Raw genomic sequence first — 54,363 nt, forward strand, 5'->3', positions numbered from 1 at the left:
GTACTGCAGGGGGGACCCTGTGGGAGAGTAGGACGCCGCCGAACAATTATTGGGAAAACCCCCGCACCTCACGGTGCGGGGGTTTTCTGCGTTTAGGCTCTGGATATGCGCTACGACTTGGTGATCTTCGACAATGACGGTGTCCTCGTGGACAGCGAGCCGATCTCCAACCGGCTGCTGGCCGCCTATCTGACGGAGCTCGGGCACCCGACCTCGTACGAGGACTCCATCCGTGACTACATGGGCTCCGCGATGCATCGGATCCACGACCTGGTCCTGGAGCGTACGGGGGAGCGGCTGCCGGTGGAGTTCGACGACGTCTTCCACAGACGGGTGTTCGAGGCGTTCGAGCGGGAACTGCGGCCCGTGGCCGGCGCCGTGGACGTACTGGAGAAGCTGGCCGCGGACGAGGTGCCGTACTGCGTGGCGTCTTCGGGAAGTCATGAGCGGATTCGGGTGGGGCATCGGACGACCGGACTGGACCGGTGGTTCGAGGAGTCGCGGATCTTCAGTTCGCAGGACGTCGGGAAGGGGAAGCCGGCTCCCGACCTGTTCCTGCACGCGGCCGAGCGGATGGGGGTCGTGCCGGGCCGCTGTGTCGTCGTGGAGGACTCCCCGCTGGGCGTGCAGGCGGCCGTTGCGGCCGGGATGGACGTGTACGGGTTCACCAGGATGACGCCTGCCGCCAAGCTGGCGGGAGCCACCCAACTCTTCTCCGACATGGGGGAGTTGCCGGCTCTGCTCAGCTGACATTTGTCATGCGGAGCACCGGACGATCGTTTCTACTGCCCGACCCCCGCCGGGGGCGAAGCTAAGGGCATGACGACGAACTCGGTTTCCCAGGGGCAGGACATGAAGAAGAACTTCGCGCCGCTGATCGTGGACGTGGCGGTGCCGCTCGGTTCGTACTACCTGTTCAAGGACGGCTTCGGGATGAGCACCTTCGCGGCGCTCGCCTGGAGCAGCGTGGTGCCGGCTCTGCGGACCGTCTGGAGCGCGGTCAAGGAGCGCAGGACCAACGCGCTGGCGGGGCTGATCCTCGTCGTCAACATCGTGTCGCTGCTGCTCAGCTTCGTCTCCGGCGACCCGCGGCTGATGCTCGCCAAGGACAGCGCGGTCAGCAGCACCGTCGGGATCGGGATCCTGGTGTCCTTGGCGCTCGGGCGGCCGATGATGACCGAGGGGATGAAGCCCTTCCTGGTGAAGGGGAACGCGGCCAGGCAGGCCGCCTGGGAGCGGCTGGAGTCGGGTGTCACGGCCCGCGCGGTGGACTTCCGGCGCAGGGAGCGGGTCTTCTCGCTCGTCTGGGGTGTGGTGCTGCTCGCCGAGTGTGTCGCGCGGATCGTGGGCGCGTACACCATCCCCGTGGACACCATGGTGTGGCTCGGCGGGGTCGTCATGGCCGTCTCGATCCTGATCGGTGTCCTGGTCAGCGGGCGCCTGGCGGCCGGGCCGATGGAGGCCATGGTCACCGAGGAAGCCAAGGACGAACAGGCGAAGGTGACCGGGATTCAGGAACTGGAGCTCGCCATCTAGCTCCACCGGGCAAAGCTGAGGAGAACTCATCTTTGGCTGGATCTACCCACGAGTACGTCGGGGCCCTACGCTCGCCGCCATGACAGATGTGCTGCGGCGCGGTAGGGCCTCTTTGGCGTTGAGCTTCTTCGTACAGGGCGTCGCCTTTGCTCTGCTGGTGACCCGGATCCCGGCCATCCAGGACCGGTACGGCGTCTCCGACGCGCTGTTGCCCGCGTTCCTCGCCGCGGTGCCGGTCCTCGCCGGCGTCGGCAGTGTGACGACCGAGAAGCTGGTGCGGCGCGTGCGGCCCAGCCGGGTGCTGCGCTGGGTCCAGCCCGTCGTGCTCCTGGCGCTGCTCGGCGTCGGCGCGGGGGAGAACATGGCCGAGCTGGGCATCGCCCTCGCGGCCTTCGGGCTCGCCGTGGGTGGGCTGGACGCCTCGATGAACATGCTCGGGGTGAGTCTGCAGCGGACGTACGGGCGCAGCATCATGCTGAGTTTCCACGCGGCGTACAGCCTGGGCGGGATCGTGGGGGCCTCGCTGGCGTGGGTGGGGGCGCACTGGGACCTGGCGCTGTTCGTGTCGTATCTGCCGGTCGTGGTGGTGCTGTTGCCGGCGGCCTTCGTGGGGAGCCGGTGGTACGTCGACGCGGGGAGCGCGCCGGTCGAGGTGAAGGACGAGGCGGAGGGCGGGCCCGTCGTCTTCAAGGTGCTGTTGCCGCTGTGTCTGGTGATGACGATCGCGTACATCGGCGACTCGACGGTGTCCAACTGGAGCGCGAAGTACCTGCAGGACGTGCTGGGGAGTTCCGAGCAGATGGCGACGGTGCCGTACAACGTGTACATGGTCACCACGCTGCTCGGGCGGGTCATCGGGGACTTCGGGGTGCGGCGGTTCGGGGCCGTGGCGGTGGTGCGGGGTGGGGCGGTGGTTGCGGCGCTCGGGTTCGCGGTGGTGGCCGGGGCACCGGGAGCCTGGGTCGGGATGCTCGGGTTCACGCTGCTGGGGGTGGGGCTGTGTGTGCTGGTGCCGCAGACGTTCGCGGCGGCGGGGCGACTCTTCCCGGGGGCGTCGGATGCTGCCGTGGCGCGGCTCAATGTCTTCAACTACGTGGGGTTCCTGATCGGCTCGCCGTTGGTGGGGGCGCTGGGGGACGCGTGGACGTATCGGGGGGCGATGCTGGTGCCGATGGTGTTGGTGCTGGTGACGTTGGTGTATGCCAGGTCGTTCGCGGCTCAACCGGACCGATACGGTGGCGGGCATGAGCGGCCGAGCACAGCTGATGTGGGACGAGGCGGTAACGGGCTATGACTTCGGCCCGGAGCATCCGATGGATCCGGTCCGGCTCGCCCTGACGCGGCGACTGGTCGACGCCTTCGGGCTCGACCGGGAGGTGGACGTCGTGGCGGCGAAACCGGCGGGGGAGTCGACCTTGCGGCTCGTCCACCGGGAGGACTACATCGAGGCCGTGAAGCGGGCGTCCGCGGATCCGAGGTCGGCGGACGGGGCGTACGGGCTGGGGACGATGGATGATCCCGCCTTCGCCGGGATGCACGAGGTGTCGGCTCTCATCGCCGGGCAGTCGGTGGGGGCGGCGGAGGCGGTGTGGCGGGGGGACGCGCTGCACGCGGTGAACTTCGCGGGTGGGCTGCATCATGCGATGCCCGGGGGCGCGTCGGGGTTCTGCATCTACAACGACGCCTCGCTGGCGATCGCCCGGCTGCTGGAGCTGGGGGCCGAGCGGGTCGCCTACGTGGATGTCGACGTGCATCACGGGGACGGGGTGCAGGCGGCGTTCTGGGAGGACCCGCGCGTGCTGACGATCTCCCTGCACGAGCATCCGCGGACGTTGTTCCCGCAGACGGGGTGGCCGGAGGAGACCGGGGCGGATTCGGCCGAGGGCAGTGCGGTGAATGTGGCGCTGCCGGCGGGGACGGGGGACGCGGGGTGGTTGCGGGCGTTCCACGCGGTGGTGCCGGAGCTGATCGCCGATTTCCGGCCGCAGGTGTTGGTGACGCAGCACGGGGCCGATACGCACTTCGAGGATCCGTTGGCGCATCTGGCCGTGTCGCTGGACGCGCAGCGGGCCGTGCAGGTGGCGTGTCATGAGTTGGCGCACGAGTACGCCGGGGGGAAATGGGTCGCGTTGGGGGGTGGGGGATACGCCGTGGTGGAGGTTGTGCCGCGCTCGTGGACGCATCTGGTGGGAGTCGCCGCGGGGCGGCCCGTGGAGCCGACGGCGGTGATTCCTGAGGGGTGGCGGCAGGAGGTGTTCGCCCGGACCCGGCAGTTGGGCCCCGGGCGGATGACGGACGGGCGGTGGCCGGTGTCGTGGGCCGGGTGGGAAGCGGGGTACGACCCTGCGGATCGGCTGGACCAGGCGGTGCTGGCCACGCGGCGGGCGGTGTTTCCGTTGCGGGGGTTGTTGGCGTAGGCGTGCGGCTGAGCGAGCCGGCAGTACGCCAACCGTGCGGTGTTTCCCGGGTTCCCGGGGTGGCTCCTGCTGCCTTCCGTCAGCATCGGTCTCGTGTTGAGTGCTGGGGCTTTACGCGCGCATCTGCTGGCCGCTCGACTGGCTGGGCCCGTGGCGACCTCTCGGGAGGTGAGTCTGCGGAGTTATCGGCTGTTCGCTGCTCGGGATCCTCGGGCGTTGATCGGGATTGATCCGGAGTGGTCGTGGGGGGAACGGGATCTGCTTGAGTTGATGGCGGACAAGTGTGGGGTTTCGGCCGATCCTGAGTACAGGACCGGCCATGATGTGATTGACCCGGAGCGGACGCTGGCCGCTCTGGACGCCTTCGCGGAGCGGCTCTCCGCGGCTGCCCGGCGTGGTGCGAACGTGCTTCTCGGGACCGGGCACCCGCACCGGCTGCTCGGTTTCTACGCCGCCTTGGCGGACGCCTTGTCGTCAGTCGGATGTACCGTCCTCACACCGGCGCAGGGTCGCTGTGTCGACATAACGACCCGGTTCGGCCTACGCACGTACAACCTTGATTACGTACGAGGTGTCGCCTTCGTACGAGACCCCGCGGCGCAGCGCCCCGGTTGTGAGACCGGCGCACACACCCACTCGCCCCTCCCGGTTCGGACCGCGCTGGCTGCGGCCGCGGAGGCCGGCGGGCCGTTGCCCGAGCTGGTGATCGGGGACCACGGCTGGGCCTGCGGAGCAGGTCAGCTGGGGTTCGAGGCCATCGGGCTCGCCGACACGGACGACCCCGCGCTGTTCGTCGGGGAGGCGGAGGGGGCCGTATCCGTGGTCGTTCCACTTGATGACGCTGTGCGGTCTCCTTACTACCGTCCGCTGACCCGCTACGTACTCAATCGAGCGTGTCTGTCACAGTAGGCCGCCGATGGGTGCACCTCTTCCCCACTCGCATCACCCGCCCCTACATTGGGGAGTGAGCACGCAGCGACGAAGAGTCACCGGAAGGGGAAGCCGGTGGCCGACGAGTCGAGTGCGGAAGGTTCAGGTGTGACATGGCTGCAGGCGAGAGGCCTCTGAACGAGGTTCAGTTCCTTACCGTGGCGGAAGTCGCCTCGGTGATGCGAGTGTCGAAGATGACCGTGTACCGGTTGGTGCACAGCGGTCATCTGCCCGCGATCCGGGTCGGGAGGTCTTTCCGCGTCCCGGAGCAAGCGGTTCACGAGTACCTTCGCGAGAGCTACGTGGGGGTGGAAACCGCCTGAGCGGCGTCGCTGGGGGGATCCGCACCGGCAGTACAGGGCACCTCGGGATCCCCTCGGCAACCCTCGATTCGGCCCTCAGCGCTCGGACGGGTAGGCTAGCCCCTCGTAGGTCGTATGGGCCCATGGCGCCCAGCACCGAGTGATGAGAAGTGAGCGAGGGTAGTCGTGGGCTCTGTTATCAAGAAGCGGCGCAAGCGGATGGCCAAGAAGAAGCACCGCAAGCTGCTCAAGCGCACGCGCGTCCAGCGTCGTAACAAGAAGTAAGTTACGCACGCGACGCAGCGAGAGCGTGTTGTGGCCCCCCACCGGTTCCAGGTGGGGGGCCACTCGTACGTACGGGGGTTCCCGCCGCCCCGTGCGTCAGGCGGTCATCACAGCGCAACACCGAACCGCTAAGTTGGCCCGCAGACGGGGAACTCGGCAGCGTGTGCGCAGCTGAAGGACGACGGCGGAAGGAAGGCGCTGATCTTGGGCAAGGTCGTGCTCGTGACCGGAGTGGCCCGTCAGTTGGGTGGCCGTTTCGTACGACGGATCCAGCGTGACCCTCAGGTGGACCGGGTCATCGCCGTGGACGCGGTCCCGCCCGAGCATCATCTGGGCGGCGCGGACTTCATCCAGGCCGACATCCGGCAGCCCACCATCGCGCGCGTGCTCGCCGAGACGGGCGCCGACACGGTCGTCCACCTCGACGTCACCGGGACCGCGCTGGGCGGCGGCAGCCGGGCCACGGTCAAGGAGACCAACGTCATCGGCACCATGCAGCTGCTGGGTGCCTGTCAGAAGTCCCCGAACGTGAAGCGGCTGGTCGTGAAGTCCAGTACGAACGTGTACGGGTCCGCGCCCCGCGATCCGGCGGTGTTCACCGAGACGACCCCGCCGAAGTCGCTGCCGAGCGGCGGCTTCGCCAAGGACACCTGCGAGGTCGAGGGCTATGTGCGCGGGTTCGCGCGGCGGCGGCCCGACGTGGCCGTGTGCGTGCTGCGGTTCGCGAACATCCTGGGGCCGACCGCGGAGACACCGCTCGCCGCGTACTTCTCGCTGCCGGTCCTGCCGACGGTGTTGGGCTACGACCCGCGGTTGCAGTTCGTCCACGAGGACGACGTCATCGAGGTGCTGCGGATCGCCTCGCACGAGCCGGTGCGGGGCACGCTCAACAGTGGCACGTTCAACATCGCCGGCGACGGTGTCCTGCTGCTCTCCCAGTGTTCCCGGCGGCTGGGCCGTCCCACCGTGCCGCTGCTGCTGCCCGCGGTCACGTGGACGGGGTCCCTGGTGCGTACGCTGGGGATGACGGACTTCTCGCCCGAGCAGATCCGGCTGCTGACCCACGGCAGGGTCGTGTCCACGGACCAGATGCGCGAGACGCTGGGGTTCAGGCCGAAGTACACGACCGCAGAAACGTTCGCGGACTTCGCGCGCAGCCGTGGGCCCGGACTGTTGCCGCCGGAGGCCCTCGCGGGGGCCGTCGACCGGATCGCCGGGCTGCCCGTGCCGGGCAACGGCCACCTCCCGACGCAGAGCGCCAACTGAGGAGCGCATCAACGATGGCGGACGCCAAGGTCATTCCGTTCGACGACGACCGGTCCCGTGGGGCTGCCGTGCAGCGGCCGTCGCGGCGCCGGAGCGGGGGGAACAGGCGCAAGGGTGGCGAGCAGCCCGCGGTGGTCCGCGAGGTCCAGCCCCTGCCCAGCAGGCCTTCCGCGCAGGATGATGTTCCTGTGACACGTGAGGAACAGCCGCAGGAGCCGCGGACGGACACCGGTGGTGGTCTGGAGCGGCGGGTCGCGAGCGGCCTCGCGTTCCTGCGGCGCCGGCTCACCGGTGACTACGAGGTCGACGACTTCGGCTACGACGAGGAGCTGACCGACCAGGTCCTGATGTCGCTGCTGCGCCCGGTGTACGAGAAGTACTTCCGGGTCGAGGTGAAGGGCGTCGAGAACATCCCGGCCGACGGGGGCGCGCTGATCGTCGCGAACCACTCCGGGACGCTGCCGCTGGACGGGCTGATGATGCAGGTCGCCGTCCACGACCAGCACCCCGCGGGCCGGCATCTGCGGCTGCTCGCCGCCGACCTGGTCTTCGTGCTGCCCGTGGTCAACGAGCTGGCCCGGAAGCTGGGGCACACCCTGGCCTGTGCGGAGGACGCCGAGCGGCTGCTCAGTGAGGGTGAGCTGGTGGGGGTGATGCCGGAGGGCTTCAAGGGCATCGGCAAGCCCTTCAGCGAGCGTTACAAGCTCCAGCGGTTCGGCCGCGGCGGGTTCGTCTCCACGGCTCTGCGGCAGGGGACGCCGATCATCCCGTGCTCGATCGTCGGCGCGGAGGAGATCTACCCGATGATCGGCAACGCCAAGACCCTCGCGCGGGTGCTGGGCTTCCCCTACTTCCCGCTGACCCCGACCTTCCCCTGGCTCGGCCCCCTGGGCGCGATTCCCCTGCCCACCAAGTGGACCATCCAGTTCGGCGAGCCGATCCCCACGGACGGCTATCCGCCGGAGGCGGCGGAGGACCCGATGCTGATGTTCAACCTCACGGACCAGGTGAGGGAACAGATCCAGCACACGCTCTACAAGTTGTTGGTGCAGCGGCGGTCGGTGTTCTTCTAGACTCCAGCGGGCCCCTTTGGGTACGGCGATGGGGGCGCCCCTCCCGCAAGGGGCGCCCCCATCGCCGTTCTGCTACTCGGTGTCCTCGCCGTCGATGCCCAGGCCGGGCAGGAGGCCCGGGAGGAGGGGTGGGAGGGTGACGTCGGGTGCGGGGGTGGGGGTCCTGCTCTCGGACGGGGAGGCGGTGTCGGGGGACTGGGTCGGGTCGAGCAGGCCGCCCGTGTTGCCGCCGATGAGGCTGTCGGCCTCGCCGCTGGAGGGGGTCGACTTGCCGGGGCTGCCGGCGCGGCCGCTGTCGGACGCGCTGCTGCCGGTGCTGGGTGCCGCGGGCCGGCCGGAGTCCGACGTACCGGAGGAGGCGGGCTGGGAGCCCTGGCGCCTGCCGGTGCTGCCGGGCTGGGCCGTGGGCTGCGGGAGCAGGGACTGCAGCGGGGCGACCTCTTCGTCTATGGCGTCGAACACCGACGACACCTGATCACTGACGTCCCCGAGCTGTACGGGCAGCCTCTCGCGCAGCGCGCCCCACGCCTCGCGGTGCGAGCGGGAGAAGGCGGAGAGGGCCCGCATGGGGCCCAGGGAGCCGGGGTCGCGCTCGTACGCCTCGTGCAGCAGGCGATGGCCCTCGGAGGCGTCGTGCTGCATGCCCGACAGCGCGCGGCGGATCTCGCCGAGGGACTCGTGGTCCAGATGGCCGCCGCGGTCGCGTTCCATCAGCCTGCGGGCCTCGCTGAGCCGGGTCGAGGCCTGGTCGAGGTAGGCCTCCCCCCGTTCGCTGTCGCCCTCGGCCAGGTACTGGAGTTTGAAGTCCTCGATGCCGCGCTTGAGGCCGTAGAGCGAGTCGCCGGGCAGCGCGTCCGAGCTTGCCGCTGCGACTCCGCCGAAGGCGCCCGCGGCGACTCCGACGCTGAGCCCGCCCGCGGTGAGCCCCTTGGCCAGGCGTGAGCGCGGACGCAACTTGCCCAGTCCGGTCGCCCGGTGCGCACCCCGGCTCCGATGGGAACGCTGCTCGGGTACCGAAGGGTCTGCCGCCTCGCCTCGCGCGGTGCCCTCCTGCAGCATGGCCTCGAACGCGGCCACGAGCTGGGCCCGCTGAACGACCTTGACCTCGGGGTCCAGCTCCGGTTTGGGCAGCTCGCCGAGACCGGTGGTGAGGGCCAGAAGGCGGCCCTGCTCGGTCCGTTCGGCGGCGCCGGGTGCCGGTGCCGGTGCCTCGGGCTGCGCGGCCGCCGTGTCCCGGTCGGACTGCTCCTCCAGGGCCTGGGCGAAGGCGTTCGCCCGCCGGTGCGCCGATACGTTCGCGATCACTGGCGGCACCTCCTCTCGTCATGACGGTCGACTCCCCAGGGGGTCCTGAGGGTTGCACGCCCTGACCGCAACCACACGAATGAGTGATTGAACTCGGCCAGGGAGTGACCACAGGGAGTCTGCATCCCGCACAACGAGCGGCTTGGCACTTGGGTTACGGACGGCGGATGATCCGACCGCGAATCCAACCCACTTTCACCGAGGGTGAGTTGGAGAGCGCGGAGCGTGCGCCTTCGGCGGACGCCCTCAGCGGGCGTCGTCCGGCAGGAGCCGGGCGAGGGTGCGCACGGCGCGGTACTGGAGGGTCTTGATGGCGCCCTCGTTCTTGCCCATCACGCGGGCGGTCTCGGCGACGGAGAGGCCCTGGAGGAAGCGGAGCGTCACGCACTCCTGCTGCTGGGGGTTGAGCCGTCGTACGGCGTCGAGGAGGGCGGCGTTGGAGAGGGACTCCAGGACGGAGTCCTCGGGGGAGCGCTCGACCTCGTTGGCGTCGAGCATCTCGCCGGTGGTCACCTCGAGCCGGAAGCGGCTCGACTTGAAGTGGTCGGCGACCAGGTTGCGGGCGATGGTGACGAGCCAGGCGCCGAAGTCGCGGCCCTGCCAGGTGAAGGTGCCGATGCGGCGCAGGGCGCGCAGGAACGTCTCACTGGTGAGGTCCTCGGCGGTCGCCTTGCCGCCGACGCGGTAGTAGATGTAGCGGTAGACGGTGTCGCTGTACTGGTCGTAGAGCCGGCCGAAGGCGTCGGCCTCGCCGGCCTGGGCGCGCTCGACGAGGTCCATCATGCGGGCGCTGTCGCTGTCGGCGGCCGGTCGGCGGGCGGTGGCCGCGCCGGTGGAACGCCCTCGTCTGCCGCCCGCCCGCCCGTCACCCGACCGCCGCCCCTCACTGACGGCGCTGCGCGCCGACACCTCCTCGATGCCGTCGGCGAGTGCGTAGCACGGGCCGACGGGCGCGGCGGTGGCGAAGGCGGGGGCGGCGTACGCGGTGGGGACGAATCCGCGCAACAGGCCTTGGACCGTAGCGACCGTTGCGCGCAGCGTAGCCAGGCCCGAGGCGTCAACCCCGACGTGTGGGTACACGGGACTCCCAGAGGCAGAGCTTGCATCACGTGCAGTGCGGAACCATTCACCCGTCGTAGCGACGGAGGGGTACCGGTTTGCGTCTGAGGAGAATAACGCTTCGTACAGGCCTTGCTACGCCCAGTTGCTCAAATCATCGATTACGTCGCTTCTGTAACCGATTGACGCCCGATCAACTACCGGAGAGTGATCGGTTGTTGATCGGAAAGGTTCGGATTCCGGGTGGGTCCGGGGCGTGTTGTGGCGGTGTCCGGACAACAGGACTGGCCGGAGGGGTGCGGGGGTACAACCGTTGGAATTGTTATCGGCGTCGGCGGTGCAGGGCGATCGCCGCGGCCGTGCCGCCGGCCACCGCGCCGACGCCCGCCGCCGCGGGGATGCCGACCTTCGCGGCCTTGCGGCCGGTGCGGTAGTCCCGCAGGCGCCAGTCCAGCTCGCGGGCGTGCCTGCGCAGCTTGGTGTCCGGGTTGATCGCGTAGGGGTGGCCCACCAGCGACAGCATCGGGATGTCGTTGTGCGAGTCGCTGTAGGCCGCGCAGCGGGAGAGGTCCAGGCCCTCCGCCGCCGCCAGGGCGCGCACCGCCTCCGCCTTCGCCGGGCCGTGCAGGGGCTCGCCGACCAGCTTGCCCGTGTAGACGCCGTCCACCGACTCGGCGACCGTGCCCAGGGCGCCGGTCAGGCCCAGGCGGCGGGCGATCACCTGGGCGATCTCGACCGGCGCGGCTGTGACCAACCACACCTTCTGGCCGGCGTCCAGGTGGGCCTGGGCGAGGGCACGGGTGCCGGGCCAGATGCGCTCGGCCATGTACTCGTCGTAGATCTCCTCGCCGATCGACTGCAGCTCGGAGACGCGGTGGCCCTTGACGATGGACAGCGCAGAGTCGCGGGCGTCCTGCATGTGCTCGGGGTCCTCGATCCCGGCCAGCCGGAACCACGCCTGCTGCCAGGCGAACTTCACCAGGTCGCGGGTCTCGAAGAACTTCCGCTTGTACAGGCCCCGGCCGAAGTGGAACAGGGCGGCGCCCTGCATCACGGTGTTGTCCAGGTCGAAGAAGGCGGCGGCCCGGTCGTCGCCGAGGACCGGGAACTCCGGTTCCTGGTCGGCGCGGTCCGGCCCGACGTCCAGTGCGTCCTGCGAGGACTTGCGGGCGGCCTCCGCCGAGGCTTCGCCAGCCAACACGCTCCGCGCCGTGGCGGAGCGCCTACGGGGAGTGAGCCATCCGAGAGCGGCCATGAGCGTGAGCATAGCCAGTTTGTTCGGTGGTTCCGGAGTCGAGAGGTTTGAAGCCTGTGAACTCTCCGGGGCCGGGCCGTTAAGGAAGCGCGAGAATGGCGGCATGAGTCCCCTTTTTCGTCGTAGCGCCCCCAGGGAGCGCCTCGTCACCCTCATTCGGAAGCCCGGTTGCCATCTGTGTGATGACGCACAGGTCGTGGTCGAGAAGGTGTGCGGTGATCTTGGGGTCCCCTGGGAGGGCAAGGACATCACTCAGGACGCCCGACTCCATGACCAATACTGGGAGCAGATCCCGGTCGTGCTCGTCGACGGAAAGCAGCACACCTTCTGGCGCGTGAACGAGGAACGGCTCAGGAAGGCACTGACCGACTAGTCCAACTGGTCGGCAAACTCGCTTAGGATCGATGGCGGCTTGGTCTCGGGGGCGGGATTCGTGAGGAGAGTGTGCGGTTTTGCCCCCAGGAGAAGAGGAGCGGTGGCGCCCGTGCGCCGGTTCCGTGCGAGTGCGCCGGGGGCGCGTGACCCCGGTCACGTTGGCCGGGCAAATCGGACACCATCTTTGTGCACGCGTTCACAAAGACATAGCCTGCATTCGACGGGGCGGTCATGGCACGTCTGACCGCCTGCAGCCCCGCTCTACCCGCAGGAGCACCGTGGCAACTGGCCGAACTCACCGACCGGCGACCCGTAGCCGAGGGATTCCCGAGGCCACCGTCGCCAGGCTTCCGCTGTACCTCCGCGCCCTGACCGCACTGTCGGAGCGCTCGGTACCCACGGTCTCCTCCGAGGAGCTCGCGGCCGCCGCGGGGGTCAACTCCGCGAAGCTGCGCAAGGACTTCTCCTACCTGGGCTCCTACGGCACCCGAGGTGTCGGCTACGACGTCGAGTACCTCGTCTACCAGATCTCCCGCGAGCTGGGCCTCACCCAGGACTGGCCCGTCGTGATCGTCGGTATCGGTAACCTCGGCGCCGCCCTCGCCAACTACGGCGGGTTCGCCTCCCGTGGCTTCCGGGTCGCCGCCCTCATCGACGCCGACCCCGTGATGGCCGGCAAGCCCGTCGCCGGGATCCCCGTGCAGCACACCGACGACCTGGAGAAGATCATCCAGGACAACGGCGTCTCGATCGGAGTGATCGCGACCCCCGCCGGCGCCGCCCAGCAGGTCTGCGACCGGCTCGTGGCCGCCGGGGTCACCTCCATCCTGAACTTCGCGCCGACCGTGCTGTCCGTCCCGGACGGCGTCGACGTGCGCAAGGTCGACCTCTCCATCGAGCTGCAGATCCTCGCCTTCCACGAGCAGCGCAAGGCCGTCGAGGAGGCCGCCGCGTCGACCGACGGCGCCGGCCCGGTCGCCGCCGCCCGCAAGGAGTCCGCCGACAAGGGGCCCGACGGGGACGTCCCCGCCGTGATGCCGGCATGAGTCTCCTCGTCGTCGGACTGAGCCACCGCAGCGCCCCCGTCAGCGTCCTGGAGAGGGCCTCCCTCAGCACGGACGCCCAGCTCAAGCTGCTCCAGGACACGGTCGCCGCCGAACCGGCCACCGAGGCCGCGGTGCTCGCCACCTGCAACCGCATCGAGCTCTACGCCGACGTGGACAAGTTCCACGCCGGTGTCGCCGAGCTGTCCACGCTGCTCGCCCAGCACAGCGGGGTCGGCCTGGAGGAGCTCACTCCCTATCTCTACGTGCACTACGAGGACCGGGCCGTCCACCACCTGTTCTCGGTGGCCTGCGGCCTGGACTCCATGGTCGTCGGCGAGGGCCAGATCCTCGGCCAGATAAAGGACTCCCTCGCCCGCGCCCAGGAGCTGCACAGCGCCGGACGCCTGCTGAACGACCTGTTCCAGCAGGCCCTCAGGGTCGGCAAGCGCGCCCACTCCGAGACCGGCATCGACCGCGCCGGACAGTCCCTGGTCACCTTCGGCCTGGAGCAGCTGGCCGCGGGCGCCGATGTGCAGGGCTGGGCCCACGGCAAGAAGGCCCTGGTCATCGGCGCCGGCTCCATGTCCTCCCTGGCCGCCGCGACCCTCGCACGCGTCGGGGTCGCCGAGATCGTCGTCGCCAACCGCACCCAGGACCGCGCCGAACGCCTCGCCCAGATACTGGCCGAGGGGGACGACACGGACGTGCTGGCCCGCGCGGTACCGATCGAGTCGGTGCCGGTCGAGCTGACACGTGCCGACATCGCCGTCTCCTGCACCGGCGCGACGGGACTAGTCCTCACCGCCGGGGCGGTCGCGCAGGCGGTCGAGGGCCGCACCGGTGAGCCCGTCGCGGACACCGGCGAGGACCCGCGTACCCACCTCGACGGCGACGACCGTCGTACGACCTCCCCCCGCGCGGACGTACGGGACACCCCGCTGCCGCCCGCCACGGTCGGGGCCGACGAGAACTGCCCGCTCGACCTCGGCGCCGTGCAGCCGGGCTTCTCCGTGATGGGGGAGGCCGCCGTGGCCGGGATGGACGCGGCGACGCTGGAGCAGCACGCCGCCTGGGCCGCCGGTACCTCCGTGGACCGTCGCGAGGCCGCCCGCCGCAGCCCCGAGGCCGACGCCGAGCTGATCACCGCGCTCGCCGCGACCGCGGCCACCCTTGGCCGCATCCCCGAGCGTCGCAGGCCCGAGCCGGTCGTCGAGGCCCCGCGCCCCGAGCCCGTCCTCTTCCTCCTCGACCTCGCGATGCCCCGCGACATCGACGCGGCCGCGCACCGCCTCGCCGGGGTGCGCCTGGTCGACCTCGAGTCGCTCGCCGAGGCGTCCGCGGACGCTCCGATGGCTGCCGACGTCGACCAGGTCAGGCGTATCGTCTCCGACGAGGTCGCGGCCTTCGGGGCGGCGCAGCGGGCGGCGCACATCACGCCGACCGTGGTCGCCCTGCGCACCATGGCCGCGGACGTCGTCGCAGGCGAGATCGCCCGACTGGAGGGGCGGCTGCCCGGCCTCGACGACAAGCACCGCGCGGAGATCACCCAGACCGTGCGACGCGTCGTCGACAAGCTGCTGCACGCGCCGACCGTACGGGTCAAGCAGCTCGCGGCCGAGCCCGGCGGCGCCGGGTACGCGGACGCGCTGCGCACCCTGTTCGACCTCGACCAGGAGACGGTCGCCGCCGTGTCCCGGGCCGAGGACAGCACCGAGAAGAACCGAGGGCCGGCATGAGTACCAGGGCGCTGAGGCTCGGGACCAGGCGGAGCAAACTCGCCATGGCCCAGTCCCGGCAGGTGGCGGACGCCGTGAGCCGGGTGACCGGACGGCCCGCCGAGCTCGTCGAGATCACCACCTACGGCGACACCTCCCGCGAACACCTCGCGCAGATCGGCGGCACGGGTGTCTTCGTGACCGCGCTGCGCGACGCGCTGCTCAGGGGTGAGGTCGACTTCGCGGTTCACTCGCTGAAGGACCTCCCGACCACGCAGCCCGAGGAGCTGGTGCTGGCCGCCGTCCCGGTGCGCGAGGACCCGCGTGACGTCATCGTCGCCCGGGACGCCCTGAAGTTCACCGACCTGCCCCGCGGGGCACGCATCGGCACCGGTTCACCGCGCCGGATGGCGCAGCTGAACGCGTACGCACGCGGCCACGGGCTGGACATAGAGGCGGTCCCGATACGTGGCAACGTCGACACGCGCATCGGATACGTCCACAACGGCGAGCTGGACGCCGTGGTGCTGGCCGCCGCCGGACTGAACCGGATCGGCCGGAGCGACGAGGTGACCGACTTCCTGTCGGTCGACACGGTTCTGCCCGCCCCCGGCCAGGGGGCTCTGGCGATCGAATGCGCCGCCGACCAGGCGGAACTGATCGCCGCGCTCGCCGAGCTCGACGACCCGTTCACACGGGCCGCCGTAACGGCCGAGCGGTCACTGCTCGCCGCCCTGGAGGCCGGCTGCAGCGCCCCTGTGGGCGCGCTGGCCGACCTTCTGGCCGACGGGCAGATTGTCAAGGAAATGCGCCTGCGCGGCGTCGTCGGGACCACCGACGGCACTCGCATGGTGCAGCTGTCCACCACCGGTCCCGTGCCCGAGACGCACGACCGGGCAACGGCGCTCGGTCGCGAACTCGCAACCGAGATGCTCGCCCAGGGCGCGGCCGGTCTGATGGGGGAGCGAGCACATTGAGCCCCACCACCCTTCCCGCCGGTCCGGAACACGGGCACGTCACCTTCCTCGGTGCCGGACCCGGGGATCCGGGACTACTGACTCTGCGCGCCGTGGAGGCGCTGGCCAACGCGGACGTCCTGGTCGCCGAGCACGAGGTGCTCGACGTCGTACGCGTCCATGCCAGGCCGGGCGTCTCCGTGGTGAACACGGAGGCGGATCCGTCATCGGACCCGGTTCCGGGCACAGGCGCGCCTCAGCTGACGGTCGTTGACGGCTCGTCAACAACCGTTCCGATCCCCGTGGTGCGGGATGCCGCACATCTTGTCATGGAGGCCGCGCGGGGCGGCAGGCGGGTCGTCCGTGCGGTGTCCGGGGACCCCGGACTCGACACGTACGCCGCCGAGGAGATGCTCGCCTGCGCCGCCGCGGGCGTGCCCTTCGAGGTCGTACCCGGTGTCGCCGCGGCCGTCGGCGTGCCCGCGTACGCCGGTGTCCCGCTGCGGGACGCGCAGGGCACCGACGTGCGGTTCGTGGACGCCCGTACCGCCTCCGACCGGTGCTGGACCGAGGTCGGGGCGTCGGACGGGACCGTCGTCGTCTCCACGACGCTGGACTCCGTGGCCGCCGCGGCGGGTGAGCTGGTGGCCGCGGGCCGCAAGCCCGACACCCCGATGACGGTGACCGTCGCCGGTACGACCACCCGGCAGCGGACCTGGACCGCGACCCTCGGCACCATCGCGCAGACGCTGAAGCAGGCGAAGGTGCTGCCGTCGCCCGAGGGCGGCCGGCCGGTGATAGCCGTGGTCGGTGAGCGTTCCTCCCCCGCCCAGCGCGACCAGCTGGCGTGGTTCGAGTCCAAGCCGCTGTTCGGCTGGAAGGTGCTCGTGCCGCGCACGAAGGAGCAGTCGGCGGCGCTCTCCGACCAGCTGCGGTCCTACGGCGCCGTGCCGCATGAGGTCCCGACGATCGCCGTCGAGCCGCCGCGCACGCCCCAGCAGATGGAGCGCGCCGTCAAGGGCCTGGTGACGGGCCGCTACGAGTGGATCGCCTTCACCTCGGTCAACGCCGTCAAGGCCGTGCGGGAGAAGTTCGAGGAGTACGGGCTCGACGCGCGCGCCTTCGCCGGGATCAAGGTCGCCGCGGTCGGGGAGCAGACCGCCAAGGCGCTCGTCGCGTTCGGTGTGAAGCCCGACCTGGTGCCCAGCGGCGAGCAGTCGGCGGCGGGGCTGCTGGAGGACTGGCCTCCCTACGACCCGGTGTTCGACCCGATCGACCGCGTCTTCCTGCCGCGTGCCGACATCGCCACGGAGACGCTGGTCGCCGGGCTCATCGAGCTCGGGTGGGAGGTCGACGACGTCACCGCCTACCGGACCGTGCGGGCGTCGCCGCCCCCTGCCGACACACGGGAGGCGATCAAGGGCGGTGGCTTCGACGCCGTTCTCTTCACGTCGTCCTCCACCGTGCGCAACCTCGTCGGCATCGCCGGCAAGCCGCACAACGTGACCGTGATCGCCTGCATCGGCCCGGCCACCGCGAAGACCGCCGAGGAGCACGGCCTCCGGGTGGACGTGATGGCTCCCGAGCCGTCCGTGCACAAGCTCGCGGAGGCGCTGGCGGACTTCGGGATGCGGCGCAGAGCCGCCGCGCTGGAGGCCGGGGACCCGGTGACGCGGCCGAGCGAGCGCAGGCCGGGGGCTCGGCGGCGGCGCAGCACGTGAGGGTGTGACCGCTCGCGGTCAGGCCACGGTCGGTGTGACCGTGTGGCCGTAGCGCAGCAGGTTGCCTGGGTCGTACGTCGTCTTCGTGCGGCCCAGGCGGGCGTAGACCTCCGGGGTCCAGGCGCGGGCGCGGTCGCGTTCGTCGCCGGGGGTGCCGTGGATGTTGACCATGGTGAGGCCGGTGCCGTGCGGGGCCATCGCGTGGTTCAGGGAGAGGGTGGCCGTCTCCACCGCCGCCGCGGCCTCCGGTGAGACGAGGACGCCGACCGTTTCCAGGAAGTAGCTGGCGTCGCGGGCGCAGATCGCGTCCTCGACGCGGGCGGGGCGGGCGAGTTCGCCGCCCAGGTGGCGCAGCTCCACCAGGAGCAGGGGGTAGTCGGTCATGGCCGGCCCGGCCTCGGACAGGAACGTGTCCACCGCGTCGGGGGTCAGATCGCGCAGCAGGGCGCAGGACTCGCGCGCGGGAAGGGGATCCTGCGGCTCCATGTAGATGCGGTCCACGTCCGTGCAGTCCATCTCCTCCACCGTGTCGACCGTGACCGGCGCCGCCTCACGGATCGGCGCCAGCCGTGCCTGCCCCTCCGCCACGTCGCCGGTCCAGGCCACCGCCACGCGCGCCCAGAAGCCGCCGCGCAGGGGCTCGGGGATCGCGGGCAGCGGGGGCAGGCGCAGCAGCGAGAACGCCGAGTTCATCTCGACGGGCAGCGTGGGCGTCCAGTTCGCCCAGGTGCGCAGCAGGGCCTCCGCGTGCTCGCCGGGGCAGTAGATGCCGCCGCCGAGGACGCGGGACAGCGGGAGCAGGTCGAAGGTCATCTCCGTCACGATGCCCACGTTGCCCTTGCCGCCGCGCAGCGCCCAGAACAGGTCGGGATCGTGGCCCGCGTCGACCTCGTGCAGCGTCCCGTCGGGCGTGACGAGCCGCAGCGAACGGACCAGGTCGGCCGCGTAGCCGTAGGTCCGGCCCAGGAGCGGGAGGCCGCCGCCCAGCGTGTAGCCGACCACGCCCGCGTCCGTGGACGTGCCGCACAGCGCGGCGAGCCCGTGCGGGGCCGCCGCCTCCAGGACATGGCTCCACCTGGCGCCGGCGGCCACCGTCGCCGTGCGCTCGCGCGGATCGATCCGTACGTCCGTCATGCGGGCGGTGGTGATCAGCAGGCCCCGGTCGATGGGGTAGTTCGCGCCGTGACCGGTGGCCTGGACCGCCACGGGGGTGGCGGTGGCGGTGGCCCAGCGCAGCGCGCCCACGACGTCGTCGGCGCAGGTCGCGCCCACGACGACGTCCGGGGTGTGGGCGGCCGCCAGGTTGAAGCCGGTCACTTCGGCGACGTAGCCGTCCTCCCCGGGGCGCAGCACCGGGCCGCGCACGCCGGAGAGGGCGAACAGGTCGGACGGGGTGTGGTGGGTCGCGGTCATCGCGGGCTCCGTGGGGCGGCTACGGACGTACGGCGGATCCCCCGAGCTGGTGAGACGGGCACTTCCAGCATGGACCCGGGGGGTGGCCCGCGCATGTGCGGCGGCCGCGTCCCCGGCCGGCCCTTGTCCCCGACGGGCGGTCGGCAAATGTGCCCTTCGGGCGGGCGTAGCGTAGACGCATGACGAAGTACGGATCCTTCCCCGGCACGCGTCCCCGTCGGCTGCGCACCACGCCCGTCATGCGGCGCATGGTCGCCGAGACCCGGCTGCACCCCGCTGACTTCATCCTGCCCGCGTTCGTGCGGGAGGGCGTCAGCGAGCCGGTGCCGATCGCCGCGATGCCCGGCGTCGTGCAGCACACCCGCGACAGCCTGAAGAAGGCCGCGCTGGAGGCGGTGGAGGCCGGGATCTCCGGGATCATGCTCTTCGGGGTGCCGGAGGAGTCGAAGAAGGACGCGCAGGGCACGCCGGGGACCGACCCGGACGGGATCCTCCAGGTCGCCCTCCGCGACGTGCGTGCCGAGGTCGGCGACGACCTGCTCGTCATGTCCGACGTGTGCCTCGACGAGACGATCGACCACGGGCACTGCGGGGTCCTGGACGCCCAGGGCCGGGTCGACAACGACGCGACCCTCGAGCGGTACGCCGAGATGGCCCAGGTCCAGGCCGACGCCGGCGCGCACGTCGTCGGGCCCAGCGGGATGATGGACGGCCAGATCGGCGTGATCCGCGACGCCCTGGACCAGATCGGGCGCGAGGACGTGGCGATCCTTGCCTACACCGCCAAGTACGCCTCCGCCTTCTACGGCCCCTTCCGGGAGGCCGTCGGCTCGTCCCTGAAGGGCGACCGCAAGACGTACCAGCAGGACCCGGCCAACGCACGGGAGGCCCTGCGCGAGCTGGCGCTCGACCTGGAGGAGGGCGCCGACATGGTCATGGTCAAGCCGGCCGGCCCCTACCTGGACATCCTCGCGCGCGTCGCCGACTCCGTGGACGTCCCGGTCGCCGCCTACCAGATCTCCGGCGAGTACTCGATGGTCGAGGCCGCCGCCGAGAAGGGCTGGATCGACCGCGACCGGGCGATCCTGGAGACGCTGACCGGCATCAAGCGGGCCGGTGCGCAGAACATCCTGACCTACTGGGCCGTCGAGGCGGCCCGGCAGCTGACCGCTCAGTAGGACAGCGCCTCGTCCATGTCCCGCAGCCAGTACGTGACCGCCAGGGAGCTGTCGTAGTACACGCCCTTGGCGGGCAGGGCCGGGGTCGCGGACGCGCCGCCGCTGCTGTTGGGGGTGCGGCCCTGGAAGGCGACCGTGAGCTTCTTGGCGGTCGTGCCGCCGTCGCCGCTTCCGTCGGCGGCGGAGAGCAGGGCACCGGCGTAGCCGGACTCACCGGGCGCGAGGGTCGTCACCGCCTGCGGATGCGACTCCTCGATCGGCTGCGGCACCCACTGCATCTCGTCGAACCGGAGCACCGGGAAGTACGTCAGGTCGCAGACCTTGGAGCCCGTGTTCTTCACCGTGATCAGCATGTGGTTCAGGGGACGCGGCACCGGCTGGGCGGTGACCCGGGTGTTGGAGCCGTTGCACATGACGCGGTTCTCCGGGGCGTACGGGTCGGACGTGCGGGACGTGCCGGACGAGTCCTTGGAGGCCGGCGTCTTCGCGGCGGGCGTCCTCGTGTCCGAGACCTGCGTCCCGCCTTGCGTCCCGCCCAGCGTGTCGCCCTGCGTGTCGGTGGCTCCGCCGGAGGTGGTCGCCGTCACGGGAGCCGTGGGCTGCGCGGCGCCCTCGTCCTTCGTGCCCGTGCCGTTCCCGCACGCGGTGAGTGCGATGGCGGCGAGAGCGGCACCGGTGGCGGCGAGCAGGCTGACACGGCGTGTACGCATGGCAATTCCTCTTCCGAAACAGGATGGTTGAAGCAGGCCGCTCGACCGGGGTCCGGGAGTGGCGTGCTTGGATGGCAACAGCCTGTGGGGTGATCCGTCCCGCCCGCCACGACCAGCGGACGATCGGGGAAGATGGAACGCCCGCACCGGCTTTGAACTGGTGAAATGCCCCTTCCCTGGAACGTGGGAATGGGACATGGGGAGGGAAAGAACAGTGTCTGACGGGGCTGCCGCGAGCGAGTTCGCGGAATTGCTGGTGGAACTGAAGGAACGCTCCGGGCTGAGCTACGGGACGCTCGCCAGACGGCTCCACATGAGTACGTCGACGCTGCACCGGTACTGCAAGGGGGATGCCGTACCGGCGGAGTACGCGCCCGTGGAGCGGTTGGCGCGGTTGTGCAAGGCGTCGCCGGACGAGCTCGTCGAACTGCATCGGCGGTGGGTGCGGGCGGATGCGTTTCGGGGGCGGAAGGGGCCTGAGGCCGGCCCGGCTGCGGCTGCTTCTACTGCTGCTGCGCCCGCGCCGGCGCTTGTGTCGGAGCCCGAGCCCGAGCCCGTGCCGGATCCGCAGCAGGAGCAGGAGCAGGAGCAGGAGCAGGACCCCGAGCCCGAGTCGCCCCGCGTGGTCCCTTCAGGTCGCAGGCGCACCCGTACCGCGCTTGTCGCCGGTGTCGCCGTCGCCGCCGTACTGGGGGCCGTCACGCTGGCGGTGAGCCTGCCGTCGGGGGATTCGGACGACGGGCGGCGCGGTGCCGCAGGGGCCGTTTCGGCGCAGGGGCGGGAGGCGGGGAGCGCGGGCGCGTCGGAGGGCGCGGCCAAGGCTTCCCGGTCGGTGTCGCCGTCCACGTCCACGAGTGCGTCCGCGTCCGCGTCGGGCTCCCGCTCGCCGTCCGCCTCCCCCTCCGTGTCGCCCTCGCGTGAGGGTGGGAAGAAGGGCGGCCCCGGTGCGGGTGCCGCGAGTGACGCCAAGAAGGGCACCAAGGCCGGCCCGGCGCCGCTGACCGTGGCCGTCCGGCCGTACGCCTGGGACACCCCCTGCTCCCAGCACTACCTGATCGACCGGGCACCGGAGCGGGTCTCGCCGCCGCCCCTCGAGCAGGACGCGCCCGCCTGGGCGGCCGCGCACGGTGCCGTCGCGTCGGGGGAGCAGTTCGTCGCGCTCACCGTGCAGGGCACCGGCGAGGAGACCGTGGTCATCAACGACCTGACGGTCCGTATGGTCGGCAAGCGCACGCCTCTCGCGTGGAACGACTACGCCATGGGCTACCCGGGTGTCGGCTGCGGCGGCGGCGTGCCGGCCCGCTTCTTCACCGTCGCCCTCGACGCGATGCGGCCGTCGGTCGAGCCCGCGGAGGGGAACCGGGACTTCCCGTACAAGGTGAGCGAGTCGGACCCGGAGGTCTACTACATCCTGGCGGACGCCTCCGCGTACGACGTGAGTTGGTACCTGGAGCTGGCCTGGTCCAGCGGTTCGCGGCACGGCACGCTCGTCGTCGACGACAAGGGCAGGCCGTTCCGTGTGAGCGGCGACAACGGGCGGCCCGCCTATGAGTTCCCGCTCGGCGGCGCCGCGTGGGTCAAGGCCGGGACCACCTCGTAGGCGGCGGACGGCGGCTGGGACAGCCCCGCGTGCGACGGTCCCTCGTCGCGCAGTCCCTCGCCGTCCCGGCAGCCCGTGAGGGCGAGCGCGGCGAGGGCGGTCAGGGCGGCGGCGAGCAGACGGGGGCGGGCGGCGCGGCGTGCGGGCATGACGGCCTTCCGGACGAGGAGCGCGTGGGACGGTCACAGGATGCGTCGTGCGCCGGGCCGGAGGCCACGGTCTCGGCGCGATTCGGGACGCTGGAACCCCGCTCACCTCCCTGACCTGCGGAGATCATGGCGCCCTGGGACGCCGGACGGGACGCCGGTCGCGGTGGGCGTGGCCGGTGTCCGGATGGCGGAAATGCCGGTGTAGGCAGCATGCATCTCCGTAGGCTGCGGGCACGCGAGGTACCCGCAGCCGAAGGAGCCGTGTCATGACCGTCGCCCCCACGCCCCCGACCGCTTCACTCCCGCCCCTCGCGGCACGCACCCGGGCGATCGGCGGCTCGCCCGTACGGGACATCCTCGCGGTCACCGCACGCCCCGAGGTGATCAACTTCGCGGGCGGGCTGCCCGCGCCCGAACTCTTCGACCGGGAGGGCATGGCCGCGGCCTTCCGCGAGGTGTTCGAACGGACACCGGAACGGGCCCTGCAGTACTCCACGACCGAGGGCGAGCCGGCGCTGAGAGAGCGGCTCGCGGCGCGGAACACCGCACGCGGGCTGCCGACCGCCGCCGACGACCTCATCGTCACCACCGGCTCCCAGCAGGCACTGTCCCTCCTCGCCGCCGCGCTGATCGACCCCGGCGACACCGTCCTCGTCGAGGACCCCTGCTACCTGGCGGCCCTCCAGGTCTTCGGCCTCGCGGGGGCCCGCGTGGTCGCGGTTCCCACGGACGCCGACGGCGTCGACCCGGACGCGCTCGCCGCGGCGGTGCAGCGGGAGCGGCCCAAGCTCCTCTACACCGTGCCGACCTTCCAGAACCCCACCGGCCGCACCATGCCGGTCGAACGCCGGGCCGCGGTCGCCTCCGTCGCCGCGCGGCACGGCCTGTGGATCGTCGAGGACGACCCGTACGGTGAGCTGCGCTACGACGGCGAGCGCGTCCCGTGGATCGCCGCCCACGACGACGCCCGCGACCGCACCGTCCTCCTCGGCTCCTTCTCCAAGGTCATGGCACCCGGCCTGCGCCTCGGCTGGCTGCGCGCGCCGGCGGAGCTGCGCCGGGCCTGCGTGGTCGCCAAGCAGGCGGCCGACCTGCACACCCCGACCCTCAACCAGCTGGCCGCGGCACAGTACCTGTCCGAGGGCGACCTCGACGGGCATGTGGCCCGCGTGGCCGGTGTGTACGGCGAACGACGGGACGCGATGCTCGCCGGGCTCGCGGAGGCGCTCCCGGCGGGCTCGACCTGGTACCGCCCCGAGGGCGGCATGTTCCTCTGGGCCCGGCTTCCGGACTCGTACGACACGACGGCCCTGCTCGCCGAGGTCGTACGGCACGACGTGGCCTACGTGCCGGGCGCGCCCTTCTACGCGGGCGAACCCGACCGCTCCACCCTCCGGCTCTGCTTCGTGACGCAGACGCCGGAGGAGATCGGGGAGGGGCTGCGCAGGCTGGGGAAGGGACTCAGGGGATAGGCCGGTGCGCCGCTCTCAGTCCCACCAGAAGGTCCAGGTGGTGCGCTCGTCGAGCAACTGACGGGCGTACGCGGCGAAGGTGCCGTCGTGCTGCTGGAGGACGTTGTCCGGGCACAGGGCGAAGTGCTCGGCGGCGACGGCCTCCGCCTCGGCGCGGGAAGTGGGCGGAGCGGCGACGGAGAGGACCAGCCGGTCGAAGCCGATGCCCACGACGCGTATGCCGAAGCGGTCCTCCCAGGAGCGGAGCACAGCGCAGAGCTGGGCGACGTCGTCCACGTAGTTGAGGGGACCGGTCCAGCCGAGGGCGGCGGGGATGTCGGCGGAGCGGCGGGCGGGAACCAGGGCGAGATGCGGTTCCTTGAACCAGGCACGGCCCCCGGCGAGGGTGTCGGCGACCTCGGCGGCGCGGGTGTCCGGATCGGCGGCGAGGGCGGCACCCCCGGTCAGCCCGGGCCACTCGTCGTCCTCGGCCGCGTACTCCTCCCACAGCTCGGTGAGGACCTCCTCCGCGTCGTGGTCCCCCGGATACGACACGCCGTCCGGCATCAACTCCCACTCCTCGGGGCCACCCTGGCTGCCCCCGAGGTCGACCAGCACGGGCAGCAGCCCGGCCCGCCCGGCGGGCACACCCAGCGCCGTCCAGTTGCCGGAGGACGCGGACTGCTCGGCGTGCCACAGCAACGGCTCGTGCCACGGCCCCCCGTCCGTCGCGTCGATCAGTCTTCCGAGGGGAAGCCGAAGCCCGAGCCCACGTCCACTCGGATCAGCCGCCAGCTTGGGCAGCGGGTTGGGAAGAGTCGCCATACCGGTGACTGTAGGGGTGCCCACTGACACCCCCACGGTCACTTGGTGGCGTGCGTGAGGAAAGCGGCCCAGGCGGAGGGGGCGACGTGGAGGGTCGGGCCGCTGTTCTCCGGGTTCTTGGAGTCGCGGATGTGGATGGTGTGGGGGCAGGCGGCGACTTCGAGGCACTGGCCGCCCTCATCGCCGCTGTAGCTCGACTTCCGCCAGACGTACGCGACTTCGAGGCATTGGCCGCCTTCGCTGCCGCTGTAGGTCGACTTGAACCACTGAAGCGCTTCGCTGCTCATCGCTCTCCTAGCAGGCGGTCGAGTAGACCCGCGGAGTCCTGGGTTGTCAGGGCCTGCGTCCGCAGCATCGCATACTTGCGGGCCAGGATGGACACCTCATCCGGGTCGGAAACCCACTGGCTACCGCGCTGCGACTCGGTGTACGCGAGGTGCTGATGGTCCGGCGTTTCCAGGAGTGTGAAGGGGCCGTTCAACCCAGCGTGGTGCGGACTGTTCAGCGGCAGGAACTGGAGAGCCAGGCCCGGAAGTTCGGCCAGCTCACGCAGGTGGCGAAGTTGCCTGCTCCGTACCTCCGGTGTGCCGATCTCCTGCCGAAGTACCGGTTCCCACACCACGAAGCTGAGCGTGGGCGGGTTCTTGCGGTGCAGGATCTCCTGACGCTTGACGCGGGCCGCAGTCCGGGTCTCGACCTCGTCCTCGTCGTACGCCGGGACGCGTTCCCGCAGGACGGTGCGGGCGTACTCCTCGGTCTGCAGGATGCCCGGCATCACCGCGGTGTCGAACCACGACAGGGCGATCGCCTCCCGCTCGTGCTCGATGTACAGCTCCGCCCACATCGGAAACTGATCGATCTCGGGCAGGTTGGCGACCCCCGCCGCCAACAGCCCCCGTGTCCCCAGAATCTCGTCCACCAGCTCCGCCAGATCCGGCTTCAGTGGTCGTCTGCCTTGTTCGATCGACGCGACCGTCTCCTCGTCGACCATCAGCCGCTCGGCGAGTTCACGCTGGGTGAGGTTCGCGGCGCGGCGGGCCGTGCCGAGTTGGACGCCCAGCATCTTCAGGGCCGAGAGGTTCTTCTTGTGCGCAGGCTTCCGGGAGTTCATGCCCGTCCAACTCCCCGTGCCTGCCGTACGTGACTCCGTGGCAACCCGTACAAAACATCCGTACGGCCCGTTGCCGGACCGTACGGATGGTGAGTTCCCCGGGGTCAGAGACGCTCGGGCGTCCTGATGCCCAGCAGGCCCATGCCCTTGTGCAGCGTGCGGGCCGTCAGGTCGACGAGGAACAGGCGGTTCTCCACCTGCTCCGGCGTCTCGGCCTTCAGGACCGGGCACTGGTCGTAGAACGTCGTCAGGTGCGTGGCCAGCTGGTACAGGTACGCGGCCAGCTTGTGCGGCTCGTACGCCGACGCCACCTCCAGCACCGTCTCGCCGAACCGGTCCAGGTGCAGGCCCAGTGCCCGCTCCGCCGGGGCAAGCGCGAGCTCCGGGTGGGCCGCGGGACGTGCCTCGCCCGCCTTGCGCAGGATCGACTGGATACGGGCGTACGCGTACTGGAGGTACACGGAGGTGTCGCCGTTCAGCGAGACCATCTGGTCCAGGTCGAACTTGTAGTCCCGCACGGCGGAGGTCGACAGGTCGGCGTACTTCACGGCGCCGATGCCGACGTACCGGCCGTTCTCCTCGATCTCCTGCTCGGACAGGCCCACCTTCTCGGCCTTCTCGCCGACCACGGCCGTGGCACGCTCGACCGCCTCGTCGAGGAGGTCGACCAGCCTGACCGTCTCGCCCTCACGGGTCTTGAACGGCTTGCCGTCCTTGCCGAGGACCGTGCCGAAGGCGAGCTGGACGGCCGTGACGTCGTCGTTCAGCCAGCCGGCGCGGCGGGCGGTCTCGAAGACCATCCGGAAGTGCAGGGACTGGCGGGCGTCCACGACGTAGAGAAGGGTGTCGGCCTTCAGGTTGAAGACACGGTCGCGGATCGCGGACAGGTCGGTCGCCGCGTAGCCGTAGCCACCGTCCGACTTCTGCACGATCAGCGGGACCGGATTGCCTTCCGGGCCCTTGATGTCGTCGAAGAACACGCACAGGGCGCCCTCCGAGCGGACCGCGACACCCGACTCCTCCAGGAGGCGGCAGGTCTCGTCGAGCATGTCGTTGTAGCCCGACTCGCCGACGATGTCCGGGTCCCGGATCTCCATGTCCAGCTTCTCGAAGACGGAGAAGAAGTAGATCTTCGACTCGTCGACGAACTTCTGCCAGGTGGCGAGCGTGTGCGGGTCACCGGCCTGGAGGTCCACCACCCGGCGGCGCGCCCGCGTCTTGAACTCCTCGTCGGAGTCGAAGAACTTGCGCGCGGCCTTGTAGAGGCGGTCGAGGTTCGACATCGCCTCCTCACCGGTCACCTCGGAGGCCTTGTGGTCCAGCTCGTGCGGGTGCTCGTCCAGGTACTGGATGAGCATGCCGAACTGGGTGCCCCAGTCGCCGATGTGGTGCCGCCGGACGACGGTCTCGCCCGCGAACTCCATCAGATGGACCAGCGCGTCGCCGATCACCGCGGACCGCAGGTGACCGACGTGCATCTCCTTCGCCACGTTCGGCTGGGCGTAGTCGATGACCGTCGTGCCGGTCCGCTCCGGGAGGGACACGCCGAGGCGGTCCGTGTCGGCGTACCGCGCGGCGAGGGTCTCGGTGATCGCCCTGTCGCCGATGGTGATGTTCAGGAAGCCGGGTCCGGAGACCTCGACGTCCTCGATCAGTTCACCGGTGACGACGTGGGAGACGACCTGCGTCGCCAGCTCCCGCGGGTTCGCCTTCGCCTTCTTGGCCAGCGCGAGGATGCCGTTGGCCTGGAAGTCGGCCCGGTCGCTTCGTCGCAGCAGCGGGTCCGCGGAGGCCTCCGGCAGGGCGGCGGAGATGGCGGAGGTGAGCTGCTGCTGGACGGAGTCGCTGAGGGACGTGACCGGGGCCATATGAGTGGGTGCCGTTCTCCTCGTGGGGTCGATGGGCACAGCCAGTATCCCACGGTGCGTAAAGCGGTTTTCCTGGGCGCGACGCCGTCTGGGAGAATGGGCCCACCATCAAGCCTTCAGCCATCAGCTCTCAGTAAAAGAGGACGTGCCGATCGTGGCTCAGAGCACCGAGACCACCGACTGGGTCTCCCGTTTCGCGGATGAGGTCATCGAGGAGTCGGAGCGTCGGGCCCCGGGCAAACCGGTCGTCGTCGCGTCCGGCCTCTCACCCTCCGGCCCCATCCACCTCGGCAACCTGCGCGAGGTCATGACCCCCCACCTCGTCGCCGACGAGGTCCGCCGTCGGGGCCACCAGGTCCGTCACCTCATCTCCTGGGACGACTACGACCGCTACCGCAAGGTGCCCGCGGGCATCGCCGGGGTCGACGACTCCTGGCAGGAGCACATCGGCAAGCCGCTGACCTCCGTCCCGGCCCCCAAGGGCTCCGCCCACCCCAACTGGGCCGAGCACTTCAAGGCCGCGATGATCGAGTCGCTGGCCGAGCTGGGTGTCGAGTTCGACGGGATCAGCCAGACCGAGCAGTACACCTCCGGCGTGTACCGCGAGCAGATCCTGCACGCCATGCGGCACCGGGGCGACATCGACGCGATCCTCGACCAGTACCGCACGAAGAAGGCCCCGGCGAAGAAGCAGCAGCAGAAGCCGGTCGACGAGGCCGAGCTGGAGGCCGCCGAGGGCTCCGGCGCGGCGGGCGAGGACGACGGCAGCTCCGGCTCCGCCGGGTACTTCCCGTACAAGCCGTACTGCGGCAACTGCGAGAAGGACCTCACCACCGTCATCGCCTACGACGACGACAGCACCGAGCTGACGTACACCTGCACCGCGTGCGGCTTCTCCGAGACCGTCCGGCTGAACGAGTTCAACCGCGGCAAGCTGGTCTGGAAGGTCGACTGGCCCATGCGCTGGGCGTACGAGGGTGTCGTCTTCGAGCCGAGCGGTGTCGACCACTCGTCCCCCGGGTCGAGCTTCCAGGTCGGTGGGCAGATCGTCGGGATCTTCGGCGGGAAGCAGCCGATCGGGCCGATGTACGCGTTCGTCGGCATCTCCGGGATGGCGAAGATGTCGTCCTCCCGGGGTGGCGTCCCGACCCCCGCCGACGCGCTGAAGATCATGGAGCCGCAGCTGCTGCGCTGGCTGTACGCCCGCCGCCGGCCCAACCAGTCCTTCAAGATCGCCTTCGACCAGGAGATCCAGCGGCTCTACGACGAGTGGGACAAGCTGGACGGCAAGGTCGCCGACGGTTCCGCGCTGCCGGCGGACGTCGCCGCCCACGCGCGTGCGGTGCGTACGGCCGGCGGTGAGCTGCCGCGTACGCCGCGGCCGCTGCCGTACCGGACGCTGGCCTCCGTCGCCGACATCACCGCCGGGCACCAGGACCAGGCGCTGCGCATCCTGTCCGACCTCGACCCGCAGAACCCGCTCGGGTCGCTGGAGGAGGCGCGGCCGCGCTACGACAAGGCCGAGGCGTGGATCAACACGCACGTTCCCGCCGACCAGCGGACCATCGTGCGGGACGAACCCGACGCCGAGCTGCTGAAGTCCCTCGACGAGGCGTCCCAGCAGTCGGTGCGGCTGCTGCTGGACGGGCTGGACTCGCACTGGTCGCTGGACGGGCTGACGCACCTTGTGTACGGCGTGCCCAAGGTGCAGGCCGGGTTCGCCGCGGACGCCACGCCCAAGGAGCTGCCGCCGGAGATCAAGACCGCTCAGCGGTCGTTCTTCGCGCTGCTGTACCACCTGCTCGTGGGGCGGGACACGGGACCGCGGCTGCCTACGCTGCTGTTGGCTGTGGGGCAGGAGCGGGTGCGGGCGCTGCTCGGGGAGTAGCCAGAGGCTGAGAAAGGGGGCCCTCCACAAGGAGGGTCCCCTTTTTTTTACGCGATGTGGTCTTCTTCGAGTTGCGCGTTGTGGCGGTCGGTGAAGCGGCTGACCATGCGCTTCGCGTCCTCTGCGGGGAGAGTGAGGCGGAACTCGGCTTCCACGTTGTCGATGAACTCACGCGGGGTCGGGTAGCCGCTGCCGCTGATCGACTGCTTGAAGACCTGGTAGTACGACTCCTCGTCCGGCTCCATGGGCGGGGTGCCGCCGCCTTCGCCCAGCTCGCGAGTGCGGCCCGGGGTGACCGGGATGGGGAAGCTGCCGGTGTCCTCCGGGGAGGGGGGTGCGGCGTACTGGGCCTGGGGGTCCGGGGGCTGCTGCTCCTCGTACCACTGCTCGTACTGTTCGTCGGGGTCGTACGAGGGGTCGTAGCCGCCCTGGTACTGGATCTCGGCGGGGGGCTTGAACCACGGGTTCTCTTCCGGAGCGGGCTCGTAGTCGAGTTGCCCGGGGTTCTGGGGGCCGGAGGGGGACTCGAGGCGCTGCTCGCCGGGAGGTGCCGCCTTCTGTGGGACGGGCGCCGCCCCAGCGGCACGATTGCCCGCAGCTGCGGCGGTGTCTGCGGCGATCTCGCGGTTGCCCGGAGCCGGAGCGTACTGGGCGGGGGCGTCGGCCGTGGTCAGCTCGGGGTGCGGGGCCGGTGGGATCAGTGCCGGTTCGATGCCCGCCGCTGCCAGGCCCGCCGGAGCTGTTTCCGCCAGGGGTACGCCGTACCTGGCCAGGCGCAGGGGCATCAAGGACTCCACCGGGGCCTTCCGCCGCCAGGCTCGGCCGAAGCGGGAGCGGAGGCGGGCCTGGTAGACGAGGCGTTCCTGTTCGAGCTTGATGACCTGGTCGTAGGAGCGGAGCTCCCAGAGCTTCATGCGGCGCCAGAGGAGGAACGTGGGAACGGGGGAGAGGAGCCAGCGGGTGAGGCGGACGCCCTCCATGTGCTTGTCGGCCGTGATGTCGGCGATGCGGCCGATGGCGTGCCGGGCCGCTTCCACCGCCACCACGAACAGGACCGGGATCACCGCGTGCATGCCGACGCCCAGCGGGTCCGGCCAGGCCGCCGCGCCGTTGAACGCGATCGTGGCCGCGGTGAGCAGCCACGCCGTCTGGCGCAGGAGCGGGAAGGGGATGCGGATCCAGGTCAGGAGGAGGTCGAGGGCGAGCAGGACGCAGATGCCCGCGTCGATGCCGATCGGGAAGACGTAGCTGAAGTTCCCGAAGCCCTTCTTGAGGGCCAGCTCGCGAACGGCCGCGTACGAACCCGCGAAGCCGATCCCGGCGATGATCACTGCGCCGAACACGACCACGCCGATGAGAACGCGGTGCATCCGAGTGAGCTGCATGGGCGCGGCCACCCGTACTCCCCTCCCCTTGCGTGTTGTTGCGCGGAACAGGGTGGCACATGTGTCCGGGGAACGCGTGGTCGGTACGGGCGGAGCCCGGCCCCCGAGGGGGGCCGGGCTCCGTCAAACAGCCGCTCCGAGCAGGGAGTTGACCGCCAGGTGTGACAGTCAGCTCTTCTTTGCCGCTGACTTGGAAGGGGAGGCGCTCGCGGACTTCGACGGGCTCGCCGACGGATCCTTGGACGCCGACTTCGACGGCGTCGGGCTCGCCGTGCCCGCACCCGAACCGGAGCCCGAACCGGAGCCTGCGCCCGAACCGGATCCGGAGCCGCCCTCGCCGTTCGCCGACGAGACCGCCGCCACGGCCTCCTTGGCCGCCTTCTCCGCCGCCTTCGTCAGGTCCTCGGCGCTCGGCGCCTTGTCGCCGGCCAGGCCCGCACCGTTGTAGTCGACGGTGACGACGACGTTCTCGACGCGCGACACGACCGTCTGCTGCTTGAAGCTGCCTTCCTTCTTCTTCAGGTCGTAGCGCACCAGCGTCGCCTCGTCGCCCGTACCGGCGACCGGCTGCGTCTTGCTGTCCTTCGCACCCGGCACCGCCTGGGCGTCCTTGATCTGCGACGCGTAGTACTCCTGCGCCAGCTTGTCGCCCGCGCCGCGCGTGGCGTCCGAGTCGAAACGCAGCATCGACACGTTCAGCCAGCGGAACTGGGAGCCCTTCACACCGTTGTTGGCGAGGCTGCTCCAGGAGCAGCTGCCCCGGGTCGAGGCGTCGCTCGACTTGCCCTCCTTGCCCGACTTGGCCTCGGGCACCAGGTCTTCGAGGGTCTTCTTCGCCAACGCCTTGCACGAGTCGGGCAGCGTCCGGTAGGCGGCCGCCTGCACGGTCGGAGACGCGCTCGGGGACACGCTCACCTCACTTCCGGCCCCCTGCGTCGCGGCGTCGGCGGCGCCGGAGTCGCTGCCGGAGTCGGAGGAGCAGCCGGCGGCCACCAGCATCACGGGGACGGCGGCCGCACTGACAAGGACGCGGTTCAGACGCCTGGCTCGCTTCGCTGGCTGGTCTCGCTGGGCTCGTCGCTGCATGGTTCCTTCACTCATGACGCTCGTGGTTCCTGCGGTCGGATCGGGTCCGAGGGGCCACGGTACGCGGTGAAGGAGCTGTGTGTTCTCTCTTTGTGACCTTCGCGGCAGTTGACGGGGTCGCGGTGAAGGGGCGTCAGCTCGACAGCGACTCGGCCAGCTGGGCGGCCAGTTTCCGCGCGTTGTCCTGCATTTCCTCGCTGTCCGGGACGACGCCCACCGTCGTCGGCTGCTCCATGTACTCGATCGTCACGATCACGTTCGACGTGCGGAACGCCACAGTTACCGTGCGCTGCTTGGCCGTCGAACCGGAGCTGCTCAGCTCGTCGTCGAGGAACGCCTCGTCGCCGAGGTCCGTGAGGACGCGGGGCTGGAGGTCGGTCGCGGTGGCCGTGTCGGTGGCGGAGGGGCCGGAGGAAGGGGCGGTGGAGCCCGAGGGCGAGGGGGAGGCGGGGGACGTGGACGCCGAGGGGGACGGCGAGGCGCCGGCGCCGGTGGAGGGGGACGCCGTGTCGTCGCTGCCGCCGGAGGCGGAGACGGTCGGCTCCGGGAGGTCGGCCGCGGTCTGCTTCGCCGCGAAGAGCTGCTCGGCCTGGTTGTCGTCGCTGACCGCGTTGTCGTAGGACACCACGCGCTCGAAGTCGACGAGCAGATGGTCGGTGGCGTCCGTGGCCTGTACCTTCCAGCCGCAGCCGACCTTGCGGTCCGTGTTGTACGTCAGGGTCGCCTCCCCCTCGTACGCCTTGTCCCGCTGGTCGGGGTCGGTGATCTGCTTGAGGCCGGGCAGCATCGCGTCGAGGGTGTTGTGGCCGACCGCGCCGCACGGTTCGGGGAGCGAGGTGTACTTGCCGGGCTGTGCCGCGGGGGAGGCCGTACCGGCGTCGCCGGGGTTGGAGTCGTCCGTCGTGCCGCCGTCGTCCGAGCTGCCCGTGCAGCCGGCGAGGAGCGCCGCGAGGAGCGCGACGACGCCGGATACGTACGCCTTCCGCTGCACGGTCAGGCTCCTCTCGACGGTGTGTCCGCACGTGTCTCTGCCAGTGTCCCCGCTGGTTATTCGCTTGCCGCGCGGGGGCTGCGCCTGCAGACAATGTGTATCGCACGCAGAGCTGTGGACGCCGGTCCGTTGTCCTTTTTCCATGACCTTGGCGCTGGTTTTGCGACTTGATACTTCTGCTTGTTTTCCGGGGGAATGAGGACGATATGTCGTACGTGGAGATGCCGGGCGCGAAGGTTCCGATCCGCATGTGGACCGACCCGGCGACCGTCGAGGAGGGCGCGCTCCAGCAGCTGCGCAACGTGGCGACCCTCCCGTGGATCAAGGGCCTGGCCGTCATGCCGGACGTCCACTACGGCAAGGGGGCGACCGTCGGGTCCGTCATCGCCATGCGGGGGGCCGTGTGCCCGGCCGCGGTGGGCGTGGACATCGGCTGCGGGATGTCGGCGGTGAGGACGTCGCTCACGGCGAACGATCTGCCGGGGGATCTGTCCCGCCTGCGGTCGAAGATCGAGCAGGCCATTCCGGTGGGGCGGGGGATGCATGACGACGCCGTGGATCCCGGGGGCCTGCACGGGTTCGCGACCGGCGGGTGGGACGACTTCTGGGGGCGGTTCGACGGGGTCGCTGATGCGGTCAAGTTCCGTCAGGAGCGCGCCACGAAGCAGATGGGGACGCTTGGATCCGGCAACCATTTCGTCGAAGTCTGCACGGATGTGACCGGTTCTGTTTGGCTCATGCTTCACTCCGGTTCCCGGAACATCGGCAAGGAACTGGCCGAGCACCACATCGGAGTTGCTCAGAAGCTGCCGCAGAACCAGGACCTGGTCGACCGCGACCTCGCCGTCTTCATCGCGGACACCCCGCAGATGGCGGCGTACCGCAACGACCTGTTCTGGGCGCAGGAGTACGCGAAGTACAACCGCTCGATCATGATGGCGCTCCTCAAGGACGTGATCCGCAAGGAGTTCAAGAAGGCGAAGCCGACCTTCGAGCCGGAGATCAGCGCGCACCACAACTACGTGGCCGAGGAGCGCTACGACGGCATGGACCTGCTCGTCACCCGCAAGGGCGCGATCCGGGCCGGCTCCGGTGAGTACGGGATCATCCCCGGCTCCATGGGCACGGGTTCGTACATCGTGAAGGGCCTCGGCAACGAGAAGGCCTTCAACTCGGCGTCGCACGGCGCGGGCCGTCGCATGAGCCGCAACGCGGCCAAGCGCCGCTTCTCGACGAAGGACCTGGAGGAGCAGACGCGGGGTGTGGAGTGCCGCAAGGACTCCGGTGTCGTGGACGAGATCCCGGGCGCGTACAAGCCGATCGAGCAGGTCATCGACCAGCAGCGCGACCTCGTGGAGGTCGTGGCGAAGCTGAAGCAGGTCGTCTGCGTGAAGGGCTGAACGTTCGCTCCCGCGACGGGCCCGGGCCGATCCTCGGCCCGGGCCCCTAGGCCGTGTCTGACAATTCCCGTCTGCCTCGCGACGCCATGCACGCACTCTCGGCGCACCGGGCGCAGACCCGAGTACGCCCAGTACGAGGGTCTACGCCCGGCACGCCGAGAGCACGCACCTGACGCCGCGAGGCCGCCCTCCGGGCGACGACGGGAATTGTCAGACACGGCCTAGATGATTGATGCGCTTTTACGCGCTGGTCAGCTGGGTTGGGTGGTCGTAGTGGATCAGCGACCGTTTCCTCTCGGCACCGCAGGCCCAGTTGTGCCAGATCGCAGCGTTGAGGGCCAGGAGACGCTGGAGCACCCTGGCCCACAGGCCCGAGAGAACCCGGCCACCGTGGGCCTCCAGGCCGAGCTGGCCCTTGAGGGTCCAGTTCACCGACTCGATGCGCTGGCGGAGCCACTGCGGAAAGATCCCCGGGTCCGTCTCGTCCTTGCGGGCAGGGCGCACCACGGTGATCCCCAGGGCGGCCATGTCGGCTGCGAAGTCGGCTCCGGCGAAGCCCTTGTCGCACACGCCGGTGACGCCCGGTTCGGGCCGGTTCTTCTCCAGCGCGAACATCATCCGCACCCCGTCGCGCTCCTTGACCAGTTTCGGGTTAACCAGAATGAAGCCGGTGACCAGGCCGTCCGGGGCACACACGAGCAGCAGCTCGGCGCCCCAGTAGAAGCGGTGGTGGGACTTGTCCATGCCGTAGCCAGCCCATCCGGCCAGGTCGGAGCGTTTCGCGGTCTCCCGCGAGGCGCCGCAGGGCACCGGGGTGCCGTCCCACAGCCGGACCATGTCAGCGCTCGACGGGGTCCGGGCCGCCAGCCAGCGCAGGGCCGTCTCCATCAGGTCGCCCGCTGTACGCACGCGCCGGTTGTACTCGCTTTGCGACAGCAGCCGCGGAAAGAGGTGCCCGACCAGGGCAGGGGCGGAGCGCAGCCAGTGCCGTTCGTCGTTGAACCGCAGCATCACCTGGGCGACGGCCAGGCCACCAGTTCCGCGTCGTTCACCTTCAGCGGATGGCCGGGGCCGAACCGCGGCCCGTGCGAGGGGATGATGCAGTCATCCAGCTCGACGTACAGTGCGGTGAGGAGAGTGTTTAGGTCGGTGTTCACGGCGACGCTCACGCCGCGGCGGCGCGGTGCAGCGTGAACCAGAACGTCGGGACCGGGTTCGTGCCGGGCGTCACGTCGGCCAGCTGCCACCCAGCGAACCTGGCGCGGAGTTCGTCCGCAGTGACGCCGGACCACGAGTCGTCAAACGCCCCGGGCCCGTACCCGAACATCAGCAATCGTGCGCCGGGGGCGGCGCGCTTGGTGAGGCCGGCGGCGTAGGCGTCGCGGCGGTGCGGTGGAATCCCGCAGTAGCAGCTCAGGTCGAAGAACAGATCGTACGGGCCGGGCACGCCCACCTCGTCGAGCCGGGTGGCGTCCCCGCACAGCACCGTGACGTCCGCTCCGGCCGCGGCGGCCTTCTCCCTCGCCTGCCGGACCGCGCGGTCGACCAGGTCGACGGCCGTCACCCGCCAGCCGTGCCGGGCCAGGTACACCGCGTTGGTCCCGGTGCCGCAGCCGAGTTCGAGGACCTGGCCTGGCATCAGCGCGCCGGGCCCCTCTATCAGGGCCACCAGCTCGGGCGGCGTGACGCCGCTGTCCCACGGTGGCTTGCCGTCCCGATAGAAGTCCTCCAACACGCGGCGCACGGCCGCCTCTTGGTCGAGCTCCGCAGCCGTCCGAGTCTCACTCATCGCCACCCCTCCAAGAAGTTAGAGTCTCACTCTAGTGAGTGACTCTAGAGATAGACTCCCGGCATGGATGCGGTCAAGGGATCCGACAAGCAAAACGTCAAGCGCCCCGACAAGCGGGCCGAGCGCTCGCGGCGCACCCGCGAAAAGATCGTCGCGGCGGCGCGGGACCTGTTCATCGCGCAGGGGTACGGAGCGACAAGCCTTCAGGAGGTTGCGGACCGCGCAGGCGTGGCTGTTCAGACCGTGTACTTCGTGTTCCGCAACAAGCGCGCGTTGTTCAAGGACGTCGTCGACATGTCCATCGCGGGCGACGCTGAACCGGTCGCCACGATGGACCGCGACTGGTTCCGCGCCGCGTGCGCCGAGCCCACCGCGGCCGGGCAACTGCGCGCCCACGTGCGGGGCGTGCGCGACATCCTCGGCCGAGTCGCCCCGATCATGCCGCTGATCGCGGCCGCCGCGGCCACCGACCCGGAGATCGCCGCGCAGTGGCCCGCCGGCCCCGACCCGCGCTACACCGTCCAGCACGCTGCAGCGGAGGCACTGACCTCCAAACCCGACGCCCGCCCCGACGTCGACACCGCCCGTGCCGCAGACCTGCTGTACGGGCTGCTCAGCCCGGACCTATACCTGATCTTTGTCCGTAACCGGGGCTGGTCCCCCGACGCCTGGGAGGAGTGGGCCTGCACGGCCCTGACTGCCCACCTCTGCACTGACCACGAGTAGGACTCAATAGACCGGAAAGCACATCAATCATCTAGCCGTCATCCCAGCCGTTTCTCCAGCAGCGTCACCGCGTACGGGCTGCCCGTGCCGCCGTCCTTCGCGCGTTGTTCACCGACGACCGTGTAGCCGGCCGACTCGTAGTACGTGCGCAGGCGGGGGTTGGCGGAGAGGCAGTCGAGGCGGGCGTAGGGGCGGCCGGTGGCCGCGATGCGGGACTCCGCCCGGGCCAGCAGCCGGCGGCCGGTGCCGGGCGGGGCCGTGTGCGGGGTCGTCATCAGGCGGTGGACGTAGCCCGCGTCGGGTGGGCGGGGGCCCCAGGCAGCGGGGTCGGTCCACCACAGTTCCCAGCCGCCGACCAGGTGGTCGCCGGCGTACGCCAGCCAGACCTCGCCGTCCCGCATGACCTCGAGGAAGTGGGCCTCGTCCTTCTCACCGGGCTGCCACTGGACGATGCCCCGGGCGATCTGCCACAGGGCCGCCGTGTCCCGGAGACGGACGAGGGTGGCGGCGTCGGACGGGGTCGCCCTGCGGTACGTCAATGCCGGCCAGGCGGTGGGGAGCGGCTCCAGGAGCTTGGCGCGGAGGGTCTCGGAGAGGGCCTGCGCGTTCAGTCCCAGGGCCTGGGACACGTACGCCTCCGGGGAGCCGTAACGGGCCCTGAACGCCTCCAGGTACAGGCGCATCGCCCGCTCGGGAGCGCGGCCGAAGCCCGGCCAGTCAGGGGTGCGGCCGGCGTTGCGGGCGCGCCAGTCGGCGAGGAGGGCCCGGGTGGCCAGTTCCGTGAGGCTGAAGTCCTCGGTGATCGTCGGCTCGGGGACGCCCAGGAGGCCCAGGACCAGGGCCGCCAGCTGGCCCGTGCGGTCCTTGCCCGAGGCGCAGTGGAAGACGAGGGGCTCGTCCGTCTCCGCCACGAGTTCCAGGGCCGCGCGGATCTCCTTCGTGCCGTCCTCGGCGACCTCCAGGTAGCGCTCGGCCAGGTAGGGGCCGGGGTCGACGTCGGGGGTCTGGGCCGCCTGGTCGTAGGGCCGGTGCTCGATGCTGAGGTTGTGGTAGGTGAAGGACGCGTCCGCCGGTACACGGCCCCACCGGTCCGCCTCCCACGGGTGGCGCAGGTCCACCACGGTACGGACGCCCAGCGAGAGGAAGCGGTCCCAGTCCTCGGTGCCGGGGCTCAGCTTGCCGAGGGAGTCCGAGCGGAAGAGGCGGCCGGGGCGGACGCGGAGGCCGTCGGCGGTCCGGTAGCCGCCCAGGTCGCGGAAGTTGTGCAGCGACTCGAAGGGTATGTGTCTGTCCACACGCACCGACCCTAGAAGATCAACGCTCTTCTGATCCGGCGTCAGAGTTCCCTGTGGACCTTCGTGTTGGACGCCTGGGCGCGAGGACGGAGGACCAGCAGGTCGACGTTGACGTGGCTGGGGCGGGTCACGGCCCAGGTGATCGTGTCCGCGACGTCGTCCGCCGTGAGCGGCTCGGCGACGCCCTCGTAGACCTTCTCCGCCTTCTCCTGGTCGCCGCTGAAGCGGGTCAGCGCGAACTCGTCGGTCTTGACCATGCCGGGGGCGACCTCGATGACCCGGACCGGTTGGCCGACGATCTCCAGGCGCAGGGTCTCGGCGAGGACGTGGGCGCCGTGCTTGGCGGCGACGTAGCCCGCGCCGCCCTCGTACGTGCCGTGGCCCGCGGTGGAGGAGACCACGACGACCGTGCCGTCGCCGCTCGCGACCAGCTTGGGCAGGAGGGCCTGGGTGAGGTTCAGGGTGCCGATGACGTTGGTCTCGTACATCGTGCGCCAGTCGGCCGGGTCGCCGGTCGCGACCGGATCGGCGCCCAGCGCGCCGCCCGCGTTGTTGACCAGGACGCCGATCGTCTTGAAGGCGGTGGCGAACTCGTCGACCGCCGCCCGGTCGGTGACGTCCAGCTGGTACGCCGTCGCCGAGCCGCCGGCCGCGTTGATCTCCTCGGCGAGCCGCTCGATGCGGTCCTTGCGGCGCGCGGTCAGGACCACGCGGTAGCCGGCCTCGGCGAGCTGTCGGGCGGTGGCGGCGCCGATCCCGCTGCTCGCACCGGTGACGACGGCGATGCGGGAGGCGGCGGACGGTGCGGCGGTGGCCATGGGGGTGCTCCTCGGGTCCTCGGGCGTGCGTACGAGCGGCTTTCGGCGCCCAGGATAGGTGGCGGGGGCATACGTACGGTCGCGTGAGAAAATCTGAGTGGGTGATCCCCTGACGCATGGAGGTGGATCATGGGTGAAGCACGTGAGGTCATGGACCGGCTCACCGAGGCGCTCACCACGGAGGCGGACCCCAAGCTCATCGCGGAGCTGTACGCCCCGGACGCGGTCGCCGTCACCCCTGACGGCGGGGAGCTGCACGGGCGCGAGAACATCGCCGACTACTGGCGTCAGATGACCGAGATGATCACCGACGCCCGCTACGAGCCGGTGTTCTCGTACGAGGTCGGCGACACCGCGATCGACGAGGGGTTCTTCCACGGCAGGAACACGGGACCGATTCCGCTGCCGTCGGGGGAGTCGGTGCCCGCCACCCAGAGGGAGCTCAGGATCCGCGGGGTCGACTTCGCGAAGGTGGCGGACGGCCGGATCGTCAGTTACCGGCTGTACTTCGACCAGATGGAGCTCCTGGGGCAGCTGGGGCTGCTGCCCGAAGAACTGCTGTGAGGCCGTCCTTCAGTCTCCTCGCGGTGCCCACATGATCACGGCCATGCCCGCGAGGCAGATCAGTGCGCCCGCGATGTCCCAGCGGTCGGGGCGATAGCCGTCGGCGACCGCGCCCCACAGGAGCGAACCGGCGACGAAGACGCCACCGTACGCGGCGAGGACGCGGCCGAAGTGGGCGTCCGGCTGGAAGGTGGCGACGAAGCCGTACGCACCGAGGGCGATCACCCCGCCCGTCATCCACAGCCAGCCGCGATGCTCGCGCACGCCCTGCCAGACCAGCCAGGCGCCGCCGATCTCGAAGAGCGCGGCGAGGACGAACAGGGCGGCGGAGCGGAGGACGAGCATGCGTGCAGCCTCCCACGGCGCTCGGGCGGGGTTCTACGTCACCTGATGGAGGGCGCCTGTGGGCCGTCTCGCGGGGGATACGTCGCCCGCCTCCCACTTCCGACTACGATCACCGCACGGCGCGAACAAAGGGGTGCAGGCCATGTCCGGGAACGCGCGGTCGCGACTGCTGGACGAGCTGTCCACCGTCTCGCGCCGCTACATGGCCTCGTACGCCCTCTTCAACCAGGCCGTCGCCGACCACATCGGGCTGCACCCGACGGATCTGCAGTGCCTGAACCTGCTCACGCTGGAACGCGAGCCGGTGACGACGGGCCGGGTCGCCGAGCTGACGGGGCTGACCACCGGGTCGGCCACGCGGCTGGTGGACCGGCTGGAGAAGGCCGGGTACGTCGTGCGGGAGCGGGACGCGGAGGACCGGCGGCGCGTGCTCGTGGCGACCGTGCCCGAGAAGATCGCGGAGTTCGGCCGCGTCTGGGACCGGCTGGGCGGCAACTGGGTCGCCCTCTTCGGTGACCTCGACGACACCGAACTCGCCCTGATCATCGGGCACATGCGGCGGACGGTGGAGTTCAGCGGAGAACAGATCGCCCGGCTCCGGGAGGGGCGCGTCTAGGGCGGGACTTTCGCAACCCGCCCCAGGGCCTTCCGAGGCACCGGCAGCGACAGGCCCTAGTGGTGCTGCTCCCGCGGTGCCCTGCGCGGCAGCAGTCGTACGAGGGGCAGGCACACGGCGATCGCGGTGGCGACCACGGTGAGGCTCAGGTTCATGGCGTGGGCCTCACCGGCGGCGGTGGCGTGGAAGTAGACGGTGGTCACGGCGGCCGCGCCGGTCGCGTTGGCGAGTTGCTGGACCGCGCCGAGGGAGCCGCTGGCGCTGCCCGCCTCGTCGGGGGCGATGTCGCCGATGGTGACGTCGTAGACCGTGCCGAAGCAGGTGCCCATGCCGAGGCCGATGACGAGCAGGGGTGGGATCAGGGCCCAACCGCCCGTCCAGTCGGCGGTGTTCATGGCGAGGAGGCAGCCGCACCCGGCCAGGATGATCAGGAGTCCGATGAGGACGAGGCGGCGCCCGAGGGTGTGGATGAGCCGGTAGCAGGCGATGGAGGCGACGACGATGCCGGCGGACAGCGGGATCAGGCCGAGCGCGGTGCCCGCGGGGGTGCGGCCGAGGCCGCGCTGGAGGTAGAGGGAGACGGCGTAGAGGAGGCCGGCGACCGCGGCGTTGACGACGATGCCGAGGAGCAGGCCGGAGGTGAAGCCGCGGTTGCGCAACAGGGTCGGCTGGATCAGCGGATGGGCGGCGGTGCGCTGGCGCTGACCGAAGCCGGCGAACAGGGCGAGGCCCAGCAGGAGCAGGGTGAGCGGGCGGGCGGTCCAGCCGTGTGCGGAGCCGTCGATGAGGCCGCCGAGGAGGCCGAGCATCGCGCCGCCGAGCAGGGCGGAGCCCGGTGCGTCGATGACGGTGGCCGGTGCCCCGCTGTCGCGGGGGAGCAGGCGGAGCGCGGCGAACAGGGCGCCGCCGCCGAGAAGCAGGTTGATCAGGAACATCGGGCGCCAGCCGAGGCCGCCGAGGTCGGCGTCGACGAGGAATCCGGCGAGGATCGGGCCGCCGACGGCGGACAGGCCCATCACCGGTGCGAAGAAGCTGAAGGCCTTGCCGATCTGGTCGCGGGGCCAGGTGGCGGCGAGGATGCCGAAGCCCTGCGGGATGACGAGGGCCCCGAAGGCGCCCTGGACGAGCCGGGCGGCGACGAGTTGCTCCGGGTTCCGGGCGAGGCCGCAGGCCAGGGAGGCGACGACGAACCCGGCGAGTCCGGTCAGGAACAGGCGCCGGCGTCCGTACTTGTCGCCGAGCCGTCCGCCGGGCACGAGCAGCACGCCGAGCGCGAGGGCGTAGCCGGCGCCGAGCCACTGGACGAGGGCGGGGCCGCCGCCGAGGTCGGCGGTGATGGTCGGGGCGGCGATGTTGGTGATCGTGGCGTCGAGCAGGTCGAGGACGTCGGCGGCGAGGACGACGGCGAGGATCGCCCAGCGGGTGTGGGCGGAGAGGGACGGTCTTTCTTTTTCGTCATGCAGTATCTGCGTCACGCAGATAAATATGGTCGAGGGGGCCGGGTGGGTCAACCGGAATAACGGGGCGAGGGCGATCGTTCAGCGGTATAGTTGAACGGTCAACAACTTTGGAGGTTGAGCGACCATGCAGTTCGGGATCTTCAGCGTCGGCGACGTCACGCCGGACCCCACCACGGGCCGCACCCCGAGCGAGCGCGAGCGCATCAAGGCCATGGTCGCCATCGCGCTGAAGGCGGAGGAGGTCGGCCTCGACGTCTTCGCCACCGGCGAGCACCACAACCCGCCGTTCGTGCCGTCGTCCCCGACGACCATGCTCGGATACGTCGCGGCCCGCACCGAGAAGCTGATCCTCTCCACCTCGACCACCCTCATCACCACCAACGACCCGGTGAAGATCGCCGAGGACTTCGCGATGCTCCAGCACCTGGCCGACGGGCGCGTGGACCTGATGATGGGCCGTGGCAACACCGGCCCGGTCTACCCGTGGTTCGGACAGGACATCCGGCAGGGCATCAACCTCGCCGTCGAGAACTACGCCCTGCTGCGCCGGCTGTGGCGCGAGGACGTCGTCGACTGGGAGGGGAAGTTCCGCAGCCCGCTGCAGGGCTTCACCTCCACGCCCCGCCCGCTGGACGGCGTCCCGCCGTTCGTCTGGCACGGCTCGATCCGCTCACCGGAGATCGCCGAGCAGGCCGCGTACTACGGCGACGGCTTCTTCCACAACAACATCTTCTGGCCGGCCGACCACACCAAGCGGATGGTCGAGCTGTACCGGTCCCGGTACGCCCACTACGGGCACGGCACGGCCGAGCAGGCGATCGTCGGCCTCGGCGGCCAGGTGTTCATGCGGAAGAACTCCCAGGACGCGGTGCGCGAGTTCCGGCCCTACTTCGACGTCGCGCCGGTCTACGGGCACGGGCCCTCCCTCGAGGAGTTCACCGACCAGACCCCGCTGACCGTGGGCTCCCCGGAGCAGGTCATCGAGAAGACGCTGAGCTTCCGGGAGTACGCCGGTGACTACCAGCGTCAGCTGTTCCTCGTCGACCACGCCGGGCTCCCGCTGAAGACCGTCCTGGAGCAGATCGACATGCTCGGTGAGGAGGTCGTGCCGGTGCTGCGCGAGGAGTTCGCCAAGCGGCGGCCGGCGGGCGTGCCCGAGGCGCCGACCCACCAGTCCCTGCTCACCGCCGCGCAGAAGGAGACCGTCGCATGAAGCTCGTCGTCGTCTCGGCGGGGCTGAGCGTCCCGTCCTCGACCCGGCTGCTGGCCGACCGGCTGGCGTCGGCCACCGCGGGCCGGACCTCGGCCGAGGTCCGGGTGGTGGAGCTGCGCGACCTCGCCGTGGAGATCGCGCACCACTTCACCAACGGGTTTCCCGGGAAGAAGCTGGCCCAGGCGCTCGACGCGGTGAGCGGGGCCGACGGGCTGATCGTCGTCACCCCGGTGTTCTCGGCGTCGTACAGCGGGCTGTTCAAGTCCTTCTTCGACGTCATCGACCCGGACGCGCTCAGCGGGAAGCCGGTGCTGATCGCCGCGACCGGCGGCAGCGCCCGCCACTCCCTCGTCCTGGAGCACGCCCTGCGGCCGCTCTTCTCCTACCTGCGGGCCGTCGTCGTACCGACGGCGGTGTACGCGGCCTCGGAGGACTGGGGCGCGGAGGGGCTGCCCGAGCGGATCGAGCGGGCGGCCGGGGAACTGGCGGGGCTGATGACGGGGCTGTCCGCGGCCCGGCCCGCCAAGGGCGCCGCCGACCTGGAGGTCGTACCGTTCGCCGAGCAGCTCGCCGCGCTGCGGCCCACGGGGTGAGAAGACGGTAGGGGGGCCGGATCGGGTTGGCTTCCGGACGGTGAGAGGCCGGTAAAAAGGGTGGTCGCAGTAGCCCTCGCCCCGGCCGTACCGTCGCAGGCCGGGGCACACTGGGGGCGTGCCCCAGACAGTGCTCCTCGCCGAAGACGACCGCGCCATCCGTCACGCCCTGGAACGGGCCCTGACGCTGGAGGGCTACCGGGTCACCGCGGTCGCCGACGGCGTGGAGGCGCTGGCGCACGCCCACAAGACCCCGCCGGACGTGCTCGTCCTCGACGTGATGATGCCCGGCATCGACGGCCTCCAGGTCTGCCGGGTGCTGCGCGCCGAGGGCGACCGCACGCCGATCCTCATGCTCACGGCACTGGTGGAGACCGCGGACCGTATCGCCGGTCTGGACGCGGGCGCCGACGACTACGTGGTCAAGCCGTTCGACGTGGAGGAGGTGTTCGCCCGCCTGCGCGCCCTGCTGCGCCGTACCAGCCCGGTCGGCTCCGGCAGCGCCACGAACTCGGTCGGCGTCGGCGGCTCCGCCGGTGAGGCCGTCACCCCCGAGGCCCACAGGGAGCCTCTCCCGGCCGGCCGTCACGTCGAGGCCGCCGGGCTGCGCATGGACCCGCAGGCGCGGCGGGCCTGGCGCGGTGGCCGTGAGCTGGAGCTGACCCGCACGGAGTTCGAGCTCCTGGAACTGCTGGTCCGCAACGCGGGCATCGTCCTCGACCACTCCACCATCTACGACCGGATCTGGGGTTACGACTTCGGCCCCGGCTCCAAGAACCTCGCCGTGTACGTCGGCTACCTGCGCCGCAAGCTCGACCAGCCCGGCGCACCGCAGCTGATCCACACCGTGCGGGGCGTGGGTTACGTGCTGCGGGAGGACTGAGTGGGCCGCCTCGGGCGGCTGTCGGCGAGACGGCGGGCCCACCTCGTCTCCCTGCGCACCACCTTCGCGGTGTCCTTCGCGGCCGTCACCGCCGCCGTCACCGTCCTCGTCGGCATCCTGTCCTACAGCGCGGCCGCCCGGCTGGTGCGCGTGGACCAGCAGTCCGTCTTCGACGAGGTCGTGCAGGATCTGCGGGACGAGGTGCGCCAGCACCGGATGACCTCCGACGACTTCTCCTCCTCCGCCCCGGGCCACGACCTCGTCCGCCCGGCCCGCACCGACGTGCAGGTGCTGGGCCCCGACGGCGGGGTGGTCGACCCGGGCAGCCCGGGGCTGCCCGTGACCGTCGACGACCGGAGGATCGCGGCCGACACGAGCGCGGGGCGGCTGGCCGAGCACAAGGACGTCGACGTCGGCAGCGACATCTACCGGGTCGCGACCGTCTCGCTCGGCGGGGGGCGGGGCGCGGTGCAGGTGGCGCAGGAGTTCAGCGACACCGAGGACCTGCTGCGGGCGCTCCAGCAGCGGACCCTGGTGCTGATGATCGCGGTGGTGGTCGCCGCGGGCCTGGTCGGCTGGTGGCTGGCCCGGCGCATCACCCGGCGCCTGATCGTCCTGACCTCGGCCGCCGAGGACGTGGCGCGCACCCGTCGGCTCGGTATCGACGTCCCCGTCACCGGCTACGACGAGGTGGGCCGCCTCGGCCGGGCCTTCGACCACATGCTCGGCCGCCTCGCCCAGTCGGAGGAGGACCAGCGCCGCCTGGTGCAGGACGCGGGACACGAGCTGCGGACGCCGCTGACCTCGCTGCGGACGAACATCTCGCTGCTGCGGCGCATCGACGAGCTGCCCCCGGAGACCCGTGAGGACCTGGTCGCCGACCTCACCCAGGAGGCCCGCGAGCTGACCGACCTGGTCAACGAGCTCGTCGACCTCGCGGCCGGGCAGTCCGACACGGAGGTGCCGCGGCGGGTCGACCTCGCCGACATCGCCGAGGAGGTCGCGGGCCTCGCCCGCCGCCGTACCGGGCGGGAGATCGTGCTCCGCACGAGCGGCGACACCACGACGGACGGACGGCCGGCGATGCTGACGCGGGCGGTGTCGAACCTGGTGGAGAACGCGTCGAAGTTCGACCGCGAGGGTACGTTTCCCGTCGAGATCGCGGTGACCGGTCTCGACGCCCCCGGGGCCGCGGTCCGTGTCGAGGTCCTGGACCGCGGGCCCGGCATCGCGGAGTCCGACCTGGTCCGCGTCTTCGACCGCTTCTACCGCGCCGCCGACGCCCGCTCCCTGCCCGGCTCCGGCCTCGGCCTGTCCATCGTGCGGGAGGTGGCGCTGGCCCATGGGGGAGCGCCGTTCGCCTTCCGGCGGGAGGGCGGCGGGACGGTGATCGGGTTCACGGTGGGCGGGGAGCCGGGGGCGCGCGGTTAGGGCGGAACTCCCGGTCCTCGGTGAGCGGGCCGGCGGGCCGGGCGTGGAGAATGGGGGCTACACCGTTGCACTGGCTGCCGAGGAGGTCGCCGTGGCAGACGAACACCCCGTGCGGGCCGGGACGGGGGCGGTGAGGATCGCCGAGGTCGACGGAGGGCACGCGGTTCTGGCCTTCACCGGTGTCCTGGACGCACACACGCTGTCCGAGCTGGAAATACTGCTTCTCGACCGGCGACTGGAACAGGCCGATGCCTGGACGCTGGACATGAGCGGTCTGGAACGGCTCGACCTCTCGTGCGCCTTCGCCCTGATGCGTGCGGCGACCCGTGCGCCGGAACCGGCCGCGCTCACGGTGCGCGGCGCCCGCCGCCCCGTCCAGCGGACGCTGCGGCAGGCGGGCGTCGAATCGGTGGCGACGATCGAGGAGTAGCCGCGAGGAGCGGCCGCCCGGCTCAAGGACCCCTCAGGCCGCTTCGGCCGTGACCCGGCCCGTCTCGATCGCGTCGAGCAGTGCCTGGTGGTCCTTCTCGTTCTGGTCCGCGTACAGCTCGGCGAACGTCACCAGGGCACGGTCGAAGACGTCGCCGGAGCCCAGGTAGGCGGCGATCGCGATCCGGTCGCCGGACCGGGCGTGGGCGCGGGCCAGGGTGGCGCCGCACAGTTCGGCGAAGAGCGCCATCCGCCTCGGTGACATGCTCTCGGGCACCGCGATGCCCTTCCAGTCCCGCAACTGCCGTACGTAGAAGTCCCGGAGGCGACCGTCGATGCCGTGGACGCGTTCCCAGCCCAGGAAGATGTCGCTGGTGGCCTGCATCAGCCGCTGGCCCGCGACGACACGCTCGCCCTGAGTGGTGAAGGTGCTCGCGCCGGCGTAGGGCGCCAGTACCGAGTCGTCGGCCTCCTTGGCCTGGAGGAAGAGCGGGTCCGCGTCGTCCCTGCCCAGCAGCAGCACGATCCAGCAGCGGGTCCCCACGCTGCCCACCCCGACGACCTTGCGTGCGACGTCGGCGATCCGGTAGCTCTCCAGCAGGAAGCGCCGGTCGGACGGCAGGGTCCGGCCGTACCCCGCGATCAGCCGGCTGATCTCCTTCTCCAGCGTGCCCGCCTCGGCGCCGGGGAGCAGGTCCGCGAGCCGTACCAGGAGCGGCGGGTCGGGGGTGATCAGGCGCTGTCCGTCGGCGACGTGGGTGAGTTTGTCGAAGGCCTGGAGGGTGTCGTGCGCGCGGGCCCGTTCCCGGGCCTGGTCCCAGCGGTCGCGGTCCCCGGCGTGGAGGGTCGGCGCGAACTGCTTCTGGAGCTCGTCCGCGTCGAAGCGGGTGTACCAGACGGCGAGATTGCCCATCCCGGCGAACGTCCGCATGCGCTCGCGGTACGACCGTACGGCCGCCCGCACCACGGAGGTCCGTTCCTTGCCGCTGAAGCCGTTCGCCCGGCCCGCGATGACCAGGCTCGCCGACAGTCGCTTGACGTCCCACTCCCACGGGCCCGGCAGCGTCTCGTCGAAGTCGTTGATGTCGAACATCAGACGGCGTTCGGGAGAGGCCAGCAGCCGGAAGTTCAGCATGTGGGCGTCGCCGCACAACTGGACGCGAATACCGCTGCGAGGAGTGTCGGCGAGGTCCGCGGCCATGATGGCGGCGGCTCCGCGATAGAAGCGGAACGGCGACTCGCTCATCCTGCCGTAGCGAATCGGGACGAGTTCCGGTACCCGTTTCGCCGACTGCGTCTCGATGACGTCCACGGGATCGGTGCGTTTCGGCGGCGGGGTGTACTCGGCATGCCCGGAGCGCGGGGCCGTCGACCGGGCGGCCTTGCCGAAGGCGGCTCGTTCCTCCGGGGTGCGGTGCGGTACGAGGGGGCCGGTCGGATGGGATTCGCTCATCGTGGGATTCCGCCTTCGGAGGTTCCGTATGCGGGGGTTCCGTATGCGGGGGTTCCATCGTCGACACGAAAGGACATTTCATCGTATGTCCGGCTTGTTTTGCCCGGCTACTCAGGGCCCGGGTGCGCCCTTCCGGGTCCGGTGCTGCAATGGAATCCGGGGGACCCACGAGCACAAGAGGTGAGTCGTGAGCCAGCAGAGCGACTACATGGGACTCGTCGACACGGGACCCATCGACTACATCGTGGTGGAGTTTCCCGGCAACCGGATGACAGGCGAGGGGTTCCCGCTGCTGGTCGATCTCGTGGACCGCGGCCTCATCCGGATCCTCGACCTGGTGTTCATCAGGAAGGAGGAGGACGGTTCGGTGACCGCCCTGGAGATCGCCGATCTCACCGGCGACGGCAATCTCGATCTCGCGGTCTTCGAAGGCGTCCACTCCGGCCTGCTCGGCCAGGACGACCTGGAGGAGGCGGCCGCCGCCGTGGAGCCCGGCAACTCCGCCGGCCTCCTGATCTACGAGAACGTGTGGGCCGCCCCCTTCGCCGCCGCACTGCGCCGCGGCGGCGCCGAACTGGTCGCTTCGGGGCGGCTTCCCGTGCAGGCGGTCATCGCCTCGCTCGAGGCGGCGGAGTCCGCCTCCTGAGACGTGATCGGGCCGAGCGGCCGAGGCAGTGCTCAACAACCCGGCCGAGGCAGTGCTCAACAACCCAGGCACGAACGGAGATGCATCCATGGCCACCACCGCCACACCGCACCGCGGGACGGCAGGCACCCATGCCGGTGCCACCGGTCTCACGCTGTTCGCCGCCGTCATGCTGTTCGTCGCCGGGATCCTCGACCTCTTCCGGGGCATCATGGCGATCGCCGACGACGACGTCTTCGTGAGCACCCCCAACTACGTCTTCAAGTTCGACCTGACGAGCTGGGGCTGGATCCAGCTGGTTCTCGGCGTCATCGCGCTCCTCGTGAGCTTCGGCCTGTTCGCGGTGGCCACCTGGGCACGGGTCGCCGGAGTCGGGATCGCGGCGCTGCTGATCATCGCCAACTTCCTGTCCATCCCCTACTACCCGGTCTGGTCCATCACCCTGATCGCCCTGTACGGGTTCGTCATCTGGGCGCTGTGCGTGGTCAGGCGGGACTGACCTGCCAGCAGGGGGGCACCGGACGACCGTAACCAGTAACCGGCCGGGTGTGAGCACCCGGCCGGCGTCCGTTCCCGAGGATGGCTCAACGGGTGGCCTGGAAGGAGCGCAGGCGCAGGGAGTTGCCGACGACGAAGACCGACGAGAAGGCCATGGCCGCCCCGGCGATCATCGGGTTGAGCAGGCCGGCCGCCGCGAGCGGGAGCGCGGCCACGTTGTAGGCGAAGGCCCAGAACAGGTTGGAACGGATCGTGCCGAGAGTCCTGCGGGCGAGCCGGATGGCGTCGGCCGCGGCGCGCAGGTCACCTCGTACGAGGGTCAGGTCCCCGGCCTCGATGGCCGCGTCCGTGCCCGTGCCCATGGCCAGTCCCAGGTCCGCCTGGGCGAGGGCGGCCGCGTCGTTGACGCCGTCGCCGACCATCGCGACCGAACGGCCCTCGTCCTGGAGGCGCTTGACGACGTCGACCTTGTCCTGCGGCAGTACCTGGGCGATGACGTCCTCGGGCGCGATGCCCACCTGGCGGGCGACGGACGCGGCCACGGCCTCGTTGTCGCCGGTCAGCAGGATCGGCCTCAGGCCCAGCGCGCGCAGCCGGGTGATGGCCTCGGCGCTGGTCTCCTTCACCGCGTCGGCCACTTCCAGGACCGCCCGCGCCTCACCGTCCCAGGCGACCGCGATGGCCGTACGACCGGCTGCCTCGGCTTCCGTCCTGGCCTGCGCCAGCCGCTCCGGCAGTTCCATGGCCCAGTCGGCGAGCAGCCGCTCCCGGCCGACGAGGACGGCGTGGCCGTCGACGATGCCCTGCACGCCGAGGCCGGGGACGTTCGCGAAGTCCTCGGGCGTGGGCAGCGAGCCCAGCTTCGCCAGGGCCCCGTCGGCCACCGCGCGGGCGATCGGATGCTCGGAGGAGTGCTCCAACGCGCCGGCCAGCCGCAGGACGTCGCCCTCGTCGGTGCCTTCCGCGGGGTGGACCGCCAGCAGGGTCATACGGCCCGTGGTGACGGTGCCGGTCTTGTCGAGGACGATGGTGTCGACCTTGCGGGTGGACTCCAGGACCTCAGGGCCCTTGATGAGGATGCCGAGCTGGGCGCCGCGTCCGGTGCCGACCAGGAGCGCGGTGGGCGTCGCCAGGCCGAGGGCGCACGGGCAGGCGATGATCAGTACGGCGACCGCGGCGGTGAAGGCGGCCGTCAGCCCCGCGCCGTTGCCCAGCCAGAAGCCCAGGGTGCCCAGCGCGAGGGCGATCACGATCGGCACGAAGACGGCGGAGATCCGGTCCGCGAGCCGCTGCGCCGCGGCCTTGCCGTTCTGCGCGTCCTCGACCAGCTTGGCCATGCGGGCCAGTTGGGTGTCGGACCCGACCCGGGTGGCCGCGACGACGAGACGGCCGCCGGCGTTGATCGTGGCACCGGTGACCGAGTCGCCGGGCGCCACCTCGACGGGGACGGACTCGCCGGTGAGCATGGAGGCGTCCACCGCGGAGGAGCCCTCGACGACCGTCCCGTCGGTGGCGATCTTCTCGCCGGGGCGTACGAGGAAGCGGTCGCCGACCTTCAGTGCGGCGATGGCTACGGTCTGTTCGCCGCCGTCGGAGCGCAGCAGGGTGACGTCCTTCGCGCCCAGCTCCAGCAGCGCCTTCAGGGCCGCGCCCGCCTTCCGCTTGGAGCGCGCCTCGAAGTACCGCCCGGCCAGGATGAAGGCGGTCACACCGGCGGCGGCCTCCAGGTAGATGTTCCCGGCACCGTCGCCCCGGCTGATGGTCAGCTCGAACGGGTGGGTCATGCCGGGCATGCCCGCGGTCCCGAGGAACAGTGCCCACAGCGACCACAGGAACGCGGCCGAGGTGCCGACCGAGATCAGCGTGTCCATGGTGGCCGCGCCGTGCCGCGCGTTGGTGAAGGCCGCCTTGTGGAAGGGCCAGGCCGCGTACGTCACCACGGGGGCCGCGAGCGTCAGGGACAGCCACTGCCAGTACTCGAACTGGAGCGCCGGGACCATCGCCATCGCGACGACCGGCACCGCCAGCACCACCGCCGTGACCAACCGCTCCCGCAGTGGCCGCAGTTCGTCGTCCGCGGCCGACGGTTCGTCGCCGCTCTCGGGCCGGGCGCGTTCGGGGGCGGGCTCCTGCGCGGTGTACCCCGTGGCCTCGACGGTGGCGATCAGGTCCCCGACGGAGATGTCGCCCTCGTAGCTGACCTTGGCCTTCTCGGTGGCGTAGTTGACGGTGGCGGTGACCCCGTCCATGCGGTTGAGCTTCTTCTCGATACGCGCCGCGCACGAGGCGCAGGTCATGCCGCCGATGGTGAGTTCTACTTCGGCGCCGGTTGTCGTACTGGTCATGGCTGCTGCTCCTCGTACGGGTGGGCCACCGGGACCGGGCGGGTCCCGGTGGCATCGGGGGAGTGCGGGTCAGGCCCGGCCGGTCAGCTCGTAGCCGGCCTCGTCGACGACCTCGGCGATCATCGTGTCGTCCGGCTCGGCGGCGCTCGTGACGGTGACCCGGCCGGTGTCGAGGTCGACGTCGACACCGGTCACGCCGTCCAGTTCGCCGATGACCTTGGTGAGCGTGGCCTTGCAGTGGCCGCAGGTCATGCCGGAGACGGCGTAGGTGGTGGTGACGGTGGTGGAGCAGCAAGACGAAGGCATGGGTTTCCTCCCGGTCGGTCCTGACAACGGTCACGGTCTCTGGCGTGGATACGGGGTGGGGGTATCCGCGCCGTGACTCATGTATACCCCCCTGGGGTATGAGTGGCAAGTAGCCGGACCTGCTTGACTACATACCCCATGGGGGTATGGTGAAGTGCGTCGAAGCCCTCCGCCCAAGCCTTGAGGGCCCGTTCCCCGGGAGGCACCCATGCGTGCTGGAGTGAAGATCACCGCGTTCGCCGCCGCGCTCGCCGCGACGTTCGGCACCGCCTACGGCGTGGGCCAGGGGTTCGACCCCGTCACCGCCAAGGAGGCGCCCGCGGGCCATGGAGGCCACACAGAGAAATCACCGACCGCGGAGGGAGGTGGGGGCGACGCGGGGCGCGCGTCGACTCCGGCGGTCGGCGGACTGGGGATCTCCGAGGGCGGCTACAGCCTCGACCTCAAGACCACGAGGGCCGCAGCGGGGCGGCAGACCGATCTGCGCTTCGCCGTCCGGGACGGGAACGGCCAGCCCGTCACCGAATACCGGCGCGAGCACGACAAGGAACTCCACCTCATCCTGGCCTCACGCGACCTGAATACCTACCGCCACCTGCACCCCACCCGCGCCGCCGACGGAACCTGGAGCACCCCCGTCAACCTGCCCCGCGCGGGCGGCTACCGGGTCTTCGCCGACTTCACCCCGGCACGGAAAGGCGCCGAGAACCTCGTCCTCGGCGCGGACCTGGAGGCTTCGGGTCCGTACGAGCCGAAAGGCCTGCCCGCGGCCGGCACCACGGCCAAGACCGACGGCTACGAGGTCGAACTGGCCGGCAAGCTGCGCCCGGGCGCGGCCGGCGAACTGAAGCTCACGGTCTCCCGCGACGGCAGGCCGGTCACCGACCTCCAGCCCTACCTCGGCGCCTACGGCCACCTCGTCGCCCTGCGCTCCGGTGACCTCGCCTACCTCCACGTCCACCCGGGCGGCGAACCCGGCGACGGCGCGACCAGGCCCGGCCCGGACATCCCGTTCATGGCCACGGCACCCAGCAGCGGCACCTACCGCCTCTTCCTCGACTTCAAGCACGAGGGACGCGTCCACACCGCCGCGTTCACGGTCCGCTCCGACGGGCCGACGGCCACGGGGGAGACCGGCGAGGGGCATGAGCACTGAGCCCGTGTCGGTGTGGGCGCTTCCCCCGAGGGATCGTGCGGCCGGCGGATGACAGGTGTGGGTGGATGGTGATGCGTGCTCAGCGGTCCTCGTGGCGGGACGGCAAGTAATGGTTGACGAGTTCGGCTGCCGTCCGGGCGTCATCGACGGTGATGACGAAGCGGGTCCCACGGGTGAGTTCCAACCACAGCGCATCGCCCGCCCGCAGAGACACGGCCCGCATACCCGGCTTCCACCGGTAGCCCCAGCCGCCGATCTCCATCGGCCGGGTCCAGCGCGCCGACGCACGCTCGATCCGGCCCAACGGGATGTGGCGGCGCAGGAAGGGCACGAGGGCCGAGGCGACCGTGACGCCTTCGGAGGAGACGGTCACCTTGATGCCTCCCGTCACGAGGAACGCCGCCGCCACCATCAGCAGGACGAGGCTGACATCCCGGTACTCCTCGACGAACACCGCGGACCCGACGAGCACGACCGCCAGGACCACCCCGACAGCGAGCATCCAACCGCTGAACTGCGACCCGTACCAGACCGTTCGCCCGCTGTCGCCTTGCTGCGACTCCATCCCCGCCTCCGTGACAGCCACCGCCGCCGAGCACGGTCACGGCCGCGCCGCGATCCCGCCGACTTCTTGACGGGCGTGCGCTTCAACGTAGAACAAGACGCACGAGATCCGGGAGGTGTGATCCGGACTCTCGCCCCGGCGATCAGGTGGCAGTGGCAGGGCGTGAAGTGCCGTGGAAGACCTGGCGGTTGTGCCAGTCGCGGTGGGCGTCCGCGACCGGCCGCGTGCCCGGCTGCGGGCCGACGAGTGGCCGGCCGGCGAGTGCTTTGACGTGCTCGCGGGCCGCGGGGCTGTGACCCACGAACCGCTGCGAGACCAGGATCCGATGGCCGACGCCGACGCCGAGGACACCCTTGTCGAAAAGCTTGTGGTGAAGCGAGCGCAGGCACAGCCCGTTGTCGATGTCGTCGGGGCCGCCGAACGCCCACCAGCGCACGTGCGCGGCCTCCAGCCCGACCGGAACGGCGCCTAGCTACCACGCGGCCCGCACCGCCGGTGTGACCCGCGGCGACAGCGTCACCGTCGTCGGCGACGGCGCGGTGGGTCTGGCCGCCGTGCTCTCGGCCAAGCTGCTGGGCGCCGAGCAGATCATCCTCATGGGCCGCCATCAGGTGCGCACCGACCTGGGCCGCGACCTCGGAGCCACGGACGTGGTCGCCGAACGCGGCGAGGAGGGCATCGCCCGGGTGCGGGAGCAGACCGGCGGCGAGGGCACCCGCAAGGTTCTGGAGTGCGTGGGCCTGAAGGACGCGATTGTGCAGAGCTTCGGCGTGGTCCGCGACGGCGGCACGGTCAGCCGCGTAGGCGCCCCGCAGTTCACCGACGTGCCGTTCGGGTTCGGCGACTTCCTGCGCAACATCACCCTCACCGGAGGCGTCGCCCCCGCCCGCGCCTACATCGAGGAGCTGATGCCGCACATCCTCGACGGCGGGATCC

General features: G+C 70.8%; 54 protein-coding genes and 2 pseudogenes (1 of these 56 only partly in view). 31 read left to right on the forward strand and 25 right to left on the reverse strand.

Going from position 1 to position 54,363, the window contains the following annotated elements:
• Positions 1-105: 105 nt before the first annotated feature.
• From ACGFNV_RS43055 to ACGFNV_RS43095, 9 genes are all read left to right on the forward strand, one after another.
• Entirely contained in the window at positions 106-750 is a 645-nt protein-coding gene (locus tag ACGFNV_RS43055) for an HAD family hydrolase (RefSeq protein ID WP_393630712.1), read from the forward strand.
• Positions 751-819: 69 nt separating this feature from the next.
• Complete coding sequence (locus tag ACGFNV_RS43060; protein WP_393630714.1) at positions 820-1,536, forward strand: VC0807 family protein; 717 nt, start codon at positions 820-822, stop codon at positions 1,534-1,536.
• 79 nt (positions 1,537-1,615) lie between these two features.
• On the forward strand, positions 1,616-2,830 hold the full coding sequence (locus ACGFNV_RS43065; RefSeq protein WP_393630716.1) for an MFS transporter: 1,215 nt from the start codon (positions 1,616-1,618) through the stop codon (positions 2,828-2,830).
• Positions 2,781-3,953, forward strand: coding sequence for an acetoin utilization protein AcuC (locus ACGFNV_RS43070; protein ID WP_393630718.1), 1,173 nt, complete (start codon positions 2,781-2,783; stop codon positions 3,951-3,953). The genes ACGFNV_RS43065 and ACGFNV_RS43070 overlap by 50 nt, the downstream gene beginning before the upstream one ends.
• Before the next feature lie 93 nt (positions 3,954-4,046).
• On the forward strand, positions 4,047-4,862 hold the full coding sequence (locus tag ACGFNV_RS43075; RefSeq protein ID WP_393630720.1) for a phosphatase: 816 nt from the start codon (positions 4,047-4,049) through the stop codon (positions 4,860-4,862).
• 134 nt (positions 4,863-4,996) lie between these two features.
• On the forward strand, positions 4,997-5,206 hold the full coding sequence (locus ACGFNV_RS43080; RefSeq protein ID WP_093781815.1) for a helix-turn-helix domain-containing protein: 210 nt from the start codon (positions 4,997-4,999) through the stop codon (positions 5,204-5,206).
• Positions 5,207-5,371: 165 nt separating this feature from the next.
• Positions 5,372-5,470, forward strand: coding sequence for a 30S ribosomal protein bS22 (locus tag ACGFNV_RS43085; RefSeq protein ID WP_003948845.1), 99 nt, complete (start codon positions 5,372-5,374; stop codon positions 5,468-5,470).
• A gap of 204 nt (positions 5,471-5,674) precedes the next feature.
• Positions 5,675-6,736 carry an NAD-dependent epimerase/dehydratase family protein gene (locus tag ACGFNV_RS43090; protein ID WP_393630722.1) on the forward strand — a complete coding sequence of 354 codons (1,062 nt, stop codon included), beginning with the start codon at positions 5,675-5,677 and terminating at the stop codon, positions 6,734-6,736.
• A gap of 14 nt (positions 6,737-6,750) precedes the next feature.
• The gene (locus ACGFNV_RS43095) at positions 6,751-7,809 is read left to right on the forward strand and encodes a lysophospholipid acyltransferase family protein (RefSeq protein WP_393630723.1); all 1,059 of its coding nucleotides are present in this window, start codon (positions 6,751-6,753) and stop codon (positions 7,807-7,809) included.
• Between the two features lie 72 nt (positions 7,810-7,881).
• Here ACGFNV_RS43095 and ACGFNV_RS43100 read toward each other — a convergent pair whose 3' ends face one another.
• The 3 genes from ACGFNV_RS43100 to ACGFNV_RS43110 all read right to left on the reverse strand — a co-directional run bounded on the left by ACGFNV_RS43100 (position 7,882) and on the right by ACGFNV_RS43110 (position 11,428).
• Positions 7,882-9,114 carry a DUF5667 domain-containing protein gene (locus ACGFNV_RS43100; protein ID WP_393630725.1) on the reverse strand — a complete coding sequence of 411 codons (1,233 nt, stop codon included), beginning with the start codon at positions 9,112-9,114 and terminating at the stop codon, positions 7,882-7,884.
• Positions 9,115-9,360: 246 nt separating this feature from the next.
• Positions 9,361-10,194 carry an ECF subfamily RNA polymerase sigma factor, BldN family gene (locus ACGFNV_RS43105; RefSeq protein ID WP_393630727.1) on the reverse strand — a complete coding sequence of 278 codons (834 nt, stop codon included), beginning with the start codon at positions 10,192-10,194 and terminating at the stop codon, positions 9,361-9,363.
• A 301-nt stretch (positions 10,195-10,495) separates the two neighbouring features.
• Positions 10,496-11,428 (reverse strand): HAD family hydrolase, encoded by a 933-nt coding sequence (locus ACGFNV_RS43110; RefSeq protein WP_393630729.1) that lies wholly within the window; start codon positions 11,426-11,428, stop codon positions 10,496-10,498.
• Positions 11,429-11,531: 103 nt separating this feature from the next.
• On the opposite strand from ACGFNV_RS43110, the gene ACGFNV_RS43115 reads away from it, so the two are divergent.
• From ACGFNV_RS43115 to ACGFNV_RS43135, 5 genes are all read left to right on the forward strand, one after another.
• Complete coding sequence (locus ACGFNV_RS43115) at positions 11,532-11,801, forward strand: glutaredoxin family protein (protein ID WP_393630838.1); 270 nt, start codon at positions 11,532-11,534, stop codon at positions 11,799-11,801.
• Between the two features lie 280 nt (positions 11,802-12,081).
• The gene (locus ACGFNV_RS43120; RefSeq protein ID WP_393630731.1) at positions 12,082-12,849 is read left to right on the forward strand and encodes a redox-sensing transcriptional repressor Rex; all 768 of its coding nucleotides are present in this window, start codon (positions 12,082-12,084) and stop codon (positions 12,847-12,849) included.
• Entirely contained in the window at positions 12,846-14,585 is a 1,740-nt protein-coding gene (locus tag ACGFNV_RS43125) for a glutamyl-tRNA reductase (protein ID WP_393630732.1), read from the forward strand. Before ACGFNV_RS43120 ends, ACGFNV_RS43125 begins: the two co-directional genes overlap by 4 nt.
• Entirely contained in the window at positions 14,582-15,541 is a 960-nt protein-coding gene (gene hemC, locus ACGFNV_RS43130) for a hydroxymethylbilane synthase (RefSeq protein ID WP_393630734.1), read from the forward strand. The genes ACGFNV_RS43125 and hemC overlap by 4 nt, the downstream gene beginning before the upstream one ends.
• Positions 15,538-17,241 carry a bifunctional uroporphyrinogen-III C-methyltransferase/uroporphyrinogen-III synthase gene (locus tag ACGFNV_RS43135; protein WP_133933062.1) on the forward strand — a complete coding sequence of 568 codons (1,704 nt, stop codon included), beginning with the start codon at positions 15,538-15,540 and terminating at the stop codon, positions 17,239-17,241. The genes hemC and ACGFNV_RS43135 overlap by 4 nt, the downstream gene beginning before the upstream one ends.
• A gap of 18 nt (positions 17,242-17,259) precedes the next feature.
• On the opposite strand, the gene ACGFNV_RS43140 is transcribed toward ACGFNV_RS43135, so the two are convergent.
• On the reverse strand, positions 17,260-18,654 hold the full coding sequence (locus ACGFNV_RS43140; RefSeq protein WP_393630736.1) for an FAD-binding oxidoreductase: 1,395 nt from the start codon (positions 18,652-18,654) through the stop codon (positions 17,260-17,262).
• Between the two features lie 179 nt (positions 18,655-18,833).
• Between ACGFNV_RS43140 and hemB the strand changes: the two genes are divergently transcribed.
• Complete coding sequence (gene hemB, locus ACGFNV_RS43145) at positions 18,834-19,832, forward strand: porphobilinogen synthase (protein ID WP_393630738.1); 999 nt, start codon at positions 18,834-18,836, stop codon at positions 19,830-19,832.
• On the opposite strand, the gene ACGFNV_RS43150 is transcribed toward hemB, so the two are convergent.
• Positions 19,826-20,542, reverse strand: coding sequence for a DUF4232 domain-containing protein (locus ACGFNV_RS43150; protein WP_393630739.1), 717 nt, complete (start codon positions 20,540-20,542; stop codon positions 19,826-19,828). The two genes, hemB and ACGFNV_RS43150, sit on opposite strands and share 7 nt — an antisense overlap.
• A gap of 214 nt (positions 20,543-20,756) precedes the next feature.
• Between ACGFNV_RS43150 and ACGFNV_RS43155 the strand changes: the two genes are divergently transcribed.
• On the forward strand, positions 20,757-22,142 hold the full coding sequence (locus ACGFNV_RS43155) for a helix-turn-helix domain-containing protein (protein WP_393630741.1): 1,386 nt from the start codon (positions 20,757-20,759) through the stop codon (positions 22,140-22,142).
• Here ACGFNV_RS43155 and ACGFNV_RS43160 read toward each other — a convergent pair.
• Positions 22,088-22,291: a hypothetical protein gene (locus ACGFNV_RS43160; protein WP_393630742.1), complete on the reverse strand. Its 204-nt coding sequence runs from the start codon at positions 22,289-22,291 to the stop codon at positions 22,088-22,090. The two genes, ACGFNV_RS43155 and ACGFNV_RS43160, sit on opposite strands and share 55 nt — an antisense overlap.
• Positions 22,292-22,557: 266 nt before the next feature.
• Between ACGFNV_RS43160 and ACGFNV_RS43165 the strand changes: the two genes are divergently transcribed.
• Positions 22,558-23,763, forward strand: a complete 1,206-nt coding sequence (locus ACGFNV_RS43165) for a PLP-dependent aminotransferase family protein (RefSeq protein WP_393630744.1) — start codon at positions 22,558-22,560, stop codon at positions 23,761-23,763.
• 15 nt (positions 23,764-23,778) lie between these two features.
• On the opposite strand, the gene ACGFNV_RS43170 is transcribed toward ACGFNV_RS43165, so the two are convergent.
• The 4 genes from ACGFNV_RS43170 to argS form a co-directional block, all read right to left on the reverse strand.
• Positions 23,779-24,567, reverse strand: coding sequence for a DUF4253 domain-containing protein (locus ACGFNV_RS43170; RefSeq protein WP_393630746.1), 789 nt, complete (start codon positions 24,565-24,567; stop codon positions 23,779-23,781).
• Positions 24,568-24,605: 38 nt separating this feature from the next.
• Positions 24,606-24,854, reverse strand: coding sequence for a DUF397 domain-containing protein (locus ACGFNV_RS43175; RefSeq protein ID WP_393630748.1), 249 nt, complete (start codon positions 24,852-24,854; stop codon positions 24,606-24,608).
• A complete protein-coding gene (locus ACGFNV_RS43180) occupies positions 24,851-25,678 on the reverse strand; it encodes a Scr1 family TA system antitoxin-like transcriptional regulator (RefSeq protein ID WP_393630750.1) in 828 nt (275 codons plus the stop codon). Before ACGFNV_RS43180 ends, ACGFNV_RS43175 begins: the two co-directional genes overlap by 4 nt.
• A gap of 104 nt (positions 25,679-25,782) precedes the next feature.
• On the reverse strand, positions 25,783-27,546 hold the full coding sequence (gene argS, locus ACGFNV_RS43185) for an arginine--tRNA ligase (RefSeq protein WP_393630752.1): 1,764 nt from the start codon (positions 27,544-27,546) through the stop codon (positions 25,783-25,785).
• 145 nt (positions 27,547-27,691) lie between these two features.
• Here argS and lysS point away from each other — a divergent pair, with 145 nt between their 5' ends.
• Positions 27,692-29,434, forward strand: coding sequence for a lysine--tRNA ligase (gene lysS, locus ACGFNV_RS43190; protein ID WP_393630754.1), 1,743 nt, complete (start codon positions 27,692-27,694; stop codon positions 29,432-29,434).
• 47 nt (positions 29,435-29,481) lie between these two features.
• Here lysS and ACGFNV_RS43195 read toward each other — a convergent pair whose 3' ends face one another.
• From ACGFNV_RS43195 to ACGFNV_RS43205, 3 genes are all read right to left on the reverse strand, one after another.
• The gene (locus ACGFNV_RS43195; RefSeq protein ID WP_393630839.1) at positions 29,482-30,804 is read right to left on the reverse strand and encodes a DUF2637 domain-containing protein; all 1,323 of its coding nucleotides are present in this window, start codon (positions 30,802-30,804) and stop codon (positions 29,482-29,484) included.
• 183 nt (positions 30,805-30,987) lie between these two features.
• The gene (locus tag ACGFNV_RS43200; protein WP_393630755.1) at positions 30,988-31,920 is read right to left on the reverse strand and encodes a DUF3558 family protein; all 933 of its coding nucleotides are present in this window, start codon (positions 31,918-31,920) and stop codon (positions 30,988-30,990) included.
• A 118-nt stretch (positions 31,921-32,038) separates the two neighbouring features.
• Positions 32,039-32,896: a DUF3558 domain-containing protein gene (locus ACGFNV_RS43205; RefSeq protein ID WP_393630757.1), complete on the reverse strand. Its 858-nt coding sequence runs from the start codon at positions 32,894-32,896 to the stop codon at positions 32,039-32,041.
• A gap of 206 nt (positions 32,897-33,102) precedes the next feature.
• On the opposite strand from ACGFNV_RS43205, the gene ACGFNV_RS43210 reads away from it, so the two are divergent.
• Positions 33,103-34,296, forward strand: a complete 1,194-nt coding sequence (locus ACGFNV_RS43210) for an RtcB family protein (RefSeq protein ID WP_393630759.1) — start codon at positions 33,103-33,105, stop codon at positions 34,294-34,296.
• 240 nt (positions 34,297-34,536) lie between these two features.
• Here ACGFNV_RS43210 and ACGFNV_RS43215 read toward each other — a convergent pair whose 3' ends face one another.
• From ACGFNV_RS43215 to ACGFNV_RS43225, 3 genes are read right to left on the reverse strand one after another with little or no spacing between them, the layout of a single operon-like run.
• Positions 34,537-35,310 carry an IS982 family transposase gene (locus ACGFNV_RS43215; RefSeq protein ID WP_393630760.1) on the reverse strand — a complete coding sequence of 258 codons (774 nt, stop codon included), beginning with the start codon at positions 35,308-35,310 and terminating at the stop codon, positions 34,537-34,539.
• A complete protein-coding gene (locus tag ACGFNV_RS43220) occupies positions 35,307-35,453 on the reverse strand; it encodes a hypothetical protein (protein WP_393630761.1) in 147 nt (48 codons plus the stop codon). Before ACGFNV_RS43220 ends, ACGFNV_RS43215 begins: the two co-directional genes overlap by 4 nt.
• An 8-nt stretch (positions 35,454-35,461) precedes the next feature.
• Positions 35,462-36,085, reverse strand: a complete 624-nt coding sequence (locus ACGFNV_RS43225; RefSeq protein WP_393630763.1) for a class I SAM-dependent methyltransferase — start codon at positions 36,083-36,085, stop codon at positions 35,462-35,464.
• A 63-nt stretch (positions 36,086-36,148) separates the two neighbouring features.
• On the opposite strand from ACGFNV_RS43225, the gene ACGFNV_RS43230 reads away from it, so the two are divergent.
• Positions 36,149-36,811, forward strand: coding sequence for a TetR/AcrR family transcriptional regulator (locus ACGFNV_RS43230; RefSeq protein WP_393630765.1), 663 nt, complete (start codon positions 36,149-36,151; stop codon positions 36,809-36,811).
• Positions 36,812-36,849: 38 nt separating this feature from the next.
• On the opposite strand, the gene ACGFNV_RS43235 is transcribed toward ACGFNV_RS43230, so the two are convergent.
• Complete coding sequence (locus ACGFNV_RS43235; protein ID WP_393630766.1) at positions 36,850-38,106, reverse strand: GNAT family N-acetyltransferase; 1,257 nt, start codon at positions 38,104-38,106, stop codon at positions 36,850-36,852.
• A 41-nt stretch (positions 38,107-38,147) separates the two neighbouring features.
• Positions 38,148-38,924 (reverse strand): SDR family NAD(P)-dependent oxidoreductase, encoded by a 777-nt coding sequence (locus ACGFNV_RS43240; protein WP_393630768.1) that lies wholly within the window; start codon positions 38,922-38,924, stop codon positions 38,148-38,150.
• A gap of 129 nt (positions 38,925-39,053) precedes the next feature.
• On the opposite strand from ACGFNV_RS43240, the gene ACGFNV_RS43245 reads away from it, so the two are divergent.
• Positions 39,054-39,488: an ester cyclase gene (locus tag ACGFNV_RS43245; protein ID WP_393630770.1), complete on the forward strand. Its 435-nt coding sequence runs from the start codon at positions 39,054-39,056 to the stop codon at positions 39,486-39,488.
• A gap of 9 nt (positions 39,489-39,497) precedes the next feature.
• On the opposite strand, the gene ACGFNV_RS43250 is transcribed toward ACGFNV_RS43245, so the two are convergent.
• Positions 39,498-39,833, reverse strand: a complete 336-nt coding sequence (locus tag ACGFNV_RS43250) for a YnfA family protein (RefSeq protein WP_393630772.1) — start codon at positions 39,831-39,833, stop codon at positions 39,498-39,500.
• Between the two features lie 142 nt (positions 39,834-39,975).
• Here ACGFNV_RS43250 and ACGFNV_RS43255 point away from each other — a divergent pair, with 142 nt between their 5' ends.
• Positions 39,976-40,449 carry a helix-turn-helix domain-containing protein gene (locus tag ACGFNV_RS43255; RefSeq protein WP_133933091.1) on the forward strand — a complete coding sequence of 158 codons (474 nt, stop codon included), beginning with the start codon at positions 39,976-39,978 and terminating at the stop codon, positions 40,447-40,449.
• 56 nt (positions 40,450-40,505) lie between these two features.
• On the opposite strand, the gene ACGFNV_RS43260 is transcribed toward ACGFNV_RS43255, so the two are convergent.
• A complete protein-coding gene (locus ACGFNV_RS43260; protein WP_393630774.1) occupies positions 40,506-41,924 on the reverse strand; it encodes an MFS transporter in 1,419 nt (472 codons plus the stop codon).
• 109 nt (positions 41,925-42,033) lie between these two features.
• Between ACGFNV_RS43260 and ACGFNV_RS43265 the strand changes: the two genes are divergently transcribed.
• The 5 genes from ACGFNV_RS43265 (at position 42,034) to ACGFNV_RS43285 (ending at position 46,459) form a co-directional block, all read left to right on the forward strand.
• Entirely contained in the window at positions 42,034-43,122 is a 1,089-nt protein-coding gene (locus ACGFNV_RS43265) for an LLM class flavin-dependent oxidoreductase (protein ID WP_393630776.1), read from the forward strand.
• The gene (locus ACGFNV_RS43270; protein ID WP_393630778.1) at positions 43,119-43,715 is read left to right on the forward strand and encodes an FMN reductase; all 597 of its coding nucleotides are present in this window, start codon (positions 43,119-43,121) and stop codon (positions 43,713-43,715) included. Before ACGFNV_RS43265 ends, ACGFNV_RS43270 begins: the two co-directional genes overlap by 4 nt.
• A 130-nt stretch (positions 43,716-43,845) precedes the next feature.
• Positions 43,846-44,598: a response regulator transcription factor gene (locus ACGFNV_RS43275; protein WP_393630840.1), complete on the forward strand. Its 753-nt coding sequence runs from the start codon at positions 43,846-43,848 to the stop codon at positions 44,596-44,598.
• A complete protein-coding gene (locus tag ACGFNV_RS43280) occupies positions 44,599-46,029 on the forward strand; it encodes an ATP-binding protein (RefSeq protein WP_393630780.1) in 1,431 nt (476 codons plus the stop codon).
• A gap of 91 nt (positions 46,030-46,120) precedes the next feature.
• Positions 46,121-46,459 carry an STAS domain-containing protein gene (locus tag ACGFNV_RS43285; RefSeq protein ID WP_393630781.1) on the forward strand — a complete coding sequence of 113 codons (339 nt, stop codon included), beginning with the start codon at positions 46,121-46,123 and terminating at the stop codon, positions 46,457-46,459.
• A 33-nt stretch (positions 46,460-46,492) separates the two neighbouring features.
• Here ACGFNV_RS43285 and ACGFNV_RS43290 read toward each other — a convergent pair whose 3' ends face one another.
• The gene (locus ACGFNV_RS43290; RefSeq protein WP_393630783.1) at positions 46,493-47,911 is read right to left on the reverse strand and encodes a DUF2252 domain-containing protein; all 1,419 of its coding nucleotides are present in this window, start codon (positions 47,909-47,911) and stop codon (positions 46,493-46,495) included.
• 208 nt (positions 47,912-48,119) lie between these two features.
• Between ACGFNV_RS43290 and ACGFNV_RS43295 the strand changes: the two genes are divergently transcribed.
• Both ACGFNV_RS43295 and ACGFNV_RS43300 read left to right on the forward strand, forming a co-directional pair.
• The gene (locus ACGFNV_RS43295; RefSeq protein WP_393630842.1) at positions 48,120-48,557 is read left to right on the forward strand and encodes a DUF6325 family protein; all 438 of its coding nucleotides are present in this window, start codon (positions 48,120-48,122) and stop codon (positions 48,555-48,557) included.
• Between the two features lie 88 nt (positions 48,558-48,645).
• Positions 48,646-49,056 (forward strand): hypothetical protein, encoded by a 411-nt coding sequence (locus ACGFNV_RS43300; protein WP_393630785.1) that lies wholly within the window; start codon positions 48,646-48,648, stop codon positions 49,054-49,056.
• Between the two features lie 85 nt (positions 49,057-49,141).
• Here ACGFNV_RS43300 and ACGFNV_RS43305 read toward each other — a convergent pair whose 3' ends face one another.
• A complete protein-coding gene (locus ACGFNV_RS43305; RefSeq protein WP_393630787.1) occupies positions 49,142-51,400 on the reverse strand; it encodes a heavy metal translocating P-type ATPase in 2,259 nt (752 codons plus the stop codon).
• 69 nt (positions 51,401-51,469) lie between these two features.
• Positions 51,470-51,706 (reverse strand): heavy-metal-associated domain-containing protein, encoded by a 237-nt coding sequence (locus tag ACGFNV_RS43310; protein WP_393630789.1) that lies wholly within the window; start codon positions 51,704-51,706, stop codon positions 51,470-51,472.
• A gap of 208 nt (positions 51,707-51,914) precedes the next feature.
• On the opposite strand from ACGFNV_RS43310, the gene ACGFNV_RS43315 reads away from it, so the two are divergent.
• Positions 51,915-52,862, forward strand: coding sequence for a hypothetical protein (locus ACGFNV_RS43315; protein ID WP_393630791.1), 948 nt, complete (start codon positions 51,915-51,917; stop codon positions 52,860-52,862).
• 79 nt (positions 52,863-52,941) lie between these two features.
• Here the strand turns inward: ACGFNV_RS43315 and ACGFNV_RS43320 are convergent, their stop codons facing one another.
• Positions 52,942-53,427, reverse strand: coding sequence for a hypothetical protein (locus ACGFNV_RS43320; protein ID WP_393630793.1), 486 nt, complete (start codon positions 53,425-53,427; stop codon positions 52,942-52,944).
• Positions 53,428-53,569: 142 nt separating this feature from the next.
• A pseudogene (locus tag ACGFNV_RS43325) lies at positions 53,570-53,899 on the reverse strand (HNH endonuclease); the annotation flags it as partial.
• Position 53,900: 1 nt separating this feature from the next.
• On the opposite strand from ACGFNV_RS43325, the pseudogene ACGFNV_RS43330 reads away from it, so the two are divergent.
• A pseudogene (locus ACGFNV_RS43330) lies at positions 53,901-54,363 on the forward strand (zinc-binding dehydrogenase) (its annotated part continues 104 nt past the right edge of the window); the annotation flags it as partial.

The organism is Streptomyces sp. NPDC048751 (assembly GCF_043198595.1).
GTDB lineage: Bacteria > Actinomycetota > Actinomycetes > Streptomycetales > Streptomycetaceae > Streptomyces.

What these genes read in the sequence shown, in the direction of transcription:
- ACGFNV_RS43125 (WP_393630732.1), top strand. Translation starts at nt 12,846, where the DNA reads ATGAGTCTCCTCGTCGTCGGACTGAGCCACCGCAGCGCCCCCGTCAGC.
- ACGFNV_RS43195 (WP_393630839.1), bottom strand. Translation starts at nt 30,804, where the DNA reads ATGCACCGCGTTCTCATCGGCGTGGTCGTGTTCGGCGCAGTGATCATC.
- ACGFNV_RS43180 (WP_393630750.1), bottom strand. Translation starts at nt 25,678, where the DNA reads ATGAACTCCCGGAAGCCTGCGCACAAGAAGAACCTCTCGGCCCTGAAG.
- ACGFNV_RS43055 (WP_393630712.1), top strand. Translation starts at nt 106, where the DNA reads ATGCGCTACGACTTGGTGATCTTCGACAATGACGGTGTCCTCGTGGAC.
- ACGFNV_RS43200 (WP_393630755.1), bottom strand. Translation starts at nt 31,920, where the DNA reads ATGAGTGAAGGAACCATGCAGCGACGAGCCCAGCGAGACCAGCCAGCG.
- ACGFNV_RS43250 (WP_393630772.1), bottom strand. Translation starts at nt 39,833, where the DNA reads ATGCTCGTCCTCCGCTCCGCCGCCCTGTTCGTCCTCGCCGCGCTCTTC.
- ACGFNV_RS43165 (WP_393630744.1), top strand. Translation starts at nt 22,558, where the DNA reads ATGACCGTCGCCCCCACGCCCCCGACCGCTTCACTCCCGCCCCTCGCG.
- ACGFNV_RS43230 (WP_393630765.1), top strand. Translation starts at nt 36,149, where the DNA reads ATGGATGCGGTCAAGGGATCCGACAAGCAAAACGTCAAGCGCCCCGAC.
- ACGFNV_RS43160 (WP_393630742.1), bottom strand. Translation starts at nt 22,291, where the DNA reads ATGCCCGCACGCCGCGCCGCCCGCCCCCGTCTGCTCGCCGCCGCCCTG.
- ACGFNV_RS43290 (WP_393630783.1), bottom strand. Translation starts at nt 47,911, where the DNA reads ATGAGCGAATCCCATCCGACCGGCCCCCTCGTACCGCACCGCACCCCG.
- hemB (WP_393630738.1), top strand. Translation starts at nt 18,834, where the DNA reads ATGACGAAGTACGGATCCTTCCCCGGCACGCGTCCCCGTCGGCTGCGC.
- ACGFNV_RS43315 (WP_393630791.1), top strand. Translation starts at nt 51,915, where the DNA reads ATGCGTGCTGGAGTGAAGATCACCGCGTTCGCCGCCGCGCTCGCCGCG.
- ACGFNV_RS43175 (WP_393630748.1), bottom strand. Translation starts at nt 24,854, where the DNA reads ATGAGCAGCGAAGCGCTTCAGTGGTTCAAGTCGACCTACAGCGGCAGC.
- ACGFNV_RS43115 (WP_393630838.1), top strand. Translation starts at nt 11,532, where the DNA reads ATGAGTCCCCTTTTTCGTCGTAGCGCCCCCAGGGAGCGCCTCGTCACC.
- ACGFNV_RS43300 (WP_393630785.1), top strand. Translation starts at nt 48,646, where the DNA reads ATGGCCACCACCGCCACACCGCACCGCGGGACGGCAGGCACCCATGCC.
- ACGFNV_RS43140 (WP_393630736.1), bottom strand. Translation starts at nt 18,654, where the DNA reads ATGACCGCGACCCACCACACCCCGTCCGACCTGTTCGCCCTCTCCGGC.
- ACGFNV_RS43060 (WP_393630714.1), top strand. Translation starts at nt 820, where the DNA reads ATGACGACGAACTCGGTTTCCCAGGGGCAGGACATGAAGAAGAACTTC.
- ACGFNV_RS43245 (WP_393630770.1), top strand. Translation starts at nt 39,054, where the DNA reads ATGGGTGAAGCACGTGAGGTCATGGACCGGCTCACCGAGGCGCTCACC.
- ACGFNV_RS43170 (WP_393630746.1), bottom strand. Translation starts at nt 24,567, where the DNA reads ATGGCGACTCTTCCCAACCCGCTGCCCAAGCTGGCGGCTGATCCGAGT.
- ACGFNV_RS43295 (WP_393630842.1), top strand. Translation starts at nt 48,120, where the DNA reads ATGGGACTCGTCGACACGGGACCCATCGACTACATCGTGGTGGAGTTT.
- ACGFNV_RS43150 (WP_393630739.1), bottom strand. Translation starts at nt 20,542, where the DNA reads ATGCGTACACGCCGTGTCAGCCTGCTCGCCGCCACCGGTGCCGCTCTC.
- ACGFNV_RS43225 (WP_393630763.1), bottom strand. Translation starts at nt 36,085, where the DNA reads ATGAGTGAGACTCGGACGGCTGCGGAGCTCGACCAAGAGGCGGCCGTG.
- ACGFNV_RS43305 (WP_393630787.1), bottom strand. Translation starts at nt 51,400, where the DNA reads ATGACCAGTACGACAACCGGCGCCGAAGTAGAACTCACCATCGGCGGC.
- ACGFNV_RS43255 (WP_133933091.1), top strand. Translation starts at nt 39,976, where the DNA reads ATGTCCGGGAACGCGCGGTCGCGACTGCTGGACGAGCTGTCCACCGTC.
- hemC (WP_393630734.1), top strand. Translation starts at nt 14,582, where the DNA reads ATGAGTACCAGGGCGCTGAGGCTCGGGACCAGGCGGAGCAAACTCGCC.
- ACGFNV_RS43065 (WP_393630716.1), top strand. Translation starts at nt 1,616, where the DNA reads ATGACAGATGTGCTGCGGCGCGGTAGGGCCTCTTTGGCGTTGAGCTTC.
- ACGFNV_RS43070 (WP_393630718.1), top strand. Translation starts at nt 2,781, where the DNA reads ATGAGCGGCCGAGCACAGCTGATGTGGGACGAGGCGGTAACGGGCTAT.
- ACGFNV_RS43310 (WP_393630789.1), bottom strand. Translation starts at nt 51,706, where the DNA reads ATGCCTTCGTCTTGCTGCTCCACCACCGTCACCACCACCTACGCCGTC.
- ACGFNV_RS43095 (WP_393630723.1), top strand. Translation starts at nt 6,751, where the DNA reads ATGGCGGACGCCAAGGTCATTCCGTTCGACGACGACCGGTCCCGTGGG.
- ACGFNV_RS43210 (WP_393630759.1), top strand. Translation starts at nt 33,103, where the DNA reads ATGTCGTACGTGGAGATGCCGGGCGCGAAGGTTCCGATCCGCATGTGG.
- ACGFNV_RS43240 (WP_393630768.1), bottom strand. Translation starts at nt 38,924, where the DNA reads ATGGCCACCGCCGCACCGTCCGCCGCCTCCCGCATCGCCGTCGTCACC.
- ACGFNV_RS43110 (WP_393630729.1), bottom strand. Translation starts at nt 11,428, where the DNA reads ATGGCCGCTCTCGGATGGCTCACTCCCCGTAGGCGCTCCGCCACGGCG.
- ACGFNV_RS43270 (WP_393630778.1), top strand. Translation starts at nt 43,119, where the DNA reads ATGAAGCTCGTCGTCGTCTCGGCGGGGCTGAGCGTCCCGTCCTCGACC.
- ACGFNV_RS43265 (WP_393630776.1), top strand. Translation starts at nt 42,034, where the DNA reads ATGCAGTTCGGGATCTTCAGCGTCGGCGACGTCACGCCGGACCCCACC.
- ACGFNV_RS43080 (WP_093781815.1), top strand. Translation starts at nt 4,997, where the DNA reads ATGGCTGCAGGCGAGAGGCCTCTGAACGAGGTTCAGTTCCTTACCGTG.
- ACGFNV_RS43320 (WP_393630793.1), bottom strand. Translation starts at nt 53,427, where the DNA reads ATGGAGTCGCAGCAAGGCGACAGCGGGCGAACGGTCTGGTACGGGTCG.
- argS (WP_393630752.1), bottom strand. Translation starts at nt 27,546, where the DNA reads ATGGCCCCGGTCACGTCCCTCAGCGACTCCGTCCAGCAGCAGCTCACC.